The 55,836-nt window shown below is 72.1% G+C and carries 50 protein-coding genes and 2 pseudogenes (1 of these 52 only partly in view); 23 read left to right on the top strand and 29 right to left on the bottom strand.

What is annotated here, in order from left to right; translation table 11 throughout:
* From MTQ12_RS03800 to MTQ12_RS03785, 4 genes are all read right to left on the bottom strand, one after another.
* Positions 1-598: the 5' portion of an aminodeoxychorismate lyase gene (locus tag MTQ12_RS03800; protein ID WP_247424096.1), read on the bottom strand. 287 nt of this gene lie to the left of the window's left edge; the window shows 598 of its 885 coding nt (coding positions 1-598); its start codon is at positions 596-598; the stop codon falls past the left edge of the window.
* A 10-nt stretch (positions 599-608) separates the two neighbouring features.
* On the bottom strand, positions 609-1,658 hold the full coding sequence (locus tag MTQ12_RS03795; protein WP_247424091.1) for an alpha/beta hydrolase fold domain-containing protein: 1,050 nt from the start codon (positions 1,656-1,658) through the stop codon (positions 609-611).
* A gap of 70 nt (positions 1,659-1,728) precedes the next feature.
* On the bottom strand, positions 1,729-2,823 hold the full coding sequence (locus tag MTQ12_RS03790; protein ID WP_348983840.1) for a VIT1/CCC1 transporter family protein: 1,095 nt from the start codon (positions 2,821-2,823) through the stop codon (positions 1,729-1,731).
* A 149-nt stretch (positions 2,824-2,972) separates the two neighbouring features.
* Complete coding sequence (locus tag MTQ12_RS03785) at positions 2,973-3,896, bottom strand: hypothetical protein (RefSeq protein ID WP_247424082.1); 924 nt, start codon at positions 3,894-3,896, stop codon at positions 2,973-2,975.
* Positions 3,897-4,208: 312 nt separating this feature from the next.
* Between MTQ12_RS03785 and MTQ12_RS03780 the strand changes: the two genes are divergently transcribed.
* Positions 4,209-5,969, top strand: coding sequence for a M20/M25/M40 family metallo-hydrolase (locus tag MTQ12_RS03780; RefSeq protein WP_247424079.1), 1,761 nt, complete (start codon positions 4,209-4,211; stop codon positions 5,967-5,969).
* A gap of 173 nt (positions 5,970-6,142) precedes the next feature.
* On the top strand, positions 6,143-6,601 hold the full coding sequence (locus tag MTQ12_RS03775) for a DUF3817 domain-containing protein (RefSeq protein ID WP_247424074.1): 459 nt from the start codon (positions 6,143-6,145) through the stop codon (positions 6,599-6,601).
* Between the two features lie 32 nt (positions 6,602-6,633).
* On the opposite strand, the gene MTQ12_RS03770 is transcribed toward MTQ12_RS03775, so the two are convergent.
* A complete protein-coding gene (locus MTQ12_RS03770) occupies positions 6,634-7,710 on the bottom strand; it encodes a dihydrodipicolinate synthase family protein (protein ID WP_247424071.1) in 1,077 nt (358 codons plus the stop codon).
* 167 nt (positions 7,711-7,877) lie between these two features.
* Between MTQ12_RS03770 and MTQ12_RS03765 the strand changes: the two genes are divergently transcribed.
* The 3 genes from MTQ12_RS03765 (at position 7,878) to MTQ12_RS03755 (ending at position 12,046) form a co-directional block, all read left to right on the top strand.
* A complete protein-coding gene (locus tag MTQ12_RS03765; protein WP_247424068.1) occupies positions 7,878-9,872 on the top strand; it encodes an SPFH domain-containing protein in 1,995 nt (664 codons plus the stop codon).
* 263 nt (positions 9,873-10,135) lie between these two features.
* Positions 10,136-11,164 carry a cation diffusion facilitator family transporter gene (locus MTQ12_RS03760; RefSeq protein WP_137318646.1) on the top strand — a complete coding sequence of 343 codons (1,029 nt, stop codon included), beginning with the start codon at positions 10,136-10,138 and terminating at the stop codon, positions 11,162-11,164.
* Between the two features lie 84 nt (positions 11,165-11,248).
* A complete protein-coding gene (locus tag MTQ12_RS03755) occupies positions 11,249-12,046 on the top strand; it encodes a thioesterase family protein (RefSeq protein WP_247424066.1) in 798 nt (265 codons plus the stop codon).
* A 28-nt stretch (positions 12,047-12,074) separates the two neighbouring features.
* Here MTQ12_RS03755 and mmuM read toward each other — a convergent pair whose 3' ends face one another.
* Both mmuM and menC read right to left on the bottom strand, forming a co-directional pair.
* Entirely contained in the window at positions 12,075-13,226 is a 1,152-nt protein-coding gene (gene mmuM, locus MTQ12_RS03750; protein WP_348983839.1) for a homocysteine S-methyltransferase, read from the bottom strand.
* On the bottom strand, positions 13,223-14,344 hold the full coding sequence (gene menC, locus MTQ12_RS03745) for an o-succinylbenzoate synthase (RefSeq protein ID WP_247424062.1): 1,122 nt from the start codon (positions 14,342-14,344) through the stop codon (positions 13,223-13,225). Before menC ends, mmuM begins: the two co-directional genes overlap by 4 nt.
* A 307-nt stretch (positions 14,345-14,651) precedes the next feature.
* Here menC and MTQ12_RS14940 point away from each other — a divergent pair, with 307 nt between their 5' ends.
* Positions 14,652-15,626 carry an FkbM family methyltransferase gene (locus MTQ12_RS14940; RefSeq protein WP_282599158.1) on the top strand — a complete coding sequence of 325 codons (975 nt, stop codon included), beginning with the start codon at positions 14,652-14,654 and terminating at the stop codon, positions 15,624-15,626.
* A gap of 183 nt (positions 15,627-15,809) precedes the next feature.
* On the opposite strand, the gene MTQ12_RS03735 is transcribed toward MTQ12_RS14940, so the two are convergent.
* Complete coding sequence (locus MTQ12_RS03735) at positions 15,810-17,087, bottom strand: M20 family metallopeptidase (RefSeq protein WP_247424060.1); 1,278 nt, start codon at positions 17,085-17,087, stop codon at positions 15,810-15,812.
* 226 nt (positions 17,088-17,313) lie between these two features.
* Here MTQ12_RS03735 and MTQ12_RS03730 point away from each other — a divergent pair, with 226 nt between their 5' ends.
* The 3 genes from MTQ12_RS03730 to MTQ12_RS03720 all read left to right on the top strand — a co-directional run bounded on the left by MTQ12_RS03730 (position 17,314) and on the right by MTQ12_RS03720 (position 21,189).
* Positions 17,314-18,810 carry a glutamate--cysteine ligase gene (locus tag MTQ12_RS03730; RefSeq protein WP_247424057.1) on the top strand — a complete coding sequence of 499 codons (1,497 nt, stop codon included), beginning with the start codon at positions 17,314-17,316 and terminating at the stop codon, positions 18,808-18,810.
* Between the two features lie 235 nt (positions 18,811-19,045).
* Complete coding sequence (locus MTQ12_RS03725; protein ID WP_247424478.1) at positions 19,046-20,257, top strand: aminotransferase class I/II-fold pyridoxal phosphate-dependent enzyme; 1,212 nt, start codon at positions 19,046-19,048, stop codon at positions 20,255-20,257.
* On the top strand, positions 20,254-21,189 hold the full coding sequence (locus tag MTQ12_RS03720; protein ID WP_247424056.1) for a DMT family transporter: 936 nt from the start codon (positions 20,254-20,256) through the stop codon (positions 21,187-21,189). The genes MTQ12_RS03725 and MTQ12_RS03720 overlap by 4 nt, the downstream gene beginning before the upstream one ends.
* 16 nt (positions 21,190-21,205) lie before the next feature.
* On the opposite strand, the gene MTQ12_RS03715 is transcribed toward MTQ12_RS03720, so the two are convergent.
* The 3 genes from MTQ12_RS03715 to MTQ12_RS03705 form a co-directional block, all read right to left on the bottom strand.
* The gene (locus MTQ12_RS03715) at positions 21,206-21,598 is read right to left on the bottom strand and encodes a metalloregulator ArsR/SmtB family transcription factor (RefSeq protein ID WP_137318654.1); all 393 of its coding nucleotides are present in this window, start codon (positions 21,596-21,598) and stop codon (positions 21,206-21,208) included.
* Between the two features lie 139 nt (positions 21,599-21,737).
* Complete coding sequence (locus tag MTQ12_RS03710; RefSeq protein ID WP_175406861.1) at positions 21,738-22,586, bottom strand: hypothetical protein; 849 nt, start codon at positions 22,584-22,586, stop codon at positions 21,738-21,740.
* Between the two features lie 155 nt (positions 22,587-22,741).
* Entirely contained in the window at positions 22,742-23,281 is a 540-nt protein-coding gene (locus tag MTQ12_RS03705) for a cell wall-associated hydrolase (RefSeq protein ID WP_137318656.1), read from the bottom strand.
* 225 nt (positions 23,282-23,506) lie between these two features.
* Between MTQ12_RS03705 and MTQ12_RS03700 the strand changes: the two genes are divergently transcribed.
* The 5 genes from MTQ12_RS03700 to MTQ12_RS03685 all read left to right on the top strand — a co-directional run bounded on the left by MTQ12_RS03700 (position 23,507) and on the right by MTQ12_RS03685 (position 25,780).
* Positions 23,507-23,911 (top strand): hypothetical protein, encoded by a 405-nt coding sequence (locus MTQ12_RS03700; protein ID WP_137318657.1) that lies wholly within the window; start codon positions 23,507-23,509, stop codon positions 23,909-23,911.
* Entirely contained in the window at positions 23,908-24,030 is a 123-nt protein-coding gene (locus tag MTQ12_RS14935) for a hypothetical protein (RefSeq protein WP_282599157.1), read from the top strand. The genes MTQ12_RS03700 and MTQ12_RS14935 overlap by 4 nt, the downstream gene beginning before the upstream one ends.
* A gap of 90 nt (positions 24,031-24,120) precedes the next feature.
* A complete protein-coding gene (locus MTQ12_RS03695; RefSeq protein WP_247424054.1) occupies positions 24,121-24,303 on the top strand; it encodes a hypothetical protein in 183 nt (60 codons plus the stop codon).
* Between the two features lie 140 nt (positions 24,304-24,443).
* Positions 24,444-24,845, top strand: a complete 402-nt coding sequence (locus tag MTQ12_RS03690) for a Rid family hydrolase (protein ID WP_247424052.1) — start codon at positions 24,444-24,446, stop codon at positions 24,843-24,845.
* 38 nt (positions 24,846-24,883) lie between these two features.
* The gene (locus tag MTQ12_RS03685) at positions 24,884-25,780 is read left to right on the top strand and encodes an arginase family protein (protein ID WP_247424050.1); all 897 of its coding nucleotides are present in this window, start codon (positions 24,884-24,886) and stop codon (positions 25,778-25,780) included.
* Positions 25,781-25,835: 55 nt separating this feature from the next.
* Here MTQ12_RS03685 and MTQ12_RS03680 read toward each other — a convergent pair whose 3' ends face one another.
* From MTQ12_RS03680 to MTQ12_RS03670, 3 genes are all read right to left on the bottom strand, one after another.
* Positions 25,836-26,324, bottom strand: coding sequence for an Rrf2 family transcriptional regulator (locus tag MTQ12_RS03680; protein ID WP_137318661.1), 489 nt, complete (start codon positions 26,322-26,324; stop codon positions 25,836-25,838).
* A gap of 109 nt (positions 26,325-26,433) precedes the next feature.
* A complete protein-coding gene (locus MTQ12_RS03675) occupies positions 26,434-26,991 on the bottom strand; it encodes an NAD(P)H-dependent oxidoreductase (RefSeq protein ID WP_137318662.1) in 558 nt (185 codons plus the stop codon).
* A 21-nt stretch (positions 26,992-27,012) separates the two neighbouring features.
* Positions 27,013-27,765 carry an SDR family oxidoreductase gene (locus MTQ12_RS03670; protein ID WP_137318663.1) on the bottom strand — a complete coding sequence of 251 codons (753 nt, stop codon included), beginning with the start codon at positions 27,763-27,765 and terminating at the stop codon, positions 27,013-27,015.
* A gap of 169 nt (positions 27,766-27,934) precedes the next feature.
* Between MTQ12_RS03670 and MTQ12_RS03665 the strand changes: the two genes are divergently transcribed.
* The 3 genes from MTQ12_RS03665 (at position 27,935) to MTQ12_RS03655 (ending at position 31,287) form a co-directional block, all read left to right on the top strand.
* Positions 27,935-28,972: a nitronate monooxygenase gene (locus MTQ12_RS03665; RefSeq protein ID WP_247424048.1), complete on the top strand. Its 1,038-nt coding sequence runs from the start codon at positions 27,935-27,937 to the stop codon at positions 28,970-28,972.
* Between the two features lie 58 nt (positions 28,973-29,030).
* Entirely contained in the window at positions 29,031-29,567 is a 537-nt protein-coding gene (locus MTQ12_RS03660) for a DUF1345 domain-containing protein (protein WP_247424046.1), read from the top strand.
* A 157-nt stretch (positions 29,568-29,724) separates the two neighbouring features.
* A complete protein-coding gene (locus MTQ12_RS03655) occupies positions 29,725-31,287 on the top strand; it encodes an AMP-binding protein (protein ID WP_247424044.1) in 1,563 nt (520 codons plus the stop codon).
* Positions 31,288-31,432: 145 nt separating this feature from the next.
* Here MTQ12_RS03655 and MTQ12_RS03650 read toward each other — a convergent pair whose 3' ends face one another.
* The 5 genes from MTQ12_RS03650 to MTQ12_RS03630 form a co-directional block, all read right to left on the bottom strand.
* The gene (locus MTQ12_RS03650) at positions 31,433-32,581 is read right to left on the bottom strand and encodes an acyl-CoA dehydrogenase family protein (RefSeq protein WP_247424042.1); all 1,149 of its coding nucleotides are present in this window, start codon (positions 32,579-32,581) and stop codon (positions 31,433-31,435) included.
* The gene (locus tag MTQ12_RS03645; RefSeq protein ID WP_247424040.1) at positions 32,578-33,792 is read right to left on the bottom strand and encodes an acyl-CoA dehydrogenase family protein; all 1,215 of its coding nucleotides are present in this window, start codon (positions 33,790-33,792) and stop codon (positions 32,578-32,580) included. Before MTQ12_RS03645 ends, MTQ12_RS03650 begins: the two co-directional genes overlap by 4 nt.
* Before the next feature lie 173 nt (positions 33,793-33,965).
* Complete coding sequence (locus tag MTQ12_RS03640; RefSeq protein WP_247424038.1) at positions 33,966-34,937, bottom strand: NAD-dependent epimerase/dehydratase family protein; 972 nt, start codon at positions 34,935-34,937, stop codon at positions 33,966-33,968.
* 126 nt (positions 34,938-35,063) lie between these two features.
* Positions 35,064-37,985, bottom strand: coding sequence for an alpha/beta fold hydrolase (locus MTQ12_RS03635; protein ID WP_247424036.1), 2,922 nt, complete (start codon positions 37,983-37,985; stop codon positions 35,064-35,066).
* Positions 37,982-39,007 carry a 3-oxoacyl-ACP synthase III gene (locus MTQ12_RS03630; protein ID WP_247424033.1) on the bottom strand — a complete coding sequence of 342 codons (1,026 nt, stop codon included), beginning with the start codon at positions 39,005-39,007 and terminating at the stop codon, positions 37,982-37,984. The genes MTQ12_RS03635 and MTQ12_RS03630 overlap by 4 nt, the downstream gene beginning before the upstream one ends.
* Before the next feature lie 322 nt (positions 39,008-39,329).
* Between MTQ12_RS03630 and MTQ12_RS03625 the strand changes: the two genes are divergently transcribed.
* The 3 genes from MTQ12_RS03625 to MTQ12_RS03615 are packed head-to-tail and all read left to right on the top strand — an operon-like array spanning position 39,330 to position 42,248.
* Positions 39,330-40,061: a thioredoxin domain-containing protein gene (locus MTQ12_RS03625; RefSeq protein WP_247424030.1), complete on the top strand. Its 732-nt coding sequence runs from the start codon at positions 39,330-39,332 to the stop codon at positions 40,059-40,061.
* A 10-nt stretch (positions 40,062-40,071) separates the two neighbouring features.
* Entirely contained in the window at positions 40,072-41,412 is a 1,341-nt protein-coding gene (locus MTQ12_RS03620) for a cytochrome c biogenesis CcdA family protein (protein WP_247424028.1), read from the top strand.
* 32 nt (positions 41,413-41,444) lie between these two features.
* A complete protein-coding gene (locus MTQ12_RS03615) occupies positions 41,445-42,248 on the top strand; it encodes a 3-oxoacyl-ACP reductase (RefSeq protein ID WP_247424026.1) in 804 nt (267 codons plus the stop codon).
* A gap of 173 nt (positions 42,249-42,421) precedes the next feature.
* On the opposite strand, the gene MTQ12_RS03610 is transcribed toward MTQ12_RS03615, so the two are convergent.
* Positions 42,422-42,994, bottom strand: coding sequence for a dienelactone hydrolase family protein (locus MTQ12_RS03610; RefSeq protein WP_137318675.1), 573 nt, complete (start codon positions 42,992-42,994; stop codon positions 42,422-42,424).
* 224 nt (positions 42,995-43,218) lie between these two features.
* Between MTQ12_RS03610 and MTQ12_RS03605 the strand changes: the two genes are divergently transcribed.
* Positions 43,219-44,436: an alpha-hydroxy acid oxidase gene (locus MTQ12_RS03605; RefSeq protein WP_247424024.1), complete on the top strand. Its 1,218-nt coding sequence runs from the start codon at positions 43,219-43,221 to the stop codon at positions 44,434-44,436.
* Between the two features lie 145 nt (positions 44,437-44,581).
* On the opposite strand, the gene MTQ12_RS03600 is transcribed toward MTQ12_RS03605, so the two are convergent.
* The gene (locus MTQ12_RS03600; RefSeq protein ID WP_247424022.1) at positions 44,582-45,367 is read right to left on the bottom strand and encodes a glucose 1-dehydrogenase; all 786 of its coding nucleotides are present in this window, start codon (positions 45,365-45,367) and stop codon (positions 44,582-44,584) included.
* Between the two features lie 145 nt (positions 45,368-45,512).
* A complete protein-coding gene (locus tag MTQ12_RS03595; protein WP_247424020.1) occupies positions 45,513-45,932 on the bottom strand; it encodes a hypothetical protein in 420 nt (139 codons plus the stop codon).
* 211 nt (positions 45,933-46,143) lie between these two features.
* Here MTQ12_RS03595 and MTQ12_RS03590 point away from each other — a divergent pair, with 211 nt between their 5' ends.
* Positions 46,144-46,890, top strand: a complete 747-nt coding sequence (locus tag MTQ12_RS03590) for a sulfite exporter TauE/SafE family protein (protein ID WP_247424017.1) — start codon at positions 46,144-46,146, stop codon at positions 46,888-46,890.
* A 118-nt stretch (positions 46,891-47,008) separates the two neighbouring features.
* On the opposite strand, the gene MTQ12_RS03585 is transcribed toward MTQ12_RS03590, so the two are convergent.
* The 6 genes and pseudogenes from MTQ12_RS03585 to MTQ12_RS03560 all read right to left on the bottom strand — a co-directional run bounded on the left by MTQ12_RS03585 (position 47,009) and on the right by MTQ12_RS03560 (position 54,684).
* On the bottom strand, positions 47,009-47,521 hold the full coding sequence (locus MTQ12_RS03585) for a hypothetical protein (RefSeq protein ID WP_247424015.1): 513 nt from the start codon (positions 47,519-47,521) through the stop codon (positions 47,009-47,011).
* Positions 47,518-49,496: pseudogene (locus MTQ12_RS03580) on the bottom strand (acetate--CoA ligase). The gene MTQ12_RS03585 and the pseudogene MTQ12_RS03580 overlap by 4 nt, the downstream one beginning before the upstream one ends.
* A 246-nt stretch (positions 49,497-49,742) precedes the next feature.
* Entirely contained in the window at positions 49,743-50,270 is a 528-nt protein-coding gene (locus MTQ12_RS03575; protein ID WP_247424013.1) for a TM2 domain-containing protein, read from the bottom strand.
* A 320-nt stretch (positions 50,271-50,590) separates the two neighbouring features.
* Complete coding sequence (locus MTQ12_RS03570) at positions 50,591-51,739, bottom strand: acyl-CoA dehydrogenase family protein (protein ID WP_247424011.1); 1,149 nt, start codon at positions 51,737-51,739, stop codon at positions 50,591-50,593.
* A gap of 54 nt (positions 51,740-51,793) precedes the next feature.
* Complete coding sequence (locus MTQ12_RS03565) at positions 51,794-53,497, bottom strand: FumA C-terminus/TtdB family hydratase beta subunit (protein ID WP_247424009.1); 1,704 nt, start codon at positions 53,495-53,497, stop codon at positions 51,794-51,796.
* Positions 53,497-54,684 (bottom strand): CaiB/BaiF CoA-transferase family protein, encoded by a 1,188-nt coding sequence (locus tag MTQ12_RS03560; RefSeq protein ID WP_247424008.1) that lies wholly within the window; start codon positions 54,682-54,684, stop codon positions 53,497-53,499. Before MTQ12_RS03560 ends, MTQ12_RS03565 begins: the two co-directional genes overlap by 1 nt.
* A gap of 307 nt (positions 54,685-54,991) precedes the next feature.
* Between MTQ12_RS03560 and MTQ12_RS03555 the strand changes: the two genes are divergently transcribed.
* The gene (locus MTQ12_RS03555; protein ID WP_247424005.1) at positions 54,992-55,684 is read left to right on the top strand and encodes a GntR family transcriptional regulator; all 693 of its coding nucleotides are present in this window, start codon (positions 54,992-54,994) and stop codon (positions 55,682-55,684) included.
* Between the two features lie 33 nt (positions 55,685-55,717).
* Here the strand turns inward: MTQ12_RS03555 and MTQ12_RS03550 are convergent.
* A pseudogene (locus tag MTQ12_RS03550) lies at positions 55,718-55,836 on the bottom strand (IS30 family transposase); the annotation flags it as partial.

Here is a 55,836-nt window from a genome sequence, read left to right as displayed (position 1 = left end):
GGCCCTCGAGCACACGGCCGTCGTGGGAGAGGAAGATGACGTCGTCGGCGCCCTGGGACGCCGCCCAGCGTGCGGCGGCCTGGTTCGTCGCGTAGGACAGCGTCTTGGCGCCGATGAGCATCCACGGCGCCGACTGCCCGACGTAGGCCGGGAACCCCTTGTCGAGCGTGATGACGTCGATCCCGTGCGCGCGCTGCCCGGGGTACTTCGCGTCGAGGGGGATCGACAGCACCCAGCCCGAGGCCTCGGCCAGGCCGCGGCTCATGCTGTAGCGGACGGTGAACGCCTCGTCGTCGCCGCGCCGCTCCCGATGGTCGGCGATGACCGCGTCGAGCGCGGCGTGCCAGAGCGTCGGGTCCGGTGCGGGCAGGTCGAGCATCGCGGCCGAGGCGCGGAACCGGGAGAAGTGGAGCTCGCGCGCGTGGACGTGGTCGGCGCCGGCGAGCCGGGTGACGAGCACGGTCTCGAAGATGCCGTCGCCGCGGTGCGGGGCGAGGTCGTCGACCCGCAGGTGCGGGGCGCGGGGGTCGACGAGGCGGAACTCCGCGCCGGCGAGGTCGATGAGCGCGAGCGAGTCGGACACGGGGGCAGCTGGCATGAGGCTCATCCTAGAGCGATGCGCGATCGCCGAGCAGGGCGGGGAGCGTGCGGCCGAGCCGACCGAGGAGTTCCGCCGCGTCGTGGAGCACTCCGTCGGAGTGGAAGAAGCCGTGGACCGTGTGCGGGTACTCCCAGAGCTCGCACGGCGTCCCCGCCGCGGCGAGGCCGGCGGCGAACGCTTCGCCCTCGCTGCGGAGCACGTCGCAGCCGGCGGTGACGACGACGGTGGGCGGGAGCTCGTGGAGCTCCGCCCGCCCCACCGAGGCGAGCGGGTGGAAGCGCGATCCCGCGTCCGTGTAGCAGTCCCAGTAGTAGGCCATGCGGTCGGCGGTGAGCCCGTGATCGGTGGTGAGCCCGTGGTCGGCGGCGAACGCGCGGTAGGACTCGGTGTCGCAGGCGGCATCGGTGGCGGGGTAGAGGAGGACGAGGGCCACCGGCCGGTGCGCGCTCGCGCAGCGGTGGACGGGTGGGCCGCCGGGGCCTGCCGCAGTGGTCGGCGGGCGCGTCGGCACCGCGAGCTCCGCCGCATCGCGCAGGGCGAGCGCGGTGGCGGCGGCGAGGTTGCCGCCGGCGGAGTCGCCGATGATCCCGATCCGCTCCGGGTCGATGCCGAGCTCCGCGGCGTGCGCGGCGGTCCAGGCGAAGGCCGCGACGCAGTCGAGGAGGGGGAGCGGGAACGGGTGCTCGGGCGCCTTCGCATAGGTCGCGGTGGCGACGACGGCGCCGGTGTCGACGGCGAGCCGGCGGGCGGCGACATCGGCGATGTCCGCGGTCCCCGTCACCCAGCCGCCGCCGGGGAGCATGAGGAGCGCGGGGCGCGGGCCGCCGTCGGGCGCCGCCCCCGGGTCGTGGATGCGCAGCGGGACGTAGCCGGCCGGCCCGACGGCGAAGGTGTCGCGGACCGCGGCGACCGGGACCGGAGCGGACTGGCGCCAGCCGAGGTCGACGGCGGCGGCGCGCGCCTCGGCCAGGGTGAGCTGCGGGGCGGGGACGGGATGGCGGCGCGCGTTCTCCGCAAGGTACGCGCGCGCCTCGTCGCCCAGGGTGAAGCGGGACATGAGAGTGACTGTACTCGTCGCCCGCGCGCGGCGGCGGGCCGGCCGCAGGCGCTGGGGTGCGGGGCCGGGGTCAGCCGATCGCGGTGCCGAACAGCAGGCCGAGGGCGAAGGTCACGGCCGCCGCTCCGTAGCCGATCGCGAGCTGGCGGAGCGCCCGCGGCAGCGGCGCGCGGCCGGACAGCACGCCGACGACGCCGCCGGTGAACAGGAGCGCGAGGCCGACGAGCACGGCGGCGAGGATGATCGCGGGGTATCCGGACATGCTGAACATGTAGGGCAGGATCGGGATGACCGCGCCGGAGGCGAAGAAGCAGAACGAGGAGGAGGCGGCGCCGAGGCCGGTGCCGAGCTCCTCGTGCTCGCCTTCGGCGGGCACGTGCAGTCCGTGACGGCCGCCCGGGTGGGAGGCGGTGCGGATCGCCTCGGCGGCGGCGGCCTCCGCCTCGTCGGTGTCCATGCCGCGGGCGCGGAACACGAGGGCGAGCTCGTTCGCGTCGATGTCGAGGGCGGCGATCGCGGTGCGGGACTCCGGGTCCGGGGTCGAGGCCTCGAGGAGCTCGCGCTGGGAGCGCACGGAGACGTATTCCCCGGCCCCCATCGAGAGCGCGCCGGCGAGCAGGCCGGAGATGCCGGTGAGGAGGATCGTGCCGGTGGAGACGCCGGCGGCGCCGACGCCGAGCACGAGGGCGAGGTTGGAGACGAGGCCGTCGTTGGCGCCGAACACCGCGGCCCGGAAGTTGCCGGAGAGCTTGGCGCGCGAGCGGGCGGCGAGCGCCCGGACGACCTCGGCGTGGATCTTCTCGTCGGCGGCCATTGCGTCGGTGGCGTACCAGTCGCTGTCGTAGGGCGAGCTCGTCTCCGACTGCTGGGCGAGGGCGAGGATGAACACCGAGCCGAACATGCGGCCGAGCACGGACAGGATGAGGGTGCCGAGGTCGGGCAGGCGGCGCCGCTCGGCATGGGGTCCGAGCAGGGTGATCCAGTGCTGCTGGTGGCGGTGCTCGGCGTCGGCGAGGCCGAGGAGGATCTCCCGCTCCTGGCCGGTCTTGCGGTCGGCGAGGCCGCGGTAGACGCGCTCTTCGAGGCGCTCGTTGGCGAGGTGGCGCTGCCAGCGATGGATGAGCTTGTAGCTCGGCTCCTGGGGGACTGCTCTGCGTTCGGGCACGGTCATGAGCATATGAGGATCCGCGCATGAATTCAACACTTGCGCAATTGGTTGAATGACGGGTGCGACAGGTCCGGGGCAGGCGTGGGGACGCTGTTGGGAAGGCGCCGGGGGCGGGGTCGCCGGTGGGACTGCGGCCGGTGCGCGCCTCAGTCGACGGCGAGGTGCATGCGCAGGGTGTCGCCGGGGGTCAGCGGTGATGTGATCCGGGCGGGCTCGACGCACACGAAGCCGTGGTGCGCCCGGGCTGTCGTGTCGCCGAGCTGCTGCGCGGGGTTCCATACGACGGCGTCCGTCGCGTTCGTCGTCACGGTGAGGCGCCGGCCGAGCGCGGGATCGATGATGGCGATGCGGTGGTCGGCGGTGCCCGCGGTTCCGGCGAGCGGGAACACCGAGTCGATGCCCTCGGCCGGGATGCGCAGCGTCCGGTCGGTCACTCCTGCGATCTCGGTGCGCAGCGCGTCTCCGACCGCGAAGTACGCGTGGAGCGCGGCGGTGACGGGCGGCTCGGGCGCAGCCGAGGTGGCCCCGGGTGCGCGCACGGCCCGCAGGTGAGTCCCGGCAGCGGTCTCCGGCACGGGATCGGCGCGGTGGGCGAGCTCGACGGAGAGCCCGCCGTCGAGGCGGACGGTGAGGCCGGCCGCGGCGCCGCGGTGGGCGAAGCCGAGGCGCACCTCGGCCCCGGTGCCGTCGACGGTGAGCGCCTCGACGTCCCAGGTGTGCAGGCGCGCCCAGCCGTGCTGCGGATCGGCCGCGGGGCCGAACCAGGGCCAGCACACGGGGATCCCGCCGCGGATCGCCGCCCCGGTGTCGAAGCGGGCGAGCGAGGAGGTGAAGAGGGCGTCGGGCCCGTCGGCGGGGTGGTAGGTGAGCACCTGCGCGCCGAAGCGCGAGACCACGGCGACCGCCGCGTCGAAGCGGAGGACGAGGAGGTCGACCGCACCCATCCGGGTGGCGTCGATGCGGCCGCGCCCGCCCTCGGTCAGCGTCTCGGCCGGCAGCGAGAGGAAGTCCGCGGTGGAGAGCAGGTCGGCGTGGACGGGGGCGGCGCTCGTGTCCTCGGGATGTGCCATGGAATCACTGTTCCACCCGAGGCTGAGAAGTTGCCAATGTCTCGAAATGCGAGAGAAAGGCCATGCCTTCGTTACCATTTCGTGACTTTAGGGCCGGATTTGTGGATTGTCTGTGTACTACCGTGGTGGACCATGTGATGCGCGTCACCAAATCGTGACCTTTGCACCACGCACTGCACGACAGCACGCACCATCCTTCGGCTGCACCGTCCAGCGGCGCACGAGGAGATCCACCGCACGACCGGCACCGCTGACCGGCTCCGTCGTACGACCGACGGGGACGCATCCGCACCACCGAATCGAGAGGTCGACATGTCCAGAAGAATCACGCACAGCGCGCTCGCCGTCACCGCGGCCGCCGCGCTCGGGCTCGCCACCGCGGCCCCGGTGCTCGCAGCACCCGTCACCGAGCACACCGACATGGGTGTCACCGGCGCGGCCGCCATGGCACACCTCAAGGAGCTGTCCGACATCTCCCTGGCCCACGCCGACGAGGGCCACCGCGCCGTCGGCACCCCCGGCTACGAAGCTGCGAGCGAGTACGTCGAGGAGGTGCTCGAGGCCAGCGGCAAGTTCGACGTCACCCGCGACACCTTCGTCGTCCCGACCCAGACCTTCGGCGAGGTCTCCTTCAGCGTCGAGGGAACCGAGCAGACGACCTTCTCCACGCTGTCGAATGCCGAGGGCACCGACGCCCCGCTCACCGACACCGCGGTCACCCTGCCCACCGACGACGCCTACGGCGACAAGGCCGGCGGCGAGCTCGGCTGCGAGACCGGCGACTACAGCGACGCCAACGCCGGCACGATCGTGCTCGTGCAGCGCGGCGTCTGCGCCTTCGGCGAGAAGGTCACCGCCGCGACCGAGGCCGGTGCGGCCGCCGTCGTCATCTACAACCACTCCCCGGGCGCGCTCAACGGCACCGTCGGCGACCGCGTCGAGGGGAACATCGCGGGCGCCTCGATGGAGCTCGCCGAGGGCGATGCGCTGCGCGAGCAGATCCTCGCCGCCGGGGACACCCCGGTGCTCGGCGACCTCACCGTGGAGACGACCTTCGAGGACGTCGAGACCTGGAACGTCATCGCCGAGACCAAGGCCGGCGATCCCGACGACGTGCAGATGATGGGTGCCCACCTCGACGGTGTGGCCGAGGGCCCCGGAGTCAACGACAACGCCTCCGGCGTGGCCGGGCTGCTCGCCGTGGCCGACGGGCTCGCCGCCCAGTCCGAGGACGTCGACAACAAGGTCCGGATGGGATTCTGGGGTGCTGAGGAGATCGGCCTCGTCGGCTCCACCGAGTACGTCAACGCGCTGAGCGACGCGGAGAAGGAGCGGATCTCCTCGTACCTCAACTACGACATGATCGGCTCGGAGAACTACGTCATCGGCACGCTGGACTCCGACGGCTCGGACGTCCCGATCCCCGACGGCGTCAACGTGCCGGAGGGCTCGGCGGAGCTCGAGGAGATCTTCACCGGCTACTTCGACTCGATCGAGCAGCCGCACGTCGGCACCGAGTTCTCCGGACGCTCCGACTACCAGGCGTTCATCGACAACGGCATCCCGGTCTCCGGGCTGTTCACCGGTGCCGATGCGATCAAGTCCGAGGAGGAGCAGGAGCTGTTCGGCGGCACCGCCGGCGTCCAGCAGGACCGGAACTACCACACGCCCGAGGACACCTACGAGAACGTCAGCGTCGAGGCCATGGACATCATGGTCCCCGCGATGGGCTACGCCGCCCATGTCGTCGCCTACGATCTCGACCCGGTCGCCTCGGTCGACCAGGACCGCGTCTCCGTCAAGGACCTCAAGAAGTCCGGCGTGGAGGTCACCGTGACCAACCTCGAACCCGGTCAGACCGTGGACTGGACGCTGACGGCCGACGGTCGCACGAAGCCGGGCAGGACTCCGGCCTCGGGCACCGCGACCGCCGATGAGTCCGGCACCGCGACCTTCACCGTGAAGGGCATCGACCCGAGCGCCGTCCGGGGCCTGCCAGGCGACTACACCGTGAGCGTCGACACCGGCGACACCACCGTCGAGGTCGGATTCACCGTGGGCGGCAAGGGCTGATCGCTTGACCCCACCCCACCCTCGCACGGCACTGTCCTGCGGTTCCTGAGAACGGAACCGCAGGACAGTGCCGTTTCACGCGGGAGCGCGCCGGTGCGGCCGAGGCCGGGTCCGCAGCCGGGATCGACCGAACGGATGATGCATCGCCGCGCCGAAACGGGAATACTGTCCGGGTGACTCCCAAGAAGCTCTTCACCGTGTTCGCGATCGCCGAGGCCATCACCTGGACCCTCCTCGTCATCGGCCTCATCCTCAAGTACGTCACCCAGACGACGGAGACAGGGGTGCGGATCGGCGGCGGCATCCACGGCTTCGTCTTCCTCACCTACTGCGTCGTCACCGTGCTCGTCGGCACCTCGCAGCGCTGGCCGCTCGGCCGCACGATCCTCGGCCTGCTCAGCGCCGTCATCCCCTACGCGACGATCCCGTTCGAGATCGACGCGCGCCGCCGCGGCCTCCTCGACGGCGAGTGGCAGCTCGCCCACGGCGGCCGGCCGCCGCGGAACTGGTTCGAGCGCCTCTGCGCCTGGGCGATCGCCCACCCGCTCCTCGCGGTCGTCGTCGGCCTGCTCGGCGTCGCACTGCTCTTCACCGTGCTCCTCATGCTCGGCCCGCCGATCCCCAAGGGCTGAGCGGTTCCCCAGGGCTGAGCGATTCCCCGCGATCAGCGGGCGGCGAGCGAGCGCACCGCCGCCACGACGGCCTCCCGGTCCGCTCCGTCGAGCGGGAGGAGCGGGTGCGGCAGGCAGTCCGCCGCGACGAGCCCGAGCTCCGCGGCGGCAGCGGCCATGACGCGCACGCTGCCGTGGGCGGCGAGCAGCGGCCGCAGCACCTCGAGCTCGTCAGGCGGCGCCGTGCCGGACTGCACAGTGTCGGCCGGCACAGCGTCGGACTGCCCAGTGTCGGCCGGCACAGCGTCGGACAGCGCGGTGCCGGTCCCCTCCGCACCGGTCCCCGCCGCGTCGACGAGCCGGCGCGCGGCGTGCGGGAACAGGCCGGCGACCACCGAGTGCCAGGCGTCGGCGCCTGCGGCCAGGTGCGCCGCCGCGGCCGCGTCCCCGCTGATCCCGATCGCGAACCCCTCGCCCACCGACTCGCGGATCCGCGCCAGCCGCTGCGCCGGCGGGGCATCGGTGCCGTCGGTCGGCGGGATCTTCACCGCCGCGACCCCGGGGATCCGGGCGAGCCGGGCGTAGAGATCGAGGGAGAACCGGAAGCCGGTGGTGCCGGGGTTGTCGTAGATGCAGATCGGCAGGTCGACCGCTTCGGCGACCGCGGTGAACAGGCCGAGCACCTCGGAGTCCCGCAGCGGCTGATAGCTCACCGGGGCGAGCAGCAGGCCCGCCGCGCCGAGCTGCTCGGCCGTGCGCGCCCGGGCGACGGCCTCGCGCGTGCGCAGCGCGCCGATGCCCGCGACGACCGGGGTGGTGCCGGCCTCCGCGAGGATCGTCCGCAGCGCCGTCGTCCACTCCTCGCGGTCGAGGTAGGCGTAGGACCCGGTCGAGCCGAGCGCCCCGATGCTGTCCACGACCGGGCCGGCGGCGTGACCCGCGAGCCCGCCGGAGGCGTCCGAGCTCGGGCCGGCAGAGCTGCCGGCACCCGCGCCGGGAGACCCGGCGCCGGCGGGCACGAGGCGGCGGACGACCGTGCGCAGCGCCTCGACGTCGAGCACGTCATCGCGCAGCGGGGTGAGCGGGTAGGCGGACAGGCCGCGGAACGGGGCGGCGGGGTCACGGGTCATGGGGCGCACGCTAGCACCTCGGCGGGCTCCCCGGTTCGCAGCGCCGGCGGCGTGCCCGACCCGCCATCGGCTGTGTCCGAACGGGCACCTCGGCGCCGGGAGGGCGCGCCCGGGCGCGTGGCATAGTAGAAGCACACCGTCGTACCGCCCTGCGAAAGGCCGCGCCCATGCCGGATCTCGTCCCCGTTCTCATCATCGCGGCGATCATCGTCGTCGTCCTCATCGGGCTGTTCGTCCTGCTGCGGTCCTACCGCATCGCCTCCCCGTCCGAGGCCCTCATCATCACCGGCCGCGGCTCCTCGAGCGAGGACGTCGCGCAGGGCGGCCGCGTGGTCATCGGCGGACGCGCCGTGGTGTACCCGGTGGTACAGAAGGCCTTCGTCATGTCGCTGTCATCGCGGCAGATCCAGGTCGAGATCGACGGCATCTCGAAGAACGGCATCGCGCTGCGGCTGCGCGGCGTCGCGCAGGTCAAGGTCGGCGGCAACGTCGACGACGTGCGCCGGGCCGCCCAGCGGTTCCTCGACCAGCAGGCGCAGATCGACCACTACAGCCAGGAGATCCTGTCCGGCACCCTGCGCGCCGTGGTCGGCACGCTCACCGTCGAGCAGATCATCCAGGACCGCGCCTCGTTCGCCGCGCAGGTGCAGGAGGAGTCCGCGCACTCGATGAACAACCAGGGCCTCGTCATCGACACCTTCCAGATCTCGGCCGTCGAGGACGAGGGCTCCTACCTGCGCGACTGGGGCCGCCCGCAGGCCGCCGAGGTCGCGAAGAACGCCGCCATCGCCGAGGCGAACGCCCACCGCGAGGCCGCCGTCGCCGAAGCCCTGCAGAACGAGGAGACGCAGCGCCAGCAGGCGCTCACCGACCAGGCGATCGCCGAGCAGCAGCAGAAGCTCGCGCTCCGCCGCGCCGAGCTCAAGGAGGACGCCGACGTCCGCCAGGCCGTCGCCGACAACGCCGGCCCGCTGTCCGCGGCCGCCGAGCAGCAGAAGCTCCTCGAGCGGGAGCGGATCGTCGCCAAGGAGCAGGCCGAGGTCCGCGCCGAGCAGCTCGAGGCCGAGGTCAAACGGCCGGCCGACGCGGAGAAGTACCGCCGCCAGGCCGAGGCCGACGCGCAGGCCTACGAGATCGACGCCCGCGGCCGCGCCGAGGCCGCCGCCGCGCTCCACCGCCGTGAGAAGGAGGCCGAGGCCGTCAAGCTCGAGGGCGAGGCGCAGGCCGCCGCGGAGCTCGCCCGCCGGTCCAAGGATGCCGAGGCCGTGCGGCTCGCCGGTGAGGCCGAGGCCGCCGCCACCCGGGCGCGCGGTGAGGCCGACGCGGCCGCTGAGTTCGCGCGCCGGTCGAAGGACGCCGAGGCGGTGCGCCTCGAGGGCGACTCCGAGGCCTCCGCGATCCGTGCCCGCGGTGAGGCCGAGGCCGAGGCCCGTCGCGCCCAGGGCGCCGCAGAGGCGGAGGCACTGGAGAAGCAGGCCGCCGCGTACAAGCACTTCAACGACGCAGCCGTGCTCAACCAGGTGCTCCACACCCTGCCGAGCCTCGCCGGGAAGCTCGTCGAGCCCTACGCGAACATCAAGGACCTGTCGATCGTGTCGACGGACGGGGAGTCGAAGCTCGCGCAGAGCATGTCGTCGAACCTCGCCTCGGTGCTCGAGGTGCTCCGCGGCACCACCGGGGTCGACCTCGCCGACATGGTCAAGCGGGCGTCGGGGAAGTCCGGCGGATTCGCCCCCGACGGCACCGGCATGCCGCGCAGCGCCTCCGAGGCGGCGAGTGCGATCTCCGACATCGTCGAGCGCTACGCCGCGGGAGCGGACGGCGCCGGGGATCCCGGTGACGACGGCGCCGGCGACCGGGGTCCGGCTGATGTGCGCGGCGGCACCGATCCGCGGACCGCGTCGGGCAGTGACTTCGCCGCCGGGCTCGGTCGGCTCGGCGACGACGTCAAGCGCTCGACCGGCATCGACGTCAACGCCCTCATCGAGGAGGCGCTGCGCACCAAGCGGACCGGCGGGGCGGGCGGACCGTCCGGAACTGCCCGGCCCGGTACAGGCACCTCCGGTACCTCCAGTGCATCCGGTACCTCCAGTGCGGCGGGGTCCGACTCCGCCGAGGACGACGACTCCGACGAGACGGGCCGCCGCGACGGCAGCACCTGATCCGAGGACCGTGCCCCGGGAGCCGCAGCGCCCCGGGTCACGGTCGTCTCCCGAGCCGGGTGGTGTGCGGGCCACGGTCATGTCCGGGTGCGGTCGTGCCCGGGACCGGCGGGCGGAGTCGTGCAGCACCCGGGGCAGGGCTGGATCCGAGGGGCGGATCCGAGCGTCGCGGTGGGCGGCCAGTGGAAGCGCACTCCGACGAAGTATCAACATATAACCATGTATTGATATACAATGGGATCACCGCATTGAAGGGAGATCCCATGGGACTCGGCCACGATCACGCGCGACCGGCGGACGACCTCGCGAACGGCTCGGCGCACGGTGAAGCGACGGCGGCGGGGACGCGCCGGCGCCTCGGCCTCGTGCTCGCGATCACCGCGACGGTCCTCCTCGCTGAACTCATCGGGACCGTCCTCACCGGCTCGCTCGCGCTGCTCACCGACGCCGCCCACATGCTTGTTGACGTCGGCGGCCTGACGATGGCGTTCCTCGCCGCCGGCCTCGTCCGGCGCCCGGCGACCGCCCGCCGGACCTGGGGGCTGCGCCGCGTCGAGGTGCTCGCCGCCGGAGCGCAGGCGCTGCTGCTCGCCGGGGTCGGCGTCTACGGCCTCGTCGAGGGGATCCGGCGGCTGTTCGCGCCCCCGGAGGTGCCCGGCGGGCTGCTCCTCGTGTTCGGTGCCATCGGTCTGGCGGGGAACATGGCCGGACTCCTCCTCCTGCGTTCCCGCCGGGCGGACGGCCTCAACCTCCGTGCGGCCTTCCTCGAGGTCGCCGCCGATGCGCTCGGCTCGGTCGCCGTGATCGCGGCCGCGCTCGTCATCTGGACCACCGGCTGGGGCCGCGCGGATGCGGTGGCCGGCATCCTCATCGCCCTCGTCATAGTCCCGCGCGCGCTCGTCATCCTGCGGGCGGTGGTCCGGATCCTGCTCGAGAGCGTGCCGGCGGAGATCGAGCTCGCCGAGGTGCACCGCCATCTCACCGAGCGGCCCGAGGTGCTCGACGTCCACGACCTCCACATCGCGCTCATCGACTCCCGCCTGCCCGTCCTCACCGCGCACGTCGTCGTCGCCGAGGCGTGCTTCGAGTCCGGGCGGGCCGGCCCGGTCCTGCGCGATCTGCGCTCCTGCCTGGCCGCGCACTTCAGCCCCGCGCTCACCCACACCACCCTCCAGCTCGAACCGGCCGGGGACGCCGCGGCGTGCGCCGGGGCGGCCGGGTTCGCGCCGGTCGACGCACCGAGCCGGTGGCCGGCGACGCCGAGCCGGTGTCCATCGGCGCGGGATGTGTGACCTGCGGCGCCGGGCCGGTGACGTGCGTCACGGGTGCAGTAGGGTCGGAACAGACCCCCCCCGACGACGTGAGGAGCACTGCCGATGGAGGCCTTCTACCGCCAGCTCGACGACACCCGGTTCGAGTCGACGCCGATGACCGCGGGGCCGTGGAGCCCCGACTTCCAGCACGCCGGCCCGCCGGCCGCGCTGCTCGCCCGGCAGATGCTCGCCGTCGATCCCAAGGAGGGCCAGCGGCTCGCCGACGTCCGTATCGACATCCTCGGGCCCGTGCCGGTCGCCGCGCTCGAGATCACCACCGAGGTCATCCGCAGCGGCCGCTCGATGGAGCTCGTGTCCGCCACCGCCTCGGCCGGCGGACGACCGGCGCTGCTCGCCCGCGCCTGGCGGATCCTGGCCGCACCGGAGAACTACCCTGCGGTGCCCGGACGGCGCGATCCGGACGACCCCGCTGTGCTGCCCGACGACCTCCCCGTTCCCGAGGAGCGCCTCGCGACGATCCCGGGTGCCCACACCGGCGGCTATGGCACCGCAGTCGAATGGCGCTTCATCGAGGGCGGGGACCGGTCGCCCGCACTCGTGTGGGGCCGGCAGCACAACGCCCTCGTCGAGGGGGAGGAGCCCACGGGCTGGCAGCGCGCGCTCGTCCTCGCCGACTCCGGCGGCGGCGTCAGCCTGCCCGTCGACCCGGCCCGCCACCGCCTCATCAACTGCGACCTCCACGTCGTGCTCGACCGCGAGCCCGAGGGCGAGTGGATCCGGATGAACTCCCAGTCGATCGTCACCCCCGGTCAGGGCGGGGTCGTCCACACCGAGCTCACCGACGTCCATGGGGGGATCGGATACGGCCTGCAGACGATGGTCGCACAGAACATGCGGTGAGCCTGCTGGTCAGGCGCGCAGTGCAAGGTCAGGTGCGCTGTGCGAGGGCGCGGACGACTGCGGGCGTGGTCCGGCAGCACCCGCCGATCATCGCCGCACCGGCCCCCACCCAGTCCGCGGCCGCCGCCGCGAAGCCGACCGGGTCCACCGCGTCGTGGGTCGAGTGTCCGCCTGCCGGGTCTGTGCTGTCACCGGCCGGGTGCTCATCGGTCGGCACCGGACCGGCCGTTGGCGAATCGCCTGCGTGCCCGCCGTCCGGCGGCGACCAGGTGCCTGTCGCGGCGTCGTAGGTCTCCCCGGAGTTCGGGTAGGCGAGGCCTGCGAACCCGGCCGCTCGCACCTCGGCGAGGGCCGGGGCGACCAGGTGGGCCGGACAGCAGTTGATGCCCACGGCCGCAGGCGCTCCCGGCGAACCGGACGCCGGGAGCACGGCGAGGGCCCGGCCGAGGGGCGTGCCGTCGGCCAGCGTGATCCCGCCGTGGGCGTCCGTGCGGATCGAGAGGCTGAGCCACCACTCGGCCTCCGGGTGCTCGCGCATCACGGCCACGAGTGCGGCGACCTCTGCGGCGTGCGGGATCGTCTCGCACGCGAACAGCCGGCAGCCGGCCGCAGCGAGCACCTCGATCCGCTCGGCATGGAACTCCCGGAGGTGCGTCGCGTCGACACCTGCCGGGTAGTCCCCGGTGTACTCGGAGCCGTCGGCGAGGTACGCGCCGTAGGGCCCGATCGAGGCGGCCGCGAGCACCGGGCGGCCGTCCGGGGTGCGACGGCCGGAGGCCGCCTGCGCGACGAGATCCCAGGAGCGGGCGAGCAGCGCGCGGGCCCGGTCCTCCGGATTCCCCGCGGCGACGAGCCCCGGGACCGTCGCCTGGTAGGAGATCGATTCGATGACCTCGGCCCCGGCGTCGAGGTAGGCGACGTGCATGGCGGTGACGAGGCCGGGATCGGATTCGAGGAGCGCGGCCGCCCACAGGTCGCCGGACACATCCGCGCCCCGGCGTTCGAGCTCCGTGCCCGAGGCGCCGTCGAGCACGAGCGCCCGATGCTCCGTGCGCGCCCGGTTCAGTGCGGCCGCGAAGGGGCGGTCGGGCCCATCCGACCCGCCCGGTCCCGGCTGCCCGGGTGAGGTCCGGCCCGACCTCGGCTCCCAGGGCCGCGACCCGCTCGGCAACGCGGTCACTTCCGGGTGATCTCGATCGTGTCGGTGGTGAAGCGGCGGAGCTTCTCCGGGTCGATCGTGACGCCGAAGCCCGGCCCGGTGGGCACGTCGACGACGCCGTCGTGCATGACGATCTCCTCGGTGATGTCCTCGTGGAAGAAGCGCTTCGAGCCGGACACGTCACCGGGCAGGGTGAAGCCCGGCAGCGAGGCCATCGCCGCGTTCGCGGCCCGGCCCAGGCCGGTCTCGACCATGCCGCCGTGCCACACCGCGACGCCGTGGGCGGAGGCGAGGTCGTGGATCCGCTTGGCCTCGATGAACCCGCCCACGCGGCCGGGCTTGATGTTGATGACCGAGGTGGCCCCGAGCGCGATGGCGTCCGCGGCGGCCTCCGCCGACACGATCGACTCGTCGAGGCACATCGGGGTGTCCATGAGCTTCGCGAGCTCGGAGTGCTGGCGGATGTCCGCTTCGCCGAGCGGCTGCTCGATGAGGAGCAGGCCGTAGTCGTCGAGCTTCTTCAGGTGCGCCGCGTCGACGAGGGTGTAGGCGGCGTTGGCGTCGACCTGGAAGAGGAAGTCGTCGCCGAACGCCTTGCGCACCGCGGCCACCGGTTCGATGTCCGCTCCCGGCTTGATCTTGAGCTTGATGCGGGCGTAGCCCTCCTCGAGGTACTCGCCGATGACCCGCACGGTGTCCTCGACGGTGCCCTGGATGCCGACCGAGACACCCGAGGGGATCGTGTCGACCACGCCGCCCAGGTACTGCTGGAACGACAGACCGGCCTGCTTGAGCTGCGCCTCGATGACCGCCATCTCGAGGGCCGACTTCGACATCCGGTGGCCGATGACGTGGCGCAGGTGCCAGCCGACGGTCTCCGCGGTGAGGTCCTCGACGTCGAAGAGGATCGGCGCGAGCCAGTCGCGGGTGACGGCCATGCCGCCGTCGATGTACTCCTCGGAGTAGAGCGGGGCGATCATCGCCACCGACTCGCCCCAGCCGGTGACCGGGCCCGACGGGGTGTCGAACCGCGCCTCGACGAGGTAGCAGTCCTTCTCCGTCTCCGTCATGAACGAGGTGGTGAACGGGGTGACCAGGGGGATCGAGAGGCGGTGGAGCGTGAGTCCGGTTAGCTGCATGGGGCACTTCCTTCTGCGCGGGTGCGGCGGGCGCGGGCCCGGAACGCGGGCAGGCGCGGGAGAGACTGTCGGTCGCTTCCACCCACCCTAACAACCGGCGCGGACGCGGGACAGATGGCCGGCGGGGGCCGCCCTGGAGGGGGTCGGTCGGTGCGGCCGCTCGGAGTCGTCCTGCAGCGCGGGCCTCGCCTCGGCGTCCCGTAGTACCGTGGCAGGACCACGACGACACAGGACGCACGACGACTCAGGACAGCGATACTCAGGACAGCGCGGTCGCAGATGCCGCGCGGACCGTGGGAGACATCCGATGACGGATTACAGACGCACCCTCGCCGGCCGACGACAGCGCTGGTTCGGCCTCAAGCCTCTCGTCAAGACCGGGCTGTCCGCCCGGCCGCTCCATCCCCTCCTGCGTGTGGCCGCCCGGCTGGTCCCGGGTATCCGTGTCGGCCGTCTGCCCGCCCCTGCCGGTCTCGCCGAGGTGGCCGGGACGGCGGCTGGGGCCCGCTTCGTGCTCGTCGACCCGGGCCGCTGCGAGATCGCCAAGGAGTTCTACTGGAGCGGCGGGCGCCGTCCCGACCCCGCCGATGCGCTCGCCCTCGACATCGTCACCGCCCTCGCCCGCCGGGCCGCGGTGCTCCTCGACGTCGGCGCCTACACGGGCGTCTTCACCATGGCGGCGGCCGCGGCGAACCCGGGACTGCGGGCGCACGCCTTCGAGATGGTGCCGGCGGTGGTCGCCGGGCTGGAGAGGAACATCGCCCGCAACGGGATCGCGGACCGGGTGCGGGTGCACCCCACCGGCGTGGGCGCCTCGGGCACGCGGATGCGGGTGCCGAGCGGGGAGGGCGGCTCCGCGCTGCCCTCCTTCTACTCCGCGCACATGGAGTTCGCCGAGGGTTTCGAGGTGGAGTTCCTCGCCCTCGACGATCTGCTCCCGCTCGAGCTCCCCGAGGTCGAAGCGGAACAGCGCGCGGATGCGCCGGGGCAGGTGGTGATGAAGATCGACGTCGAGGGCGCGGAGGACCCGGTGCTCGCCCACGGCCAGGAGCTCCTCGCCCGGCACCGTCCCGACATCCTGTGCGAGGTGCTCCACGGGCAGGCCGACGGCCGGGCGCTCGAGGCGCTCCTCGCCCCGCACGGCTACCGCTGGTACCTCGTCCGGGCAGACGACATCGCCGCGCGCGAGCGCATCGTCCCGGATCCCGTCCACCGCGACTGGCTGTTCTCCGCCCGCACCCCCGCCGCGCTGGAGGCGGACCTCGGCCGCATCATCGCCTGAGGCGACCGCGGTCCGAGCCAGGCCCGCGAGCGGAGCCCCAGATGGGGTGCCCGGTGCAATGCAGTGCGAATACCCGCGAGTATCCGCACCGCACTGCACCCGGAGGCGCATGGACGAGACGCCGCGTGCACATGCCGTGCGCCTCGCCTGAGCGCACGGCCCGCGGCGCTCCGCTCGCGGCGCTCAGTCCGTGAGGCCGTCGGCGACGAGGGCGGCGAGGAGAGCGGTGCGCGGCGGGATGTGCTCGATGATCGCGTGCTCGTGCTCGGCGTGCGCGCCGTCGCCCACCGCGCCGAGGCCGTCGAGGGTGGGGATGCCGTCACCGGCGGTGAAGTTCCCGTCCGAGGCGCCGCCCACCGGCACACCGCGCGGCTCCTCGATCCCGATCTCCGCGGCGAGCGCGACGGCGCGGTCGAACAGCGCCGCGGACATCTCTTTCTCGAACGGCGGCCGGTTGATCCCGCCGCGCACCTCGATCCGGGTGCCGTCGATGCCCGGCGTGAGGCCGCGGATCGCGTCGTCGACGCGCTGCTGCTCCTCGGCGGTGAGGGCGCGGACGTCGACGTCGAACTGCCCGAGCGCCGGCACCGTGTTCGTCGTGGTCCCGCCGGAGAACTTCGTCGGCGTCACGGTGGTCTGCTCCGCGGGGTCGGCGAGGCCTGCGACGACCTGCATCTGATGGGCGAGCTCGAGCCCGGCGTGGATGCCCTTCTCCGGCTCGAGCCCGGCGTGCGCGGCCTTCCCGTGGACGAGGATCGTGTACATCGAGGTGCCCTTGCGGGAGAGCTTGAGCGCACCGTCGGCGGAGGCCTCCATGACGAACACGGCGCGGGCCTCCTTCGCCTCGGCCCGGATGAGGTCCGAGGAGGTCACCGAGCCGATCTCCTCGTCCCCGGTGACGAGGATCGACAGCCCGGCGAGCGCCTCGGCGGGGGAGGGGACCGGGCCCGAGGCGCCGGCGTCTGCCGAGGCCCCGCCGGTCGCCGCCGCTCCCGCGCCCGGGGCGGTGGTCGTGTCCTCCGTGTCCGGCACGGGGACGCCGGCGGCGGCGAGGAGGAGCCGGGTCGCCCAGACGCTCATGATCGCACCGGTGAGCATGTCGAAGCTGCCGGGCCCGCGGAGGATCCCGTCCTCGGTGCTGAAGGGCAGGCGCTCGAGCGTGCCGTGCGGCCACACCGTGTCCTGGTGGTTGACGAGCACGACCCGCGCGGGGCCGTCGCCGAAGCGCAGCCGCAGGTGAGTGGTGCCGTCGACGACGAGCGACTCCGGCGCGACGCCCAGGCGCTCCTCGATGAGCGCGGCGAAGTCCGCCGCTCCGCGGGCCACCGCCTCCTGGTCGTCGCTCGGCGTCTCGATCGAGATCACCCGCTCGATGTCGGCGAGCATCTGCGGCAGGGCCTCCTGCGCGGCGGCGACGAGGGCTCTGCGGTCGAGGTGGGCGAGGGCGGCGGACTGGGTCACGGGGTCTCCTGGGAGGGTCGTGGACGGGTTCGGCTGGCCGGATTCACTTTAGTACCCGCCCCGGTGCCCGGCCCCGCCCGACCGGTGCCCGGCCCCGCCCGACCGGTGCCCGGCCCCGCCCGACCCTGCCGACCGGGGCCCGCACCACCGGGTGCGCCGTGCCCGCCGGGCACGAATCCCCGCGGAACCGGTGCGCGGCCGCTCACAAGTGTGGTTGTCTACTGTCATGGGCGATGCGGTTTCCTCTCAGCGATACTCCCCCGAGCAGCGGACGCGCTACCGGGAGCTCCTCAACGCGGACCTCGAGACGTTCGACTCCTACCTCCAGGAGGCGACGTTCGTCGACCACGGGACGATCGGCATGGAGCTCGAGCTCAACCTCGTCGACGCCGACATGCAGCCGTTCCGCGTCAACGACAAGGTGCTCGCCGCGATCGACTCCGAGGAGTTCCAGAGCGAGATCGGCTCCTACAACATCGAGCTCAACCACCCCGTCCTCCAGGTGTCCGGGACCGGTCTGCGGGAGCTCGAGTCCGGGCTGCGCGCCCGGCTCGCGGCCGCCCACGCCGGCGCCCGGGCGCACGACGCGCAGATCGGGATGATCGGCACCCTGCCCACGCTCACCACGGAGTTCCTCGAGGACCCCGCGTGGATGACGGAGGAGAACCGCTACCGGGCGCTGAGCAACGCGGTGCTCGACGCGCGCGGGGAGCTCGTGCGGATCGACATCACCGACCGCGAGTTCTACCAGCACGACTTCGCCGACGTCGCCCCCGAATCGACGTGCACCTCGATGCAGCTCCACCTCCAGGTCGCGCCCAACCGGTTCGCCGGCGCGTGGAACGCCTCGCAGGCGATCGCCGGCATCCAGGTGGCGCTGAGCGCGAACTCCCCGCTGTTCATGGGCCGCAAGCTGTGGCACGAGAACCGCATCCCGGTCTTCACCCAGTCGATCGACACCCGCACCCCCGAGCTCGTCACCCAGGGCGTGCGCCCGCGCGTGTGGTTCGGCGAGCGGTGGATCACGAGCGTGTTCGACCTGTTCGAGGAGAACGTCCGCTACTTCCCGCCGATGCTCCCGGAGTCCCGCGAGGACGCCGGCACCCCCGTCATGCAGGGCAATGCCCCGACGCTCCACGCGCTCAACCTCCACAACGGCACCGTGTGGCGCTGGAACCGGCCGATCTACGCCCCGAGCGCCGACGACCTCGCCCACATCCGGGTGGAGAACCGGCTCCTGCCCGCCGGGCCCACGGTGGCCGACATGGTCGCCGACGCCGCCTTCTACTACGGGCTCGTCAAGTACCTCACCGAGGAGAACCGGCCGGTGTGGTCGCGGCTGTCGTTCGCGGACGCGGAGAGCAACTTCTTCTCCGCCGCCCGCTCCGGCCTGTACTCCCGCGTGGTGTGGCCGAAGGCCGGCCGGATCGACGTCGCCGAGCTCATCCGCACCGGGCTCGCGCCGCGCGCCCGCAAGGGCCTCGAGATGCTCGACGCGGACGCGGAGATGATCGACCACTACATGACGATCATCGAGGAGCGCGCCCGCACCCGGCAGAACGGCGCCACCTGGCAGCTGCGCACCCTCAACTCGCTCAAGCCGCGCGTCACCGAGCCCGATTCGCCCGAGCGCCGGGCCGCGCTCGCCCGCCTCATGGAGCTCTACATAACCCACCAGCGCACGGAGGCCCCCGTCCACACCTGGCCCGTCGGCGAGGTGTGAGCGGCCCGCACCTCGGTCCCCGCCGCCCGGGCACGGGCACCTCGGCGTGGTCCGGGCACCGGTCCGGCGCGTGTGGCACAGTGAGGTCATGACCGACTCCACCGCCCCGTCCTCCCGCCCCGCCGCCGATCCCGCGCCTCCGGCCGGGGCGGCGTCCACCGCCCCCGGCACCGATCCCGCGCGTCCCGCCACCCGCATCTCCGAGCGCGCCCGCGGCGTCCCGCCGTTCGCGGTGATGAACATCATCGAGCGCGTCGCCGAGCTCAAGGCCGAGGGCGCCGACGTCATCTCGCTGTGCGTGGGCGAGCCCGCGCAGGGCGCCCCGGCCGGGGTGCGGGCACGCGCCGCCGAGGTGCTCACCGACGGCACCGAGCTCGGCTACTCGCAGGTCCAGGGCGTGCGCCCGCTGCGCGAGGCGATCGCCGGGCACTACCGGCGCTGGTACCACCTCGACGTCCCCGCCGAGCGGATCTTCGTCACCACCGGCTCCTCCGGCGCGTTCACCATGACGTTCCTCGCCCTGTTCGACGTCGGCGACCGGGTGGCGCTCGCCCGCCCCGGCTACGCGGCGTATAAGAACATCCTCGCCGCGCTCGGCTGCGAGGTCGTCGAGCTCGACTGCGGCGTCGCCGAGAGGTTCCAGCCCACCGTCGAGCAGCTCGCGGCCGCCCACGCCGAATCGCCCCTGTCCGGGCTCCTCGTCGCCTCCCCGGCGAACCCGACGGGCACGATGCTCGACGCCGAGCAGCTCACCGAGCTCACTGCGTGGTGCCGGGCCAACGACGTGCGCCTGATCTCCGACGAGATCTACCACGGCATCACCTTCACCGACTCGATCGGGGAGACGGCGCTCGCCTACGCCGACGAGGCGATCGTCATCTCCTCCTTCTCGAAGTTCTGGGGCATGACCGGCTGGCGGCTCGGCTGGGCCATCCTGCCGGCCGAGCTCGTCGCCCCCTGCCTGGCGATCACCGGCAACCTCACCCTGTGCCCGCCGGTCCCGGCCCAGCACGCCGCGATCGAGGCGTTCTCCGAGGCCGCCTACGCCGAGGGGGAGCTGGCGGTGGCCGGGTTCGCCGCAGCCCGGCAGTACGTGCTCGACGCGCTCGACGAGCTCGGCTGGCGCGACATCGCGCCGGCCGACGGCGCCTTCTACATGTACGCCCGGATCGACGACGTGCTCGGCCCGTACCGGAACGCCACCGAATGGTGCTCGGCGCTCCTCGAGGAGGAGCACGTCGCGCTCACCCCGGGCCTCGACTTCGACAACGTCAACGGGAACCGCTGGGTGCGCCTGTCGCTCGCCGTCGGCCCCGACCGGACGCACGCCGCGCTCGAACGGATCCGCGCCTTCCAGCAGCGGCTCGCCGCCCGCCCGGCCCCGGCCGGCGGGGCGGCGGACGGGCCCGTCACCGGCGCGTCCGGCGGGACCGCCGCACCGGTGTGACCCCCACCCCCGCGGCCCCCGCACCCGCCGCGCCCGCACCGATGGCGTCGGCGCTCGTCGTCGCGGGCGCGGTCATGCTCGGATCGTCCGCGGTCCTCGTCGCGCTCTCGCAGGCGAACGCCTCGACCGCGGCCTTCCACCGCTGCTTCCTCGCCGCGCTCGTGCTGCTCCCGCTCGCCCTCGTCGAGGTCCGGCGCCGCGGCCGCCCGCGCGCGGCGATGCTCGGGCTGGCGGCCGGCGGCGGGGTGTTCCTCGGCCTCGACTTCATGATGTGGGCGCAGTCGGTGCTCGACACGGGCGCGGCGGTCTCCACCCTCCTCATCAGCACCCAGGTGTTCGTGTTCCCCGGCCTGCTGTGGCTCCTCCACCGCGACCGGCCCTCCCGCCAGTTCGTCCTCGCGCTGCCCGTCATGCTCGCCGGGCTCGTGCTCGCCGCCGGGGTGCTCGGCGCGGACCCCTTCGCCGTCGACCCGCTGCGCGGCGGTGTGCTCGGGGTGCTCGCCGGGGTCTGCTACGGGGTGTACCTCTACGGCAACCACCGGTGCCGGGCCGTCGACGGCCGCTTCATCGCGGTGCCCGTCGCGGTGGCGACGAGCACCGCCGCGCTCACCGTGCTCGTCCTCGGCAGCGCGGCCGGGACCCTGTCCGTCATCCCGGCGGCGGAGTCGGTGGGCTGGCTCGTCGCGCTCGCGGTGTTCGGCCAGGTGCTGCCGTGGCTGCTGCTGAGCGCCGCCGCCACCGGGGTGCGCCCCGAGGTCAGCGCCTCGCTCATGCTCCTGCAGCCGGCCTCGGCGCTGCTGCTCGGGGTCGTGCTCGCCGGCGAGCAGCCGACGTTCGCCCAGCTCGCGGGGATGGCGCTCGTCGCGCTGAGCGTGTGGTGGGTGTCCGGCGGACGGCGCCTGGCGCAGCGCTGGTCCGCACGCCGGGGGTGAACGCCGGGGTCGGCCCTCAGCCCTCGAGGGGCTCGGTGGTGTGCGCCATCGCGTCGAGGATGATGTGGGCGACGTGGTCGTCCATGAGGGAGTAGATCGCCTCGCGTCCCAGGCGCTGCACGCTCACCAGGTGGAGCCCGCGCAGCAGCTTGAGGTGCTGGGACACGAGCGGCTGCGACAGCCCGGTGATGTCGACGATGTTCGTCACCGTCGACTGCCCGTGGGACAGGACGAGGAGGATGCGCAGGCGCGAGGGGGTGGCGAGGGCCTTGAACACCTCGGCGGTGCGCTCGATCGCGGCGAGATCGTCGACGTGCCCGAGCCCGTCGGCGGACCCGCTGCTCTCCTCGACGCCGTGGCTGTGGGAGTCGGTTCCGGGATGGGTGTGCGTGCGCACCGGGTGAGTCATGGATGGAATGCTACACCTCGGGCGCGGGTGCGGTCGGCGCGTCCGCGTGCGCGGTGTCCGCACCGGTGCGCCGCGCTCCCGCGGGTGCGGCCCGGCCCGTCCACCCCCGGATCGTGCCTCCGGATCCTGCGCCGCGGACTCAGACGATGGGCGCCACGTCGTCCTGCGTGCTGAGGAGCTCCGCGGCGAGGCCCTCCCACTGGGCGTAGGCGTCGGGGTAGGCGGAACGCTGGACGGCCTGCGCGGCCTCCGTCGGGGTCATCGACTCCCAGCCGCGGATGTGCACGAGCCCCGGGTTGGACCCCCGGTCGTTGATGCCGTAGAAGGACTTCGCGGCCCACACGGGGTCCCGCACCTGGTCCGGGGTGCCCCAGCCCTGGGACGGGCGCTGCTGGAACAGCCCGAGCGAGTCGCGGTCGCCGTGGTCGAGGTTGCGCAGGGAGCTCTCCTGCATGGCGGTCATGAGCGCGATGGTGATCGCGTCGTCGGACATGTCGCCGCCGCGGCCCACCGCGATGATCGTGCGGGCGTTGTCGATCTGGGCCCGGTTGAGTCGGTCCACGCTGCTGTACTCCCACTGTCGGATCTGCGAGGGGACGGGCGCGACGAGGCCGCCGGCCCAGCTGAACGCCATGACGACCGCGAGGAAACCCGCGGCGAGCGCGAGCCCGATGAGCGGGCCGCGGGCGCCCCCGGAGCGGCGGGCCGGGCGGCGGCGAGCGGTGCTGCGGGACGAAGCGCTGCGGGTCGAGGTGCTGCGGGGTGTCGCGCGCCGGCCGGCAACTCCTGCCGCGTGCCCGGCGGCACGACCGGCCGACCTCGGCTGCGCCCTCCCGGCCGCGCGGCCACCGTTCCGGCGACTCTCCCGGTCACCATCCCGGCGGCTCGCCCGCCCGCTGTCCCGCCCGGTCGCGGCGGACGCGGCGGAGCGCCGCACCGCGGGGGCGGTACGGCGCGGGGCAGGGCGGGCAGACGTGCGCTGGGACATCGCGACCATCGTAGCGACGCCGGCTGGGAGGTTCGGGGAAGCGCGGTGACGGCACGGCGCGTGCCGGGTACCCGGGTCTGCAGGTGCCCGGCACGCGCCGGGGTGCGGGGCCCGGATCCCGTGCCGGGGTGGCGGCCGGGATCCGGGCGCGGGGCTCAGAGCCCGTTGCCGCGGTAGGGGACGTACGAATCGTCCTGATCGTAGGGGTAGGAGATCACGCGCTCGACGGCTCCCGTGGCCCCGGCCTGCTCGAGTCCGTGGTAGGCGGTGCGCTCGGCGTTCGCCCAGCCGTTGAAGATCGTCACGTGACCGGCCGCCCCGGCGGTGCCCGGTCCGCCCTTGAGGAGGATGTCGCCGGGTTGGAGGTCGTCCTTGGGGATCTCGTGGGCGACCTCGAGCAGGGTGACGGTGCTCAGCGAGGTGTCGAGTCCCCAGGCCATGGACACGAACCCGGAGCAGTCCGTCCGGTAGTTCACGCCGTCGGGGTCCGCGGCGTACTTCGTCATGTCGTACGGCACGCCCTGGTCGGTCCAGTGCTTCGCGCGGTCGATGATGTTCTGCCTCCGGTCCTCGACGGACTGGGCCGCTGCGACGGTGCCGGAGGTCTCCGGGGCGATGACGGTCGGGCCGACGAGCGCTCCGCCGGCGACGAGCCCGGCTGCGGCCAGAGTGGTTCCTGCGGTGCGGGTGAGCATTCGGGATCTCTCCTGTCGGTGTGCTCGGCTTCGCTGGACACCACCCACCGTGGCAAGGTGCCCGGCCGGGTCTCAAGGGGTCGGCGGACGAACCGGGATGAAGGTCCGGTGAACTGAGACTGAGGCTTCAACAGTCCGGATTCCGGGTGGCCGCCACGATCGGCATCCGCGTGCGGCACGGCCCGCCTGTTTGCCGGTTGTGTGCAGCCTTGGAATGATGAGCGCATGCGCTACATCGTCGCCATCCTCGCTGCCGCCGCCGTCACCTCCGGGGTGCACCTCGCGTTCGGGCTCGGCAGCCTGCCGCGCCCCTGGGGCAGCCTGGGACTGGGGACGATCGCCGGCGTCGTGCTCGTCGCCGTGCTCCTCGTCTGGGAGTACCGGAGCCCGAGCGAGGACCACGAGGAGCGCGACAAGCGGCTCAAGATCGAGGAGGCCGCCCGCGCGGAGGCGCGCGAGCTGCGCCGGGCGCAGAAGCGCGACGGCTCGTGGAACCGGCCGATCGACCGCTCCGCCCGCCACGAGGCGACCGGTCCCGGGGCGACCGGTCCCGAGGCGCCGGGTCCGGTGGCCGAGGGGCCCGGCCCGGCGAGCAACGGGCCCCTGGGGGACCGGCCGGACGCGCCGTGACCACCCGGGGCGAGGGCACCTCGGCCGAGGCGGGGGCGGCAGGGTCCGATCCCGCCGTCGACGACGCCGGGACCGCCACTACCGGTGCCGCGGCCGGTGCCGACGCTGCTGACACCTGATCCGCCGACACCGACACCGCATCGACGCGGCGCAGCCGCCGGGAGGAGCGGACGGGCGCCCGCGCGATCCCGCGTCGCTACTCCGACACCGTGCGCACGAACATCGCCGGGCTCGTCGGCGTCGTCGGCGCCACCGCGATCTTCGTCCCCGTCATCATCCGCGAGGCCGACCGCACCGAGGCGAGTCCGGAGGGCCTGGCGTGGCTCACCGAATACACGGAATCGATCCTGATCCCGTACTACATGGTGTTCTGGGTTCTTTGCTCTATGTAGTGGTGTGTGTTCGTGCAGACGGGAGCGTCTTGACCGCGAGTTCGCTCGGGTCGGTGGCCAGTCGATACGATTGTTGGTCACCGCATGTGAGTAGCTCATGTGCGAAAAGCTGCACCGAGAACGAGGGGAGCATCCACAGAATGAGCGGCGTCGAGTTCTTCACCACCCCCGGTTATGGCGACCGCAATCGGGAACTGTTCCACTACTCGCAAGCTGTGAAGATCGGTGACCGGGTCGAGCTGGCAGGTCAGGGCGGCTGGAATGACGAGTGGGAGTTCCCCGGGACCCTGACCGAGGAGATCGACCAGGCGTTCGAGAACATCGAGCGCACCCTCGCCACTGCCGGTGCGGGCTGGGCGGATGTGGTCAACGTGCGCTCCTACCACGTCGACATCGATGCCGAGACGGTCGCCTACATGGCCTCGAAGCTGCGCCAGTACATGCCCGAGCAGCCACCGGTCTGGACCAACATCGGTGTCGCAGCGCTCGGTGACGAGAAGATGCGCGTCGAGATCGAGATCACCGCGATCATCCGCGACTGAGACATCGCACCGAGACCTGACGAGGAGAAGCGAACTACATGACCGAGAACGTGAACGATACCGAGGCCACGAGCACGCTGCGCCTGGTCTGGCCGCAGTGGCAAGGCGCGGGCCGCAACGGGGTCGCCGAGATGCTGGCGGAGTTCTCCCTGGATGAGGCCAGGTGCGGATACGCGTTCGGCTCGCGCGTGCTGCAGGCGATCCTGCCCGACCACGACGGCCCCACCGAAGTCGTGCCCGTCGCCGACAGCGAGAGCGACTCCACCGACGGCGTTGAATCCCGTCAGGAGGTCATCGACTCTCTGGCTGCCGCGCAGGAAGCTATCGCCCGGCACGAGGCCGATCGCATCCTCACCCTCGGTGGGGAATGCTCGGTGAGCGTGGCTCCGTTCGCCGCCCTCGCGAAGCAATATTGCGAGGATCTAGCCGTGGTCTGGATCGACTCGCATCCCGACACTGACACCAACGCCACCGGTTACGACGGTTACCACGCCATGGTTGTGAGCACGCTGCTCGGCCACGGTGACCCGGAGGTCACGAGTATGCTTCCGGCGACGGTGTCTGCCTCTCGGCTGGCCTTGGTCGGCTTGCACGACTGGGTCGAGGACGCGTACGAAAACGTCGGCTCGTGGGGTCTGCCCGTGTTCACGCCTGACGATCTGCGAGGCTCCAGCGCCAGGTTGTTGGAGTGGGTGGCGGGCACCGGGGCGACGAAACTTGCGATCCACCTCGATGTCGATGTCGTCGACAGTGACGAGGTCGCGCTCGGGCTGGGCATGGTTCCCGGTGGGCTTACCCGCGCAGACGTGCGGCGGATCGTCGCTGACCTCACCGCGGCCGCAGACGTGGTTGGCCTGACGGTCGCAGAGTTCATCCCACGCGACGTACTCGCCCTCCGCGGCTTGATCAACGGGATGCCGCTCCTGGGGAACTGACGACCCACAGGCTGGCCCGTGGCGTTCTACCTTTCGGGTAGCGGCACCGCGCCAACTATTGATGGGCGCGCTGTGCTCGGGCGAAGTCGCGCATTCTGGTGACGCCCTGTTCTCCGATCTGTTGGGTCAGTGCTTCGACAGTGACGGTGGCGAGAGAGTCGCGCCAGCGGTTCTCGGCTTCGACCATGGCGTGGTGGATACCGCAGGGGCCGGTCTCTCTGATGGCGTCGGCGTCGTCGGTGAAGATGCCGCGGCAGCGCACCTCCTCACATACGAACAGCGGGGCGTCGCCCTGCACGGTCTTGATGACGTCGAGCAGGGTCACAGTGCTCGCGGGTCTCGCGAGGAAGTAGCCGCCGCGGTTTCCCGCGGAGGATCGGATGATGCCGGCGCGCACGAGCTGCTGGAGCTGCTTGCTCAGGTAGGCGTCGGGGATATCGAACATCTCTGCCAGGGTGTGCTTGGCGAGCGGGCCGATGTCCTCGCAGGCGGAGAGCGCGACGAGGCAGTGGGCCATCCACTCGGTTCCGCGCGGCAGTTTCACACGTCGATCCTACTCAACGAAGACCCGCATTGTCCGGGTTGAGCAACGGTGCGAGCAGCAGCCCGCCCCTGCCGCGCAGATGATGCGGCAGGGGCGGAACGATCGTGGGTCACTCGCCTGGCACGAGCGTGAGGAGCCGTTCGACCAGGAACTTCATCGCTTCCAGGTTCTCGGACGGCACCGCGTCGGGCTGGGCTTTGGAGACGCTGGAGACACCGTAGGGGTTGCCGTTGAGCGGCATCGCCTGGGCCTCGCCTGCGGCTCCGGCGGGAACGATGATCGCGCCCCAGTGGTAGAGCACGTTGTTGAACGCGAGGATCGTGGACTCCTGTCCTCCGTGGTTGGAGGCGGTGGACACGAACGTCGACATGTACTTGTCTGCCAGGGCGCCGCGCTGGTGCAGTGGCAGGGTCTGGTCGAGGAAGTGCTTCATCGGCCCCGACATTGCCCCGTACCGGCCGGGCGTGCCCCACAGAACCGCATCGGCGGCTTCAAGGTCGCCGAGGGCTTTCCGATGCGCGGCGACGGTAGCGTCTGGGTCGTCCAGTTCGGGAAGCCGGGTGGACAGGACGCCGTGTCCGAGCTGTTCGGCGTGGGTGTGCGCGGCCAGGGCCATCTGGTGCACGTTCCCCGTGCTGGAGTGGTAGATGATCGCGACGGTCTTCATCAGTGCTCGCCTCCTCGTCGGTTACAGGCTGGTGCCCATGGACACGTCGATGACCTGCCCGGTGATCGTCTGCGACGAAGACTGCGCAAGCAGGGCAACCGTCTCGGCTATGTCATCGGCCTCGGCGATCCTCCCCAGCGCCGACGACTCACGAGTGCCGGCCGCTGCTTCCTCGTTGCCGCGCAGCCAGCCGGCGTTGATGTCGGTGTCCACGACGCCGGGCGCGACGACGTTGACCGTGATGCCCCGCGACCCGAGGCTCGCGGCCATGTTGCGGGCGAGATATTCCAGGGCGATCTTGCTCATCCCGTACCCGGTCAATGCCGGGAACGCGTAGCGGGTGAGGGCAGATCCGGTGAAGACGACTTGCCCGCCAGGGCTCGTCATCTTGTCCGCCAGCCCTGCGGCGAGTGCATAGGGGGCGATGGTGTTGACCTGGAACAGGTCGCGCAGCGCCGACTCCGTCAGCTGGGTGAAGTCGCCAAACGGCGCGATCCCGGCGTTCAGGAACGCGAGATCGACCGTGCGGCCGTCGAGTGCCGCATCGAGTTGTGGCAGCAGGGCCTCGACCGCTCCGGGGTCGGAGAAGTCGGCCTGTACCGGGGTCACGGTCGTCTGGTGCTCGGCGGCGATCTCACGGATCGGACCCAGCTCGCTGTCATCGCCGCGATGCTGGGCGATCACGTCGAAGCCCAGCGACGCCAGCCGTCGGGCTGTGGCCTGCCCGATTCCTCGGCTGGCTCCGGTCACGAGTGCGGTTCGAGTAGCGGTCATCCTTGTTGCCTCCTGGGTCGATACGGGTACGCCCTACCAAACCTAGAGTATTTGGATACTGAATGTCCAAGTAGGATGGAAGGGTCGCCGACGCCGCGGCGCCGCCACCTGTGACGAGCACTTGTGGGATCGAGACCGTCGATGGTTGGCCGTATCGAGAGGAGAATCCGTGAACTACACCCCCCTGCTGGACACTCCACTGCCGATCGTGGCCGCTCCGATGGCTGGCGGGCCGACCACGCCCGCGCTCGTCACCGCAGTCGCTGGCGCGGGCGGGTTCGGGTTCCTCGCCGGCGGCTACCAGACCCGCGATGGACTCGCCGCACAGATCGCCGAGGTGCGCGAGCACACCGACCGCTTCGGGGTCAACCTGTTCGTGCCGAGCAAGAGCGATCTCGACCGTGACGCGTTCCGCCGCTACGCCGCCGAGGTGCAGGTCGAGGCCGACGCCTACGGCCTCGAACTCGATCCCGACCCGGTGTCCGATGACGACCATTGGGAGGACAAACTCGGCCTGCTGATCGATCATCCGGTTCCAGTCGTGTCGCTGACGTTCGCGCTGCCCGATCCTGCCGCGATCGCCGCGCTGCAGCGGGCGGGATCGCAGGTACTCGCGACCGTCACGACGCCAGGTGAAGCACTGGAAGCGCAGGCTGTTGGCGTGGATGGGCTGATCGTGCAAGGCCCGGCTGCTGGCGGGCACAGCGCCACCTACGATCCCGCGCGGAGCCTGGGCGAGGTTTCGATTGGAGCGCTCGTGCGCGATGTTCGCTCCACGATCCAGTTGCCCGTGATCGCTGCCGGTGGTGTGGATGGCCCGGCCACTGTCCGCGCACTCCTGGATGCGGGAGCCGAGGCGGTCACGGTCGGCACGCTGCTGCTGCGCACCGACGAGGCAGGAACATCGCCGACACATCGGGCCGCTCTCGCCAATCCGAGATTCACTGAGACTGTCATCACCCGCGCGTTCACCGGACGCCCGGCACGGGCACTGCGCAACGGCTTCACTAACCGGCACGACGACAGCGCACCTACTGCCTATCCAGCCGTACATCACCCGACCCGCGCCCTACGCCAAACAGCAGGCCGCGCAGGTGACGCCGATCGGCTTCACCTCTGCGCCCAACGGACACCCAGCCGACGTGATTTCCTGGCTGGCGGACACACTGAGTACGACCACTGCTCAGCCCTCTGCCCACTCTCATGAGACAAGAAGCCAGCAGAAGTAACCGGTCAAGACGTGGCTACTTTGACGACCGCACGGGGTGCTCTTCGTGCTCTGCTACATCGCGTGGACCCACGTGGTCTACGCGCGCACGCCCCGCCCCGAGCTCGTGCGCATCGCCGCGGTCCAGAGCCGGCACCGACCCTCGCTGATGTCGAAGATGTTCGGCTACGGCGGCGCCGGTTCCTGGACGGTGGCGGGCGCGATCGTGGCCGCCGTCCTCACGGTCAGCCTGGCCCGGACGGAGATGTTCCGCTCCGAGCCGCTCTTCATCCTCCTCGGCATGGCGACGGTCGCCGCCTCGTGGTTCGCCATGGTCTACTCCTATGCCCTGCGGTACCTGCGCCAGCACTCCGGCGGGGAGCGGATCGACTTCGACCAGCTCGAGCCGCCGGTGTTCGGCGACTACCTCACCATGGCCTTCATGATGTCGACGATGGCCTCGACCCTCGGCGCCCGGATCCGCACCCGCACAGGCTGGCGGGCCGCCCGCGAGCACACCGTGCTCGCCTTCGTCTTCAACACCGTCATCGTCGCGATGACGGTCTCGCTGCTGTTCGGCGGACTGACGAAGTAGAGCGCGCGGCGCGCCTGGTCGTTGCCAGATTTTTACCGAATTTCGAACGCTCGATCACGCACTCTGCCCTAGGCTGTGAGGTACGACACAGTGCTGTGTCCGCACGACGATGTGCAGCACCGACATGTGCAGCGATGACCTGCAGAAAGGCGCCACCGTGACCATTCCCGCCGTTCCGAACCGCCAGCCGTTCCTCTCCCGCCGGCTCCACTGGATGAACATGCTCGAGCTCCATGCGATCGATCGGCCCAAAGAGGTCATCATCACCTCGGACGCGGGCCATGTGACCTGGGGCGAGCTGCGCGCCCAGGTGCAGGCGCTCGCCGCCGACCTCCAGCGGCGCGGCGTGCAGCCCGGAGACCGGGTGCTCATCCTCGCCCTCAACCGCGCGGAGTACATCGCCGCGATGGTCGCGATCAACACGATCGGCGCGATCACCGTGCCGCTCAACATCCGCTCGGTGCCGCGCGAGGTCGCCTACTTCATCGAGGACTCCGGCGCGCGGGCGATGTTCGTCGACGGGTTCGGGGCGAAGACGGTCGCGGGCATCGGCGCCGATGGCGGTGCGGCACCGGGGATCGACATCATCTCCTTCGACGAGGACGTGCCGGGCATCCTCGCCGCCGGCGGCGAAGCGGAGCCGGTCGACGTCGACGAGAACTCGATCGCGATGATCATGTACACCTCCGGCACCACGGCCGCGCCCAAGGGCGTCATGCTGAGCTACCTCAACCTCGCCAGCCAGATGATCCCGATCCTGCGCTCCGCGCAGCCGCCCACCGAGGTCCCCGAGGCGAACCTCGTCGTCGTGCCGCTGTTCCACATCGCCGCCGTCGGCTTCCTCACCCCGGCGTTCTTCACCGGGATGCGGATCGTGCTCGCGCCCCCGCAGGTGCTCACGAACATCCCGGCGCTCGCGGACATGATCGAGCGCGAGCAGGTGACCTCGATGTTCCTCGTCCCGACGATCTGGCAGTCCCTGTGCTCCCTGCCGGGGATCAAGGAGCGCGACCTGCCGCTGCAGACCCTGTCCTGGGGCGCCTCGCCGGCGTCCAAGCAGACCCTGCAGCTCATGGCCGACACCTTCCCGAACGCCACGATCAGTGCGGCGTTCGGCCAGACCGAGATGTCCCCGGTGACCGCGCAGCTCCACGACCACGACTCGATCCGCAAGATGGGATCGATCGGCAAGGCCGTCGGGCCGGTGGCGGTGCGCGTCGTCAACGCCGAGGGCGACGACGTCGCCGAGGGCGAGATGGGCGAGGTCGTCTACCGCGGGCCGGGCCTCATGGCCGGCTACTGGAACAAGGAGGCGGAGACCGAGGCGGCCACGCACGACGGCTGGTTCCACTCCGGCGACCTCGTCAAGCGCGACGAGGAGGGCTTCATGTACGTCGTCGACCGCGCGAAGGACCTCATCATCTCCGGCGGCGAGAACATCTCCTCGATCGAGGTCGAGCACGCGGTGGCCGCCCATCCCAAGGTCGCCGACGCCTCCGTCGTGGGCGCCCCGGACGAGAAGTGGGTGGAGACGCCGGTGGCGATCGTCGTGCCCGCCGACCCCGCCGACCCGCCGACGCTCGAGGAGATCCAGGACTTCCTGTCCGACCGGCTCGCCTCGTTCAAGAAGCCGACGCGCCTCGAGGTCGTGCCCGAGCTGCCCCGTAATGCCTCCGGCAAGCTGCTCAAGCACAAGCTCCGCGACGAGTACGGGAAGTAGGGCCCCGCCGGCTCCATCGAGTGGTCGGAGATCCTTGAATACTCACGGGTAATCGAGGATCTCTGACCACTCGACGTGTGGGGGGGGCGGGCGCGGTCGCCGAGGTGCGCAGCGCCGGGGGTGGCGAGGTGGCGCCCGGCCGGCCTCAGATGTCGGTGAGGGCGGCGAGCTCGGCGCGCAGCGTGTGGGGCGTGCCGAGGCGCACCCGGTCCGCCGCCGCGCGCTTGAGCCAGATGTGCACGGGGCTCTCCCAGGTGTAGCCGATCCCGCCGTGGAGCTGGAGCGCCTGTTCGCACACCCGGGTGGCGGTGTCCGCGGCGAACGACAGCGCGGCCGCCGCATAGATCGTCGCCTCCGTCGGGTCGTCCCCGGTGTCGAGGAGGAGCGCCGCCTCGTCGACGAGCGGGCCGATGAGCGAGACCTCCGACCACATCTCCGCGAGCCGGTGCTTGAGCGCCTGGAAGGAGCCGAGCGGCCGGCCGAACGCGATCCGCTCCCCGAGGAAGGTCACCGTCTCCGCGAGCACGGCCCGCGCGATGCCCTCGAGCTCGGCGGCGAGGTACACCCGGCCGGCGACGATCGACGCGCCGACGATCTCCGCGGCCATGTCGCCGTCGGCGACGATCGTCCCCGCGCCGGGCACCGAGGTCTCCTCGATCCGGTGGAGGGTGCGGGTCGGGTCGAGGGCGGGCAGCGCGGTGAGCTCGAGCGCGGTGCGCGGCACGAGGTGGATGAGATCGTCCTGGTGGACGAGCACCTGATCGCAGAGCTCGGCGTCGAAGAGCAGGCCGCCGGTGGCGGTGCCCACGCACGTCGTGCCCTCGGCCATCTGCGCCAGCGTGTCCGCGGCGAGCGTGCGGATCTCCGGGTCCGGGTGGCCGACGGCGAGCATCCCGAAGGCCACCGGGGCGCTGACGTAGGGGCCGAGGAGGTCCGCGGCGGGCACCGCGCCGGCGGCCCGGCCGAGCGCGGCGATCGCCGCCATCCCGGCGCCCAGGCCGCCGTGCTCCTCCTCGGAGAGCACACCACCGAGGCCCATCGAGTCCATCATCTCCCGGTGCGCCCGGCGGATCGGGGCGAGGTCGTCGAGGCCGTCGCGCACCGCGTCGATGCCGCCGAGGCCGCGCACCCCCGCCTGCAGGCCGGCGGCGAGCTCCCCGGCGAGCGCGGGATCGGGTGCGGCGTCCGCCTCCGGGGCGGTGTCCGGCCGGGATCCGACGTCCGGCCGGGGTGCGGTGTCCGGCCGGGGTGCGGTGTCCGCCTCGGGGGCGGGGCTCGTATCGGTGTCCGTCATCGGGGGACCTCCGTGAAGGGCACCTGGGTGTCGGTGCGCGGTTCGCGCGGCAGCCGCAGGATGCGCTCCGCGATGATGTTCTTGAGCACCTCGGAGGTGCCGCCCTCGATCGAGTTCGCGCGGGTGCGCAGATAGGCGTAGCCGGCCGGGCGGCCGGTGATGTCGACGGACATGAAGTCCGGCTGGTAGAAGTCGTAGCCCTCGGGGTGGAGGAGCCCGCCGGCCTCCGCGGTCTCGAGCGCGAGCGAGGCGATCGCCTTGTTCGTCTCCGCGCTCGCGAGCTTGAGCGCGCTCGCCTCCGGAGTGGGATCGCCCTGGGCCATCGCGCGCTGGATCGCGATGCCCGCCAGGCGCACCGCCTCGGCCCGCACCCAGGCGCGGGCGATCGAGTCCCGGTAGGCGGGGTCGCGCTCCTCGATCGGGGACGCGCGCCAGGTGTCGAGCAGGGTGCGGATCGGGCCGCCCTCCCGCTCGGGGCGCTTCATCGAGCCGGAGCGCTCGTTCGACAGGGTGAGGTTGGCGAGCGCCCAGCCCTCGCCCTCCGCGCCCAGCCGCATCGAGTCGGGGATGCGGACCTCGTCGAGGAACACCTCGTTGAACTCCGCCTCGCCGGTGATCTGGCGCAGCGGCTGCACCGTCACCCCGGCCGTGCGCATGTCGAGGAGGAAGTAGGTGATGCCCCGGTGCTTGGGCACGTTCGGGTCGGTGCGGGCGAGCAGGATCGCGAAATCGGCGAGGTGCGCGAGCGTCGTCCACACCTTCTGCCCCGACACCACCCAGTCGTCGCCGTCGCGCACGGCCCGGGTGGCCAGCCCGGCGAGGTCGGAGCCGGCACCGGGCTCGCTGAACAGCTGGCACCAGCGGTCGCGACCGGTCCACAGGCGCCGCATGAAGCGGTCCTTCTGCTCCGTGGTCCCGGCGCCGAGGATCGTGGGGCCGGCCATGCCGAGGTTGACGATGATGTGGGCGGGGCGGTTGTCCGGGGCGCCGGCCGCGGCGAGGATCGCATCGACCTCGCCCTGCTGCTCGCGCGGCAGGCCGCGCCCACCGTAGCCGGGCGGGTAGTGGACGGCGGCGAGGTCGGCGTCGTAGCGCGCCTCGAGGAAGGCGAAGCGGTCCTCCTCGGTGCGGATCTCCTCCGGCGGGTGCGCCGCGAGCAGGGCGCGGGTGTCGGCGGCGAGCGTGCTCGCCGATTGCGGTGCGGGTGACATGGGTGAACTCCGTCGTCCGGTCGATCGCGTCCGGGCACCGGGCTCGGACATCTCCGTCATCCTAGCGATCGTTCGGGTGACCTGAAAGGGGGCCCGGGCGACCGGATTCCGCGACTTCGGTGCTCGCGCCCCTGGTCACAGCGCCGGGTCGGCCTGTCTGCTCAGGGTCGAGCTCAGGTCCCGCCGTAGTGCCGGGCGAGCGCGGCCATGCCCTCGGCGATGCCCACCCGCGGCGTCCAGTCGAGGACCTCGCGGGTGCGGCGCTGGTCGAACCAGTGCGCGGTCGACAGCTGCTCGGCGAGGAAGCGGGTGAGCGGCGGCTCGTCGTCGTGCTCGCCGAGCTCCCAGACCCGCTCCACCGCCGCGCCGGCGACGAGCGCGGGGGCCACCGGGATCCGCAGGCCGGGTGCCGGGGCGCCGCCGGCGATGGCCATCCGGGTGATGAATTCGCCGATCGGCCGGGGCTGTCCGTTCGTCACGACGAGCGCCTCCCCGTGGGTGCGGGTGACGGCGAAGAGCGCGGCGAGGATCGCCTCGACGGCGTTCGTCGAGTAGAGGGTGTCGACGAGCGCGGCACCGCTGCCGAGGATCGGCATCCGGCCCGCCCGGGCGCGGTCGATGATCCGCTCGGTGAGCTGGGTGTCGCCCGGGCCCCACATGAGGTGGGGGCGCAGCACGAGGACGGGGAAGCTCGGGGAATCCGCGGCGAGCGCGAGGAGCTCGCCCTGGGCCTTGGTGCGCGCGTACTCCCCGCGCGCGTGCGCGGGGTCGGCGGGACCGGCGGGCTCGCCGACGAGCGAGTCGCCGGCGTGGGCGACCGACGGCGAGGAGATGTGGACGAAGCGGGAGACGCCGGCGGCCTGCGCGGTGGCGAGCACGGTGCGGGTGCCCTCGATATTCACGGCCTCGAAGGCCGCGGGGTCCCCGGTCATCGCGACCTTGGCCGCGAGGTGGATCACCGCGTCCTGCCCGGCCATCGCCTGCTCGACGAGTGCGGGATCGCCCACGCTGCCGAGCACGTCCCGGGCTCCGGGCACGCCGGAGGCGCGCCGCTGCAGCGTGGTGACCGTGTGGCCTGCGGCGATGAGGGCAGCGGCGACCGAGGAGCCGAGCAGGCCCGATGCGCCGGTGACGAGTACGTTCATGGGTGCCTCCTGCGGCTCGCGGGATCGGGGGTCGGGTCCGGCCGGCGGGACCGGGGTCCGCCGGCCGGCACGGGTGCGGCGGGCGGGCTCAGGGCCTGTCCGCCGGTTCAGGGTCTTACCGCCGGCTCAGGGCTTGCCGACGGGCTCGCCGCGCAGCACGGCGTCGGCCCACCCGGCCAGGCGCTCCCGGTTGATCTTCGAGTTGTGGCGGATGTCGGTGGGGAAGGTGGGGCTGATGAGGACGGCGGCGATGTCGGCGGCGAAGTGGCCGGCGACCGCTGTGCGCACCGCGTCCGTGAGCTCGAGGTCGGCGAGGCCGGGCTTCTGCCGGGCGCCGGCGGGTGCCTCGGCGTCGGGTTCGACGACGACGACCACGGCCTGGGTGCCGCGCGGGCCGACCCCGACGACCGCGGAGCGCAGCACGCCGGGCACCTCGTCGACGACCGCCTCGATGCCGCCGGGGCCGAGCGGGCCGTCCGCGGTGGTGAGGAGGTGCTGGAGGCGGCCCTCGAGCCACACCCGGCCCTCCGGGTCGATGTGCCCGATGTCGTTGGTGCGGTGCCACATGCGGCCGTCGAGCTCGTCGCGCTTGGAGTCCGCATCGGTGAGCCACAGCCGGTCGTATCCGGCCTTGGCGTGGGGCGCGGAGACGACGAACTCACCGAGCACGTCGACGGCCTCGGCCCCGGTGAGCAGGGTCGAGGAGGACCGGCCCGCGGCGTCGATCGGGGCGAGCGCGAGCGACACGCCCGGCACCGGGGTGCCTACGCAGACGCCGTGGTCGCGTGACTGCGCCGCGGCGGCAGCGACCCCGTGGCGGTCGATGTCGGTGAGCAGCAGGCCCTCGGTCATGCCGTAGGGGGAGTGGATCGCGGCGTTCGGGAACAGCTCGGCGAGCGCGTCCATGAGGCGCAGCGGCACCGGGGCGCCGGCCGACAGCACGAGCTCAACGGAGGCGCAGGCGCCGCGCTGCTCCGCGCTGAGCTCGCCGGCGGTCGCGCACACGTTGCGGTACGCGGCCGGGGAGGCGAAGACCATCGTGCAGTCGCCGGTGAGGATCGCGTCGGCGAGCGCGGTGGCGGTGAGCGTGCGCGGCTTCGTCACCGACATGTCCGGGGTGACGCTCGTGGCGCCGATCCCGGGTCCGAGCAGCGCGAACGGCGGGAATCCTGCGACCAGTCCGGAGCCGGGCTCCACGCCGAGGTGGTCGGCGAGCTTCCGGCCGAGCGCCCCGAGCCGCGCATGGGTGTAGCGCACGCCCTTGGCGGGGCCGGTCGAGCCGGAGGTGTAGAGGATCGCGGCGTCGTCGTCGGCGTCCGGGCGGGCCAGCGGGGCGCTCGGGACGGTGCGGGACAGCTCGGTGATGCTCGTCTCCACACCGAGCGCGGTCCGTTCGAGGGCGTCGAGCGGGCTGACGGAGATCCGGCGCCCGGGCCAGCCAGCGGTGCGGGCGAGCGTGAGGCCGGGGACCTGGCCGATGATCCACTGGGGGTCGGCGGCCTTGATCGCGCGGGTCATCCCGGCGACGCCGAGCCCGGCATCGGCGACGACAGCGACGCCGCCGGCACGGAGCACGGCGTAGAGCGCGGCGGTGAGGTTGTTGCCCGGCTGCACGAGCAGGGAGACCCGGTCGCCGGGGTGCAGCCCGAGGTCGCGCAGGCCGTGGGCGATCCCGTCGACCACGGCGGCGAGTTGGGCCCAGGTGACCGACTGCGGCGGCTGCTGGGACATGTCGACGCTCGCGATCGAGCGGTCGCCGGCGCGGGCGAGGAGCGCGTCGAACATCAGCGGCGAGTCGGTGGAGGACTGAGCGGCGGTGGGAGCCCCGGTGCCGGGGGCTTCCGTGTCCGGGGAGCCGGCGGCGGGGGACTCTGCCGCGGCTCCGGAGGCGGCATGAGTGCCGGCAGCGGCTCCGGAAGCGGCGTGCGTCGGATCCGCGGCCGGCGTCTCGGCGGCGGGGAAGCGGTTCTCGAGCCAGCGCAGTGCGAGCCCGGCGACGTCGGCGTCCTCAGACACGAGGTGGGAGGCCTTCTCGAAGCGGTGGATGTCCGCGTGCGGCAGGCGGCCGCGCAGGTCGCGGAGGTAGCGCTCGAGGAACACCGGGTCCTTGGGTCCCCAGATGAGGAGGGCGGGGACGTCGATGCCGGCGATGTCCGCGCCGAGCCGCTCGAGCTCCGCGCGGCTCGGGTGGGTGTCCTGCGCCGGGATGTCGGCGACGAAGGCGCCGATCCCGCGGCGGTCGGCCGCGGTCCGGTAGGGGGCGCGGAACGCCTCCTTGATCTCCTTGCGGATGGGGCCCTGGCCGAGGCCGAGCGTGATCCGCAGGAACAGGTCCGTGAGCACCGTCGAGGTCGGCAGCATCGGCCCGGCGAGCGCAGCCTGGAGAGGCGCCGGCAGGGGCGCGTCCTCGGGCTGGTGCACGGCGGTGTTGAGGCTGATCACGGCATCGACGAGATCGAGGTGCCGGGCGGCCCAGGTGAGCGACAGGACGCCACCCCAGTCGTGGCCGATGGTGACGATCAGGTGGTCGCCGGCGGGCGCGGTTCCGGCCTCCCGCGCGGGCGCCTCGGCGGCGGGGGAGCCGGCTGTGGGCGATGGGGTCGCGGGCTCAGTCGCGGCACCGGAGGCCGCGGCGGTGGCGGGCACCTCGGCGAGGAGGGTGCGGACGACGGCGTCGAAATCGGTGACGCGCTCGGCGATGCGGCGGTAGCCGGGCCCGTGGGTGGTCGGCAGCGCATCGTGTGCGAGCCGGTCGGAGAAGCCCATCTCGAGCTGGTCGGGGGCGATGACGCGCCAGGTGCGGCCGGTCGTCGAACGCAGGCTCGCCGCGGCGAGGCGGCGCCACAGGTAGGACCACGTGGGGTTGCCGTGGAGGGCGAGGATCGTCCCGGTGGGCTCGCGTCCGGCGGCCCGGAGCGCGGGCAGGGTGTCGAGCACGTGGAAGGTGTGCTCGCCGTCGACGGTGTCCGCGCGCACCAGCCGGGACCACTGCGGGTCCCATTCGGGGAGCGGACCGGGCAGGGCGGCGGGTGCGGCAGCGAACTTCACCAGACGATCTCCGTCATCGCCGTGTTGAGGCCGGAGCCCACGCCCACGCAGAGCACGCGCTCGCCGCGCTCGAGCTTCTCCGATTCGAGAGCCAGGGTGATCGGCAGGGAGGCCGGGCCGACGTTGCCGAGCTGCGGGTAGGTCTTCGGGATGCGCTGGGGATCGAGCTCTGCGGCGGTGGCCACCGACCTCATGTGGACGTCGGAGATCTGGTGCATGATGTAGCGGTCCATGCGCTGCCAGTCCCAGCCGTCGGCGAGCGCCTCGTGCCAGGCGGAGGTGACGAGTTCCATGCCGTTGTCGAGCAGCCCCTTGGTGTCGGTGAACATGCCGTCGAAGCCGCCCACGCAGAGCTCGTGGTTCCAGGTCGCACCGCGGGTCACCCCGCCGAGCACGCGGTGGCCCTCCGGGTGGCGGTCGGCCGGGCCGAGGACCGCGGCGGCGGCGCCGCAGCCCAGGGTCAGGGAGGCGAACTCGTTGAGGTACTCGTGCCGGGTGACGCCCGGGCGGGCGAGCCGCTCGACGGTGGCCCGCTGCACGCGCTGGGCGTCCTCGGCGGCGACGACCACGGCGTAGTCGAGCTGGCCGGAGTCGATCATCGTCGAGGCGACGGTCATCGCGTTGACGAAGCCCAGGCAGGCATTGGTGATGTCGAAGTTCATCGCCTGAGGGCCGAGGCCCATCTCGTGGTGGACGCGGGTGGCGACGGAGGGCTCGAGGTTCTCGCGGCTGACCGAGGCGTTGATCATCAGACCCACCTGGTCGGCGGAGATCCCGGCCTGCGCGAGGGCGGCGCGGCCGGCCTCGGCGGAGCCGGTGGCGAAGTCGCCGGGCTTCTCCCAGTTGCGGCGGGCGTGGACGCCGGCGACGCGCTGGAGGAGGCCCTTGGGGAGGCGGAGCTCCGCGAGGGTGTCCGCCAGGGTCTCGTCGAAGACCTCGGACTTCACTTCGATCGGTGCGGTGACCTCGGTGATCGAGAGGAGGGCGACGTTGTCATGTCGGAAAGTCGAGTTGCCGTTCAAGAGGGTCCGTTCGATGCAGGTGATGGTCGGGTGCGAGCCTCCCTCATCCTAATACCCCGGAGAACATGCTGGACACGGCGTTCGTTGAGACAATGGGCACTGCCGGAATCAGGGGCCTCGGAACGTGACCTGGACCACGCGCCGGCCGGATGCGGCGGCGGGAGGCAGGGCGGCGACGCGGGCCCAGCGGCGGACGTGGACGCGGGGGCGTAGCCTGGAGTGGGCTCGTCCCCGACCTCGGATCGAGCACATGCATCCCTCCTCCCGGCTGTTCTGGTTCTGAGCGATTCCTGTCAATATCGTCATCATCGCCCTCATCACCGTGGGCATCCTCGCCATCGACGAGGACGGCGGGGAGCAGGCGCCGGTCGCCGGAGGCGAGGCCGCTGCGACGGCCGAGGCCGGGCCCCGGGCGGACGAGGTCCAGCGGATCGAGTCGACCGCGCGGCGCGATGCCGAGGACCCCTACGCGCTCGGACAGGTCGATGCGCCGGTCGCGATGGTCGTCTACTCCGACGGCCAGTGCCCGTACTGCGCGCAGAACGCCGCGACGACGGAGAGCGCGCTCATCGAGCAGTACGTCAACGCCGGCACCCTGCGCATCGAGTGGCGGGACATGGACTTCTTCGGCGAGGACTCGAACCGCGCCGCGCGGGCGGCCTGGGCGGCGGGTCGGCAGAGCATGTACCGCGAGTACCACGGTGCGCTGTTCGGCGACGGCGAGCAGCTGGGCCCGGCCGATCTCACCGAGGAGGAGCTCGTCGCGGTGGCGGAGCAGTTCGGCCTGGACGAGGAGGCCTTCCGGGCGGACATGGAATCCGCCGAGGCCTCCGCCTGGGTCGAGGCGAACGTCGAGGAGGCGAGCTCGATCGGCGCCTTCAACACCCCGAGCTTCCTCATCAACGGCCAGCCCCTGGCCGGGGCGCTGCCGGCCGAGGAGTTCGAGGCCGCGATCGAGCTCGCCGCTGAGGCCGCGCCCTACGACCCGGCGGGCGGGGGCTCTGAATCGGGTCAGGATTCGGGTGCCGGGTCCGAACCGGCGTCCGAGGGCTGAGGTCGATCCGATGACCATCGGCATCATCGCGGCCTTCCTCGGAGGCGTGCTCGCCCTGCTCAGCCCGTGCGGCGCGCTCCTCGTCCCGGCGTTCTTCGCGTTCACCACCGCGGGCGCCGGCCGGCTCCTCCTGCGCACCGGGATCTTCCTCCTCGGCCTGCTCACGATCCTGCTGCCGATGGGAGCCGGTGCCGGTCTCATCGGCAGCCTGCTCACCGAGCACCGCTCGACCCTCATCCTCGTCTCCGGGGCCGTGCTCGTCGTCCTCGGGATCCTCCAGATCCTCGGGATCGGCTTCGACCTGGGCGCCCGCCTGCCCGGCGGTGCGCGTGCTGCGACGGCGAGCGCCGGTCCGCGGGGTGCCCGCCGGGACGCCGGGCGGTCCGGTACCGCCGGAGGCGCCGAACCCGCCGACCGGGCCGGGGGCGCCGGATCAGCCGATCGGGCCGGGGGCGTCCCGGGGCTGCTGAGCTCCTATGTGCTCGGCATCGTCTCGGGCGTCGCCGGGTTCTGCACCGGGCCCATCCTCGGCGCGGTCCTCACCATGGCGGCCTCGGCCGGCACCGCGGCATCCGGTCTGCTCCTGCTGTTCGTCTACGCCCTCGGGATCGCCGCTCCGATGCTCGTCATCGCCACGGTGTGGCAGCGGCTCGGCGCCTCCCGCCTGCGCTGGCTGCGCGGCCGCACGATCACCGTGGGCGGCCGGGAGTTCCACTCCACGCAGGTGATCGGCGGCCTCGTATTCATCGCCGTCGGCCTCGTCTTCATGCTGACCAACGGGCTCATCGGAGTCCCCGAGGTGCTCTCGATGACCGTCGCGTCGTGGCTGCAGTCCACCGTGCTCGGGCTGCCGGCCTGGGCGAACGTGCTCATCGGTGCGGCCCTCCTCGTGATCCTGTGGTTCGTCGTCCTCACCCCGCTCACCGCCCCGGGCCGGGCCTTGGGTTTCCCTGCCGGAGAGACCTGGGCCGATGCGGCACGGCGCAGCCGCCAGGGAGGACCTGCCGCAGCGACGGCTCCACGGAGCGGGCCGGGCAGTGCGGCTCGTGAGGACGAGACCGAAGGAGAGCCCGGTGCGGCTTACGACTCTCGCCGAGGTCGTGTTCGCCTCGCGCCGCGAGCGGCTGCGCGCCGAGCGCCGCCGCCGCTGACAGACACCACCGGGCCCGCGTGCGAGCACGGGCCGGCCCGCGCCTCGGCGACGGCTCCCCGCAGGTTTCCACCCGGCTCCCCGTCAGCGGTTCGCCGTGCCCGCACCGGCCCCTGCGCGGTCGGTGTGCGCGCAGGCCCCGCCGGGGACCCGGGCCGGGTAGGCTCGAGAGGATACGTGACCCTGCGCACGAGGCTGTGAGCAGGGCGGAAGTGAGAACCGGAGGAGTCGCCATGATGAACGCCCACGCCCACACCACCAGCGCTCTGCCGATCGCCGAGCAGGTCGTCCTCGTCACCGGCGGCGCCCGGGGACTCGGGGCCGCGGTCGTCAAGGCCTTCTTCCAGGAGGGCGCCGCGCTCGTCATCAACTACCGGCACAGCGCCGATGCCGCGCACGAGCTCGCCGAGGCGATCCGCGCCCGCGGCGGCCAGGCGCTCGCCGTCGAGGCCGATGTCACCGACTTCCGCGCCGTCGTGGCGATGTTCGATGCCGCCCGCGCGGAGTTCGACCGGCCGGTGTCCACGGTGATCAACAATGCGCTCGTCGACTTCTCCTTCAACGGCGACGAGCGCGACGGCGCCGACGAGATCTCCTACGCCTCGCTCGAGGCGCAGTACCGCGGCACGGTGGGCGGTGCGCTCAATGTCATCCAGGGTGCGATGAGCGGGTTCCGCGAGATCGGTTCGGGCCGGGTGGTCAACGTCGGCACGAACCTGTTCCAGAACCCCGTCGTGCCCTACCACGACTACACCGCGGCGAAGGCGGCCCTGCTGTCGCTCACCCGCACCTTCGCCAAGGACCTCGGCCCGGCCGGGGTGCGCGTGAACATGGTGTCCGGCGGGCTGCTGCGCACCACCGACGCCTCCTCGGCCACCCCGGCGGAGGTGTTCGACGCGATCGCGGCCGGCACGCCCCTGGGCCACGTCACCACGCCGGAGGAGTTCGCCTCGGCGATCACGTTCTTCGCCTCGCCCTCCTCCCGGGCCGTGACGGGGCAGAACCTCGTGGTCGACAACGGCCTCGTCATGGACTGAGCTGCGAGCTGTTCCGGGGCCGTCGCAGTGCGGTTCGTCCGGTTCCGGGGTCACCGCAGTGCGGTTTCCGGGCGTCGACCGCACTGGATCGACCGGGGAACCGCGTTCTGCGGCCGGCGGACGCCTGCCTGCCGGGTGTCGCCGGTGATCGTGTCCCGCCTCGCGCGGTCCGGTCAGCGCAGGTCGTCGAGGAAGGCGAGCACGCGGCGCCACATCAGGGCCGCGCTCGCCTCGTCGTACTCCGGGTTCGTCGGGTCGGCGAACAGGTGCCCGCTGCCCGGGTAGACGTAGTGCGCGGTCTGGGCGCCGGATTCGGCGGCGGAGCGGATGAGCCGCTGCGGCGCGCCCTCCTCGATCCACGGATCGCCGACACTGTGGTGGATCTCGAGCGGCACGTGGGGCTGCCAGCTCGTGGGCTTCGGCACCCCGCCGGCGTGGAACAGCAGGGAGCCCGCGGCGCGCGGGTCGCGCTTGCCCATCGACTGCGCCATCGCCGCGCCGAGCGAGAACCCGCCGAACACGAGCGGCCCCTCGAGCTCCTCGATGAGCGCCGAAGCGCGCCGGGCGAGCTCCGGGAAGCCCACCTCGTCGCGGTAGGCGATCCCCGGTTCGGTGGTCTCGAAGACGTGCCCGTCGTAGTAGTCGGGGGTATGGACGGTGTGCCCCGCATCGGTGAGGACGCGCGCCATGAGGCGGATGCCGTCGTTGAGGCCGACGGCGGAGTGGAAGAGAACGACAGTGGTCATGGCCTCATCCTCGCCCACGCCGCGGGCCCGCGCAACGGCGGTCGGCCCGGTCCGGCAGGACCCGGACGAGGAGCGGACCCGGCGCGGGAGGCGGGATGCGCACCGGGGCCGTCCGGGTCGTAGGCTGAGAGGAGGTCCGCACTGTCGCGGGCCGCAGCCCGGGCCGCCCGGCCCGGTGCCTGCGTCGGCACCGCCGGCGCCCACCGCCGCCGCATCGGAGGATCATGGCCGTCACCCGTCGCCTTCCGCGCTGGCAGGAGCTCGCCCCGCTCCTGCAGTTCGATCTCACCCTCAACCGTCGGCGTGCACGCCTGAGCCGGGTCGGGGACATCGCCGATCTCCGCGCGATCGCCCGCCGCCGCACGCCGCGGGCGGCCTTCGACTACGTCGACGGGGCGGCCGGGGCCGAGCGCACCCACCAGGGCAACCGCGCGGCCTTCGACGACCTCGTGCTCACCCCGGCGATCCTCGCCGGCAACGCCGAGGTCGACCTGTCGACGACGATCGCCGGCCGCCGGTCCGCTCTGCCGGTGGGGATCGCGCCCACCGGGTTCACCCGGATGATGCAGACGGAGGGCGAGGTCGCCGGGGTCCGCGCCGCCGAGCACGCCGGCGTGCCCTTCACCCTGTCGACCATGGGCTCGCGGTCCGTCGAGGACGTCGCCGCCGCGGCCCCGGCGGCCACGAAGTGGTTCCAGCTCTACCTGTGGCGCGACCACGAGGCGTCCCGCGCGCTCATCGAGCGGGCGTGGGCGAGCGGCTTCGAGACCCTGCTCGTCACCGTCGACACCGCGGTCGCAGGCCTGCGGCTGCGCGACACCCGCAACGGCATGACGGTGCCGCCCAAGCTCACCGCCGGCACGGTGCTCGACGCCTCGTACCGGCCGCAGTGGTGGTTCGACCTCCTCACCACGGACCCGCTGACCTTCGCCTCGCTGTCGGGCAGCACCTCGGACCTCGCCTCGCTCATCAACGGGATGTTCGACCCGACGCTGAGCATCGAGGACCTCGCCTGGATCCGGGAGATCTGGCCGGGGAGGCTGTTCGTCAAGGGCGTGCTCACCGCCGACGACGCCCGCCGCTCGCTCGACACCGGCGCCGACGGCCTGATCGTGTCCAACCACGGCGGCCGGCAGCTCGACAAGGCCCCGGTCACCCTCGACGCCCTGCCCGAGGTGCGGGCCGCCGCCGGGGACGACGTCGAGATCATGTTCGACTCCGGGATCATGACCGGATCCGATGTCATCGCCGCGCTCGCGCTCGGGGCGGGCTTCGCGCTCATCGGCCGCGCCTATCTCTACGGCCTCATGGCCGCCGGTGAGGCCGGGGTGCGCAAGGTGCTCGAGATCCTCGAGCGGGAGATGCGGGTGACGATGCAGCTGATGGGGGCGGCGGACCTGTCCGAGCTCACCCCGGAGATGGTGCGCCGGATCGAGAGGTGAGGGCGCCTCGGCGGGGGACGCCGGCACCTGAACGCCTGAGCCACGACGACGGCCGCCGACCCGTGAGGGGTCGGCGGCCGCCGGGGCACTCAGCGAGGAGTGCCGCGGGATTCTTCCCGCTGCGGGCCTCAGCCCGCGGTGGAACTCAGTACATCGCGTGCTGGCCGCCGTCGATCGGGATGACGGTGCCGTTGATGAACCCGGCGTCCTCGCTGAGGAGGAAGCTCACCAGGCCGCCGACCTCCTCCGGCTTGCCGAAGCGCTTCATCGGGTTGACCGACACGAACTGCTCGCCGGCGGACTCCCAGTTGTCGGGATCCATCTGCTTGAGCGAGTTCTCGACCATCGCGGTCATGATCGCGCCCGGGGCGATCGCGTTGATCCGGATGCCGAACTGGCCGTATTCGCGGGCGGAGTTGCGGGTGAGGCCGATGACGCCGTGCTTCGAGGCCGCGTAGCCCGACTGGTTGCCGACGCCGCGGATGCCGCCGACGGAGGCGGTGTTGACGATCGAGCCGAAGCCCTGCTCGCGCATCTGCTTGAGGACGTGGGCCATGCCCTGGAACACGCCGTTGAGGTTGACGGCGATGACCTTGGCGAACTCCTCGGCGCCGAAGTCCTCGGTGAGGTTCTGCTTGCCCTCGATGCCGGCGTTGTTGAAGAAGCCGTCGATCTTGCCGAACTTCGCCACCGTCGCGTCGACGTACTTCTTGACGTTCTCCTCGCGGGTGACGTCTGCGGTGATGACCTCGACCTGCACCTGCGGGGCGGCGTCGAGGACGAGCTGCTTCGTCGCTTCGAGCCCCTCGGCGTTGAGGTCGACGAGGACGAGCTGGGCGCCCTCGGCGGCGAGACGCTCCGCGACCGCCTGGCCCAGACCGGATCCGGCACCGGTGATGATGATGGACTTGCCTGCATAGCGATCGGTCATGTCGAATCACTCCTCGAGAATCGGGATCGGGCGGCCGTGGTGTCGCCCTCCACCAGGGAGAACCGATTCCCGGGTCCGCGTGTTCCCGGCCGGTAGGTCTGTCGCATCACACCTCGCTCGTCCCGCTCGCGCCGGACCGGTGGCCTCAGCGGAAGACCCCGAAGGCCCCCAGGATGAACCAGAGGAGCAACAGGCCCATGAAGGTGTACGCGGTGGTGATCTGATTGGCCTCGGTTCTGCTGGCCTCGAACGCGCGCGACCATCGATCCCAGTACGACAGCGGCGGATCCGGTGTCGTCGGATCAGCGGGATCGGGCCCCGGCTCCTCATCTCCGGGCCCTCGCCGGACGGTCGGGTCGGATTGTGGTGGCGGCTCTACGGTCGCGGGCTCACCGCCGGGAGCCGGAGCAGGCTCGTCGGAGGGGACCGAGGACTCGGCTTCGGTGTTCGGCGGAAATACCGGTCCGGGCCCCGCGGCCGGGAGACCGATGGAGTCGAAGGACGGCGGCTCCGGGAACGAGGTGGAGACCTCGAAGGGATCCGATTCGTCGTTCTTCTCGTTCATCGCGGCAGACCTCCTCTGATCGCTCGGTTCCACGCTACGAGCGATCGACCGAGCGCTGCACGCGGATCTGCTCCGATGTCGGAAAGTGCTGTGGCCGTCCGGTCGCACGCCACCCACCTGCGCGCACGCCGCGGCTAGACTGCGAGACGATGCTGACCACGCCCGAGGTGCCCGCCCGGAACCGGCCCCTGCCCCGTCGCGGGGTCCGCCGGTGAGCACCCCCGTCATCCTCATCGCGCTCGCCGCGATCCTCGTCGGCGCGGTGCTCCAGCGGCTGTCCGGCACCGGGGTGGGGCTCGTCGTCGCTCCCGTGCTCGCACTGCTGCTGGGACCGGCGCTCGGCGTGTTCATGACGAACGCGACGACGATCGTCTCCGGCTTCCTCATCATGCTCGCCGTCATCCGTGAGGTCGACTGGAAGCGCTACCTGATCTTCGCCCCCACCGCGCTGCTCGGCGCGGTCCCCGCCGCGCTCCTCGTCCGCGAGCTCGACGCCGCCTGGCTCAACATCGTCATCGGTGGCGTCGTGCTGCTCGCCCTCGGCCTGACCTTCGGGATGCCGCGGGTGCCGCACGTGCAGTCGCCGGCACTCACCGGGACGGCGGGGTTCGTGGGCGGGTTCCTCAACACGAGCGCCGGGGTCGCCGCACCTGCGATGGTCATCTACTCGCGGTTCGCCCGCTGGGACCAGCGCTCCTTCGCCGCCACCATGCAGCCGACCTTCATGACGATGGGGATCTTCTCCGTCGGGACGAAGGTCGCCGTCGGGGCCACGACCTTCGATCAGCTGCCGCCCTGGCAGCTGTTCGGGGCGATCGTCGTCACCGTGGTCCTCGGGATCCGGATCGGCGGATGGCTCTCCCGGCGCGTCCCGACGCACGTCGCTCGGCGGCTCGCGATCACGCTCGCCGGTGCCGGCGGTGCGGTGGCGCTCGTGCGCGGCATCCTCATGCTCTGACCGGTCATCTGTGGTGAATCTGTCTCTCGGTGCGGTCGCGGCACGCCGAGGTGCGATTCCGGGACGGTGCGGTGCGGTGCTGCCGCGGAACGGCGCGGCGACCCGTCGCCGCGATGGATCAGAGCACCCCGAAGATCTGCTCCAGGATGAAGACGATGATCGACCCGAGCACGGCCCACATCACGAACTCGACGAACGACAGCTTCCGCTCACCCGGCCGGTCCCGTTCCGCTTGGGGGATGTGCCGACGGCCGTCCGGGTGTCGGAGCGGGACCTTCGCCGGCTTCCGACCGGACCCGACCGCGGGCGAGGCGGGATCCGGGTCCTGAGCCGACTCCCGGATGCGCGGCTCCCGGGCCAGCGCGGAGAAGTCCGGGAGCACGGGCTCGGCCCGGCCCCCGGAGGCCGCCGCAGCGGCCGGCTCCGGAGAGAGCACCTCGGATGCCGAGGCGACCGGACCGGGGTCCGGGGCAGGTGCCTCGGGCCCGGGCGACGGGACCGGCGGGTGCGGGCGTCGGAACTCGGCGAAGGACACCGGCTCCGGGAACGCGCTCGTCACCTCGAACGGGTCGGTCGCATCCGCCGAGGGCCGATCGTCGTCACCCCGGCGTGCGCCCGGCGCGCCGCTCACCCCTCGAGCGCCCCGCGCATGCGCTCGAGCACCTCGGGATCCTCGATCGTCGAGGGGACGACGACGTCGGAGCGGTGGTCGGCGATCTCTCGCATGGTCTTGCGGAGGATCTTGCCGGAGCGGGTCTTCGGCAGCGCGGGCACGATGTCGACCCGCTTGAGGGCGGCGACCGGGCCGACCTCGCTGCGGACGAGCGTGACGAGCTCCCCGGCGAGCGCCTCGGCATCGGTGTCCGCCCCGTCGGCGAGCACGACGAAGGCGCGCGGCACCTGGCCCTTCGTCTCGTCGTGGACGCCGATCACCGCGCACTCGGCGACCGCCGGGTGGGCTGCGATCGCGGCCTCCATGGTGCCGGTGGACAGGCGGTGCCCGGCGACGTTGATGACGTCGTCCGTGCGACCCATGACGTAGACGTAGCCGTCCTCGTCGAGGTAGCCGCCGTCGCCGGTGAGGTAGTACCCCTCGAACGCGGAGAGGTAGGAGGAGACGAAGCGCTCGTCGTCGCCCCACACCGTAGCCATGGTGCCCGGTGGCAGCGGCAGGCGGATGACGACGAGGCCGTCCTGCCCGGCCGGCACGGGTTCGCCGCCGGCATCGACGATCTCCACCTGGTACCCCGGCACCGGCTTGGTGGGCGAACCGGCCTTGAGCGGGAAGCGGTGCAGCCCGATCGGGTTCGTGGCGATCGGCCAGCCGGTCTCCGTCTGCCACCAGTTGTCGATGACCGGGATGTCGCGGCCGGTGGCTGCGGCGAGCTTCTCGGTCGTCCAGGCGTAGGTGTCCGGGTCGAGCCGCTCGCCGGCGAGGAACCAGGCGCGGACGCTCGACAGGTCGTACTGCTGCATGAACGCGCCGTCCGGGTCCTCCTTGCGGATCACGCGCATCGCGGTCGGGGCTGCGAAGAAGACGTTCGCGCGATGCTCGGAGACCACGCGGAAGAACGTCGAGGCGTCCGGGGTGCCGATCGGCTTGCCCTCGAACAGGACCGTGGTGACACCACCGATGAGCGGGGCGTAGACGATGTAGCTGTGCCCGACGACCCAGCCGACGTCCGAGGCGGTGAACATCGTGTCCCCGGGGTGGAGGTCGAACAGGTTCGGCAGGGACCAGGCGAGCGCCGTGGCGTACCCGCCGGAGTCGCGCACGATCCCCTTGGGCCTGCCGGTCGTGCCCGAGGTGTAGAGCACGTAGAGCTCGTCGGTCGCCTTGACCGGGGTGCAGGGCGCGCCCTCCGGGGTGGCGTCCATGAGCTCGGCGTAGTCGAGGTCGCGGCCCTCGACCAGCGTGCAGGGGTGCTGCGGGCGCTGGACGATGACGGTGAACTCCGGGCGCGCCTCGGCGAGCTCGAGCGCGCGGTCGAGCAGCGGCTTGTACTCGATGACCCGGCTGCGCTCGATCCCGCACGAGGTGGAGATCACGGCCTTCGGGGCGGTGTCGTCGATCCGGACGGCGAGCTCGTGGGCGGAGAAGCCGCCGAACACGACCGAGTGGACGGCCCCGAGGCGCGCGCAGGCGAGCATGCTGATGACCGCCTCGGGGATCATCGGCATGTAGATGATCACCCGGTCGCCCTTGCCCACCCCGCGGTCCGCGAGCACCCGGGCGAAGCGTGCGGTGAGCTCGGTGAGCTCGGCGTAGGTGTAGGTGCGCACGGTGTCGGTGACCGGGGAGTCGTAGACGAGCGCGGCGTCGTCCCCGCGGCCGGCGATGACGTGGCGGTCGAGCGCGTTGTAGCAGACGTTGAGCTCGCCGTCGGGGGGAACCAGCGGTAGATCGGGGCGCGGCTGTCGTCGAGCGCGCGGGTGGGCGGCGTGGTCCAGTCGATGAGCCCGGCGGCTTCGAGCCAGAAGCCCTCCGGGTCCTCGGCCGCGCGGGCGGCGGCCCGGGTGTACGGGTCGGCGGGCGGGTGATCGCCGGTGGGTGCCTGCTCGCCGGTGGTGGGCTGCTGATCGCGCGGGGTTCCGGGGTGGGTCATGGTGCGTCCTTCTGTGGGGCCCGCAGCAGTGGGGGCGCGGCCGGCGACGGTACCTGCGTCCCACCATTGTGGACCCGATCACACCGATGCGGCAGTCCCGACCCCGGCGTCGTGGAATCGGACACAGGCCGAGGCGCCCGCCGGCGGGGATGCCGGAGGGCGCCTCGGGAGGGGTGCCGGTGCCGGGTGCTTGGGGAGGAGTGCTGCGGGACGGGCCGCTCGGGCGGTGGCGCCGGGGGCGGGGCGTCAGAACAGGAAGACGGGGAACCAGAAGCCGTTGAGCAGCGTGAGCCCGCCGACCACCCCGGCGACGACGAAGGCGATCGTCCGGTTCTCCGCGTAGCCGTGGAGCTCGCGGCCCTCGGCGTCGCGGGTGCTGTTCGTCAGCAGGAGGATCGCGTCGATGATCCACCACACGCCGAAGCCGCCGAGGGTGACGAGCTTGAGCACGCCGGTGCCGATCTTCCCCAGGTAGAACCGGTCGACGCCGAAGCTGCCGACGAGGATCGACAGGAGTGCCGCGGTGAGGAACGAGCGCTGACCGTGGTGGTCCCGGGCGCCGACCGTCCCGGGGGTGGGCTGGAACCCGGCGCCCGGGTGGGTCTGCGGCAGCGGATGGTGGGTGACGCGCCCCTCGGGCCCGCCGGCGGTGTACATGGTGTGGATCCGCTCCGCGTCGCCGTCGAAGGCATCGTGGCCGGCGGGGCCGGCTCCGGCGGGAGGGGTGGCGCGGGGGTGGGGGTCGACGGAGGGAGGGAAGGTCGGGGTGTTCATCGGAGCTCCTCGAATCGGGTGGGGATCCGGGGCGATCTCCCGGTTCCTCGTGCTTCGATTCTTCTCCGTGCGCCGCGCGCGGGCACTGGGGCTTCCCCTACTCGGGGGTGCGGGAAGCCGCTCGGATCACGGGGCCGGGCGCGAGGTGCGAGGCGCGGGCAGGGCGTCGACCTGGCGGACCCGGGCCACGCGCCAGGTGCGAGGTGGGCGCGGGGTCGGCGCCGGCTGCGGGCCCGCCCGGCGCCTGGTTGAGACAGCAATATCCTGCGGATCCGTTCTCAGGAACCACAGGATATTGCTGTCTGGCAGGGGCGGGGGTGTCAGATCTTGTTGCGGCTGACGAGCTGCTTGGCGATGACGCCGAGCTGGATCTCGTTCGTGCCCTCGCCGACGATCATGAGCGGGGCGTCGCGGTAGTAGCGCTCGACCTCGTACTCCGTCGAGTAGCCGTAGCCGCCGTGCACGCGGATCGCGTCGAGCGCGACCTCGGCGGCCATCTCCGAGGCGAAGTACTTCGCCATCCCGGCCTCCATGTCCACGCGCTCACCGGAGTCGTAGGTGCGGGCGGCGTGGAGGACGAGCTGGCGGGCGGCCTCGAGCTTCGTCGCCATCGTCGCCAGGTGGTTGCCCACCGACTGGTGCTTCCAGATCGGCTTGCCCATCGACTCGCGCTCCTGCGCGTACTTCACCGCGTCGTCGAGCGCGGCCTGGGCCACGCCGAGCGAGCGGGAGGCCACCTGGATACGGCCGATCTCCAGGCCCTTCATCATCTGCTTGAAGCCCACGCCCTCGGTGCTGCCGAGCAGCTGGGACTGCGGCAGGCGCAGCCCGTCGAAGGAGATCTCGCAGCTCTCCACACCCTTGTAGCCGAGCTTGGGGAGGTCCTGCGAGATGCTGAAGCCCTCGCCCTTCTCCACGAGGATGATCGAGATGCCCCGGTGACGGGGCTCGGCCTCCGGGTCGGTCTTGCACAGCAGCGCGAGGAGGTCGGACTTCCGCGCGTTGGTGATCCAGGTCTTGGTGCCGTTGATGACGTAGTCGTCGCCGTCCTTCTTCGCCACGGTGCGCATGGCCTGGAGGTCGGAGCCGCCGCCGGGCTCGGTGAGCGCCATGGTCGCGCGGATCTCACCGGTGGCCATGCGCGGCAGGTACTTCTCCTTCTGCTCGTCCGTACCGAACTCGAGGATGAGCTTGGAGACGACGGTGTGGCCGCCCATCGCGCCGGCGAGCGACATCCAGCCGCGTGCGAGCTCCTGGGTGATGTGGACGTAGGCCTCGGTGGAGACCTTGCCGAAGCCCCAGGGCTCGGGGATCGCGAGCCCGAAGATTCCCATCTCCTTCATCTGCTCGATCCACTGGGTCGGGTACTCGTTGGCGTGCTCGACCTCGTTGACGGTGGGCCGGACGTCGCGGTCGATGAAGTCCGCGACGGTCGTGATCATCATCGTCTCTTCGCTGCTGATGGTCATGGGAGCTCCTTACGGGGTGGGGTTCGGTAATCGGTCTGGGCGGTGGTGCAGAGGTCAGATCAGGGTGCCGTCCTGAGCCGCGGTGCGGGTGCGGCCGAGCGACAGGCCGGCGTCGCGGGTGCGGGCGAAGAAGTCGGTGCCCTTGTCGTCGACGACGACGAAGGCGGGGAAGTCCTCGACCCGGATGCGCCACACGGCCTCCATCCCGAGGTCGGCCATGTCGAGCACCTCGACCTCGGTGATGCATTCCGCGGCGAGCCGGGCGGCCGGGCCGCCGACGGATCCCAGGTAGAACCCGCCGTGCTCGCGGCAGGCCTCGGTGACCTCGGCGGATCGGTTGCCCTTGGCGAGCATGACGAGCGAGGCGCCGGCTGCCTGGAAATCGCGCACGTAGGCGTCCATCCGGCTCGCGGTGGTGGGGCCGAAGGAGCCGCTCGGCATGCCCTCGGGCGTCTTCGCCGGGCCCGCGTAGTACACGGGGTGCTCGCGGAAGTAGGCGGGCAGCTCCTGGCCGGCCTCGAGCATCGCGCGGAGCCGGGCGTGGGCGATGTCGCGGGCGACGATCATCGTGCCGGTGAGCGACAGGCGGTCGCCGACTGCGCGGGCGGAGAGATCGGCGCGGATCGCGTCCATCGGCCGGTCGATGTCGATCGGGGTGACCTCTCCGGACTCGATCTCCTCCACGGTGCCGGCGGCCGGCAGGAAGCGGGCAGGGTCGTGCTCGAGCTCCTCGATGAATACCCCGTCGGCGTCGATCCGGGCGACGAGCTGGCGGTCGGCCGAGCAGCTCACCGCGATCGCCACCGGCAGGGAGCCGTTGTGGCGCGGCAGCCGCACGACGCGGACGTCGTGGCAGAAGTGCTTGCCGCCGAACTGCGCGCCGAAGCCGAGCGTCTGCGTCAGCCGCAGCACCTTCTCCTCGAAGGCGCGGTCGCGGATGCCGTGGCCGGTCGCGGCATCGCCGGTCTCCGGCAGGGTGTCGAGGGCGTGGGCGCTGGCGAGCTTCGCGGTCTTGAGCGCGGCCTCCGCAGTCGTCCCGCCGATGACGATCGCGAGGTGGTACGGCGGGCAGGCCGCGGTGCCGAGCGAGGAGATCTTCTCCGCGAGGAAGTCGAGCAGACGCTGCTCGTCGAGGATCGCCTTCGTCTCCTGGTAGAGGAAGGACTTGTTCGCGCTGCCGCCGCCCTTGGCCATGAACAGGAGCTCGTAGCCGCCGTGCGCGTCGAGCCCGATGTCGATCTGCGCCGGCAGGTTGGTGCCGGTGTTCGTCTCCTCGAACAGGGAGAGCGGAGCGAGCTGCGAGTAGCGGAGGTTGAGGTCGCGGAAGGCGGCGTGCACCCCGCGGCTCAGGTGCTCGGCATCCGCACCGTCGGTGAGGACCTCCGCACCGCGCTTGGCGGTGATGATCGCGGTGCCGGTGTCCTGGCACATCGGCAGCACCCGGCCGGCGGACACGACGGCGTTCTTGAGCAGGTCGAGGGCCACATAGCGGTCGTTGTCGCTCGACTCCGGGTCGTCGAGGATGCGGCGCAGGCTCGCCAGGTGGTCGGTCCGCAGGAAGTGCGCGATCTCGGTGAAGGCGGTGCGGGCGAGCTCGGAGAACACCTGGGGGGCGATGGTGAGGAATGTGCGCTCGGTGCCGGCCACCTCGGCGCGGGCGATGCCCACCCCGTCGATGTCCAGCCGCCGCATGGGCACCTCGGCGGGCCCGGTCGGCAGGATCTCCGAGTACCGGAAGGAGGCGGTCGGGGTGCTCATCAGACCGTGCCCTCGGCGTGGAGGGCGGCGATCTGCTCGGGCGTCCGGCCGATCCCGGCGAGGATCGTGTCGCTGTGCTCGCCGACGGCGGGGATCGGGTCCATCCGGTATTCGACGCCGGACATCGTCACCGGCGGCAGCACCGCCTCGATCGGTCCTGCCGGGGTGTCGATGGAGGTCCAGCGGCCGCGGTCGACGAGCTGGGGGTGCGCGGCGACCTCGGACATGTCGCGCTGCCGGGCGTGGGCGACCTGTGCTTCGAGGAGGAGCTTCTCGCACTCGTCCCCGGTGTACCCGGCGAACACCTCGTCGATCACGGCCTCGAGCTCCTCGCGATGGGCGAAGCGCTGGGCGGCGCGGTCGAAGCGCGGATCGAGTGCGATCTCGGGGCGGCCGAGCACGGTCTCGCAGAACCGCTGCCATTCGCGCTCGTTCTGGATCGCGAGCACGACCTGGGCGCCGTCGCCGCACGCGAACGTGCCGTAGGGGGCGATCGCCGCGTGCGAGGTGCCCGCCCTCACCGGCCGCGAGCCGCCGTAGCGGGTGAAGTAGAGCGGGAAGCCCATCCACTCGACGAGCGAGTCGAACAGGCTGACCTCGAGCGCGGCGCCCTCACCGGTGCGCTCGCGGGTGTAGAGCGCGGTGAGGATGCCGGAGTAGGCATACATGCCGGCGGAGATGTCGGCGGTGGAGATACCTGTCTTCGCCGGGAACTCCTCCGTCCCGGTGACGGACACGAGGCCGGCCTCGGACTGCACGAGCGCGTCGTAGGCCTTGGCGGTGCGGTAAGGGCCGTCGGAGCCGTAGCCGGACACGGAGACGTGGATGAGGCGCGGGTTGAGCTCGCGCAGGCGCTCGGCTCCGAGGCCCAGGCGCTCGGCGGCACCGGGGGCGAGGTTCTGGACGAACACGTCGGCCTCGCGGGCGAGGTCGTCCATGATCCCGGCGGCCTCCGGGGCCTTGAGGTCGAGGCCGAGGCTCTCCTTCGACCGGTTGAGCCATACGAAGTGGCTCGACTGGCCGTGCACCGTGGTGTCGTAGCCGCGGGCGAAGTCTCCGACGCCGGGCCGCTCGATCTTGATGACGCGGGCGCCGAGGTCGGCGAGCTGGCGAGTGGCGAACGGGGCGGCGACGGCCTGTTCGCAGCTGACGACGGTGATGCCTGCGAGCGGGAGCTCGGTGGTCATAATCCCTCCACGATGAGGATCGGCGGTGCGGTTGGGCCGGATGCGGTGCCCTGCCGGACCCGCGGCCCGGCGGTGGTGCGGTGCACGGATGAGCGGCGCCGGGGCGCGGATCGCGCCTGCGAGACGACGAGACGGTCCGACCCACTTGAAGACATGATTCCACAGATGATGCATGATTCCAAGACAGATGTCTCAGAACTACCGAAACGAGGTAGCGAAGGGTAGGATCGAGGGGTGTGCGCACGCGCACGGGGCGGGTTTCATATCGTCCGTCCTCGATCATCCATTCTTCCTGCGGAGGTCACCGGTGACCGCAACCCGAGGTGCAGCCCCGGCTGCGACGAAGCGCGATGTCATCATCGCTGGTCTGCGGCGCCGGATCCTCGCCCGCGAGCTCGAGCGGGGTGCCCGGCTGCGCCAGGACGAGGTCGCCGAGTGGTTCGACTCGTCGATCACCCCGGTGCGCGAGGCCCTGCGTGCCCTCGAGGCCGAAGGGCTGGTGACCTCGGAGGCACACCGCGGTGTGCGCGTCGCCGGTGTGCGGATGGAGAACCTCAAGGCGCTCTACATCACTCGGCGCCTCACCGAGGCCTATGCCATGGAGCGCGCCACCCCGCGGATCTCGAGGCACGAGCTGCGCACGGCCGAGCGCCTCCTCGACGAGCTCGACGAGGCCTCCGCGGCCGGCGATGCGGCGGCCCGGAACGCGAAGAACATGGAGTTCCACTTCTTCTTCTACGACCGCTGCGGGCTGCCCGGGCTGCGCGACGACATCGAGGCGCGCTGGCACGCCTTCCCCTGGGATCTCACGCTCGACAGCGCCGAGCGGCTCAGTGACGTCAAGGGCGAGCACCTCGCGATCGTCGAGGCGGTGCGGGCCGTGGATCCGGCCGCCGCCGCGCGCACGGTGAGCGAGCACATCGCGCACGGGTTCCTCAGCCTCGCCGCGCAGGTGTCCGGCGGGCCCGTCGAGGATCCCTTCGACATCGACGTCGACTGAAACAGCAATTTCCGAAGGTTTCTGACCTTGGTGTCAAGGGGTTGTTGCAACGAGGTGTTCGTTCAGGGCTTGAGCTGGGGTTTTCCATTTCAGAGTCTTGCGGGGGCGGGCATTGAGCTCGGCGGCGACAGCATCGAGCTCGGCCTGGCTGA

Origin of the sequence: Brevibacterium sp. R8603A2, from assembly GCF_023072605.1 — a bacterium.
Lineage (GTDB): Bacteria > Actinomycetota > Actinomycetes > Actinomycetales > Brevibacteriaceae > Brevibacterium > Brevibacterium pityocampae.
Note: the sequence above shows the minus strand (reverse complement) of the source record. Positions and strands in the feature narration are given on the sequence as shown.

Excerpts from the sequence above, each read along its gene's own strand:
- MTQ12_RS03795 (WP_247424091.1), bottom strand. The coding sequence starts at position 1,658 with ATGTCCCGCTTCACCCTGGGCGACGAGGCGCGCGCGTACCTTGCGGAG.
- MTQ12_RS03785 (WP_247424082.1), bottom strand. The coding sequence starts at position 3,896 with ATGGCACATCCCGAGGACACGAGCGCCGCCCCCGTCCACGCCGACCTG.
- MTQ12_RS03780 (WP_247424079.1), top strand. The coding sequence starts at position 4,209 with ATGTCCAGAAGAATCACGCACAGCGCGCTCGCCGTCACCGCGGCCGCC.
- MTQ12_RS03770 (WP_247424071.1), bottom strand. The coding sequence starts at position 7,710 with ATGACCCGTGACCCCGCCGCCCCGTTCCGCGGCCTGTCCGCCTACCCG.
- MTQ12_RS03765 (WP_247424068.1), top strand. The coding sequence starts at position 7,878 with ATGCCGGATCTCGTCCCCGTTCTCATCATCGCGGCGATCATCGTCGTC.
- MTQ12_RS03760 (WP_137318646.1), top strand. The coding sequence starts at position 10,136 with ATGGGACTCGGCCACGATCACGCGCGACCGGCGGACGACCTCGCGAAC.
- MTQ12_RS03755 (WP_247424066.1), top strand. The coding sequence starts at position 11,249 with ATGGAGGCCTTCTACCGCCAGCTCGACGACACCCGGTTCGAGTCGACG.
- menC (WP_247424062.1), bottom strand. The coding sequence starts at position 14,344 with ATGCAGCTAACCGGACTCACGCTCCACCGCCTCTCGATCCCCCTGGTC.
- MTQ12_RS14940 (WP_282599158.1), top strand. The coding sequence starts at position 14,652 with ATGACGGATTACAGACGCACCCTCGCCGGCCGACGACAGCGCTGGTTC.
- MTQ12_RS03730 (WP_247424057.1), top strand. The coding sequence starts at position 17,314 with ATGGGCGATGCGGTTTCCTCTCAGCGATACTCCCCCGAGCAGCGGACG.
- MTQ12_RS03725 (WP_247424478.1), top strand. The coding sequence starts at position 19,046 with ATGAACATCATCGAGCGCGTCGCCGAGCTCAAGGCCGAGGGCGCCGAC.
- MTQ12_RS03715 (WP_137318654.1), bottom strand. The coding sequence starts at position 21,598 with ATGACTCACCCGGTGCGCACGCACACCCATCCCGGAACCGACTCCCAC.
- MTQ12_RS03710 (WP_175406861.1), bottom strand. The coding sequence starts at position 22,586 with ATGTCCCAGCGCACGTCTGCCCGCCCTGCCCCGCGCCGTACCGCCCCC.
- MTQ12_RS03705 (WP_137318656.1), bottom strand. The coding sequence starts at position 23,281 with ATGCTCACCCGCACCGCAGGAACCACTCTGGCCGCAGCCGGGCTCGTC.
- MTQ12_RS03700 (WP_137318657.1), top strand. The coding sequence starts at position 23,507 with ATGCGCTACATCGTCGCCATCCTCGCTGCCGCCGCCGTCACCTCCGGG.
- MTQ12_RS03690 (WP_247424052.1), top strand. The coding sequence starts at position 24,444 with ATGAGCGGCGTCGAGTTCTTCACCACCCCCGGTTATGGCGACCGCAAT.
- MTQ12_RS03685 (WP_247424050.1), top strand. The coding sequence starts at position 24,884 with ATGACCGAGAACGTGAACGATACCGAGGCCACGAGCACGCTGCGCCTG.
- MTQ12_RS03675 (WP_137318662.1), bottom strand. The coding sequence starts at position 26,991 with ATGAAGACCGTCGCGATCATCTACCACTCCAGCACGGGGAACGTGCAC.
- MTQ12_RS03670 (WP_137318663.1), bottom strand. The coding sequence starts at position 27,765 with ATGACCGCTACTCGAACCGCACTCGTGACCGGAGCCAGCCGAGGAATC.
- MTQ12_RS03650 (WP_247424042.1), bottom strand. The coding sequence starts at position 32,581 with ATGACGGACACCGATACGAGCCCCGCCCCCGAGGCGGACACCGCACCC.
- MTQ12_RS03645 (WP_247424040.1), bottom strand. The coding sequence starts at position 33,792 with ATGTCACCCGCACCGCAATCGGCGAGCACGCTCGCCGCCGACACCCGC.
- MTQ12_RS03640 (WP_247424038.1), bottom strand. The coding sequence starts at position 34,937 with ATGAACGTACTCGTCACCGGCGCATCGGGCCTGCTCGGCTCCTCGGTC.
- MTQ12_RS03620 (WP_247424028.1), top strand. The coding sequence starts at position 40,072 with ATGACCATCGGCATCATCGCGGCCTTCCTCGGAGGCGTGCTCGCCCTG.
- MTQ12_RS03615 (WP_247424026.1), top strand. The coding sequence starts at position 41,445 with ATGATGAACGCCCACGCCCACACCACCAGCGCTCTGCCGATCGCCGAG.
- MTQ12_RS03610 (WP_137318675.1), bottom strand. The coding sequence starts at position 42,994 with ATGACCACTGTCGTTCTCTTCCACTCCGCCGTCGGCCTCAACGACGGC.
- MTQ12_RS03605 (WP_247424024.1), top strand. The coding sequence starts at position 43,219 with ATGGCCGTCACCCGTCGCCTTCCGCGCTGGCAGGAGCTCGCCCCGCTC.
- MTQ12_RS03600 (WP_247424022.1), bottom strand. The coding sequence starts at position 45,367 with ATGACCGATCGCTATGCAGGCAAGTCCATCATCATCACCGGTGCCGGA.
- MTQ12_RS03595 (WP_247424020.1), bottom strand. The coding sequence starts at position 45,932 with ATGAACGAGAAGAACGACGAATCGGATCCCTTCGAGGTCTCCACCTCG.
- MTQ12_RS03575 (WP_247424013.1), bottom strand. The coding sequence starts at position 50,270 with ATGAACACCCCGACCTTCCCTCCCTCCGTCGACCCCCACCCCCGCGCC.
- MTQ12_RS03570 (WP_247424011.1), bottom strand. The coding sequence starts at position 51,739 with ATGACCATCAGCAGCGAAGAGACGATGATGATCACGACCGTCGCGGAC.
- MTQ12_RS03565 (WP_247424009.1), bottom strand. The coding sequence starts at position 53,497 with ATGAGCACCCCGACCGCCTCCTTCCGGTACTCGGAGATCCTGCCGACC.
- MTQ12_RS03560 (WP_247424008.1), bottom strand. The coding sequence starts at position 54,684 with ATGACCACCGAGCTCCCGCTCGCAGGCATCACCGTCGTCAGCTGCGAA.